The sequence below is a fragment of the Peptoniphilus duerdenii ATCC BAA-1640 genome, from assembly GCF_000146345.1.
In the GTDB taxonomy this organism is placed as follows: domain Bacteria; phylum Bacillota; class Clostridia; order Tissierellales; family Peptoniphilaceae; genus Peptoniphilus_B; species Peptoniphilus_B duerdenii.
The window spans coordinates 885,868-926,642 of sequence record NZ_GL397071.1; the positions used below are offsets into that span (position 1 = coordinate 885,868).

General features: G+C 34.9%; 37 protein-coding genes and 1 riboswitch. Of the genes, 26 read left to right on the forward strand and 11 right to left on the reverse strand.

What is annotated here, in order from left to right; all coding sequences use genetic code 11:
* Positions 1 to 502: 502 nt before the first annotated feature.
* The 10 genes from HMPREF9225_RS03955 to HMPREF9225_RS04000 all read left to right on the forward strand — a co-directional run bounded on the left by HMPREF9225_RS03955 (position 503) and on the right by HMPREF9225_RS04000 (position 11,313).
* Positions 503 to 1,246 carry a TrmH family RNA methyltransferase gene (locus tag HMPREF9225_RS03955; protein ID WP_040551628.1) on the forward strand — a complete coding sequence of 248 codons (744 nt, stop codon included), beginning with the start codon at positions 503 to 505 and terminating at the stop codon, positions 1,244 to 1,246.
* Positions 1,243 to 1,920, forward strand: coding sequence for a DUF6873 family GME fold protein (locus HMPREF9225_RS03960; RefSeq protein ID WP_008901652.1), 678 nt, complete (start codon positions 1,243 to 1,245; stop codon positions 1,918 to 1,920). The genes HMPREF9225_RS03955 and HMPREF9225_RS03960 overlap by 4 nt, the downstream gene beginning before the upstream one ends.
* Positions 1,921 to 2,789: 869 nt before the next feature.
* On the forward strand, positions 2,790 to 3,452 hold the full coding sequence (locus HMPREF9225_RS03965; RefSeq protein ID WP_008901653.1) for a ZinT/AdcA family metal-binding protein: 663 nt from the start codon (positions 2,790 to 2,792) through the stop codon (positions 3,450 to 3,452).
* 11 nt (positions 3,453 to 3,463) lie between these two features.
* Complete coding sequence (locus HMPREF9225_RS03970; protein WP_008901654.1) at positions 3,464 to 4,750, forward strand: metal ABC transporter solute-binding protein, Zn/Mn family; 1,287 nt, start codon at positions 3,464 to 3,466, stop codon at positions 4,748 to 4,750.
* 8 nt (positions 4,751 to 4,758) lie between these two features.
* Entirely contained in the window at positions 4,759 to 5,436 is a 678-nt protein-coding gene (locus HMPREF9225_RS03975) for a metal ABC transporter ATP-binding protein (protein ID WP_040551307.1), read from the forward strand.
* Positions 5,423 to 6,241: a metal ABC transporter permease gene (locus HMPREF9225_RS03980; protein ID WP_008901656.1), complete on the forward strand. Its 819-nt coding sequence runs from the start codon at positions 5,423 to 5,425 to the stop codon at positions 6,239 to 6,241. The genes HMPREF9225_RS03975 and HMPREF9225_RS03980 overlap by 14 nt, the downstream gene beginning before the upstream one ends.
* Before the next feature lie 246 nt (positions 6,242 to 6,487).
* Positions 6,488 to 8,398 (forward strand): threonine--tRNA ligase, encoded by a 1,911-nt coding sequence (thrS, locus tag HMPREF9225_RS03985; protein ID WP_040551633.1) that lies wholly within the window; start codon positions 6,488 to 6,490, stop codon positions 8,396 to 8,398.
* Between the two features lie 174 nt (positions 8,399 to 8,572).
* Positions 8,573 to 9,040, forward strand: a complete 468-nt coding sequence (locus HMPREF9225_RS03990; RefSeq protein WP_008901658.1) for an FMN-binding protein — start codon at positions 8,573 to 8,575, stop codon at positions 9,038 to 9,040.
* 157 nt (positions 9,041 to 9,197) lie between these two features.
* The gene (locus tag HMPREF9225_RS03995; RefSeq protein WP_008901659.1) at positions 9,198 to 10,376 is read left to right on the forward strand and encodes an amidohydrolase; all 1,179 of its coding nucleotides are present in this window, start codon (positions 9,198 to 9,200) and stop codon (positions 10,374 to 10,376) included.
* Between the two features lie 10 nt (positions 10,377 to 10,386).
* Positions 10,387 to 11,313 (forward strand): 2-keto-3-deoxygluconate permease, encoded by a 927-nt coding sequence (locus HMPREF9225_RS04000; protein WP_008901660.1) that lies wholly within the window; start codon positions 10,387 to 10,389, stop codon positions 11,311 to 11,313.
* 81 nt (positions 11,314 to 11,394) lie between these two features.
* On the opposite strand, the gene HMPREF9225_RS04005 is transcribed toward HMPREF9225_RS04000, so the two are convergent.
* The 3 genes from HMPREF9225_RS04005 to HMPREF9225_RS04015 form a co-directional block, all read right to left on the reverse strand.
* Positions 11,395 to 12,441 carry a polysaccharide deacetylase family protein gene (locus HMPREF9225_RS04005; protein ID WP_008901661.1) on the reverse strand — a complete coding sequence of 349 codons (1,047 nt, stop codon included), beginning with the start codon at positions 12,439 to 12,441 and terminating at the stop codon, positions 11,395 to 11,397.
* Positions 12,442 to 12,450: 9 nt separating this feature from the next.
* Entirely contained in the window at positions 12,451 to 13,377 is a 927-nt protein-coding gene (locus tag HMPREF9225_RS04010) for a YihY/virulence factor BrkB family protein (RefSeq protein ID WP_008901662.1), read from the reverse strand.
* A 70-nt stretch (positions 13,378 to 13,447) separates the two neighbouring features.
* Positions 13,448 to 14,062 carry a DUF47 domain-containing protein gene (locus HMPREF9225_RS04015; protein WP_008901663.1) on the reverse strand — a complete coding sequence of 205 codons (615 nt, stop codon included), beginning with the start codon at positions 14,060 to 14,062 and terminating at the stop codon, positions 13,448 to 13,450.
* 63 nt (positions 14,063 to 14,125) lie between these two features.
* On the opposite strand from HMPREF9225_RS04015, the gene HMPREF9225_RS04020 reads away from it, so the two are divergent.
* The 7 genes from HMPREF9225_RS04020 (at position 14,126) to HMPREF9225_RS04050 (ending at position 22,450) form a co-directional block, all read left to right on the forward strand.
* On the forward strand, positions 14,126 to 14,545 hold the full coding sequence (locus HMPREF9225_RS04020) for a hypothetical protein (protein WP_008901664.1): 420 nt from the start codon (positions 14,126 to 14,128) through the stop codon (positions 14,543 to 14,545).
* 12 nt (positions 14,546 to 14,557) lie between these two features.
* Positions 14,558 to 16,159 (forward strand): Na/Pi cotransporter family protein, encoded by a 1,602-nt coding sequence (locus HMPREF9225_RS04025; RefSeq protein ID WP_008901665.1) that lies wholly within the window; start codon positions 14,558 to 14,560, stop codon positions 16,157 to 16,159.
* Between the two features lie 10 nt (positions 16,160 to 16,169).
* Positions 16,170 to 17,477: a histidine--tRNA ligase gene (gene hisS, locus HMPREF9225_RS04030; protein ID WP_008901666.1), complete on the forward strand. Its 1,308-nt coding sequence runs from the start codon at positions 16,170 to 16,172 to the stop codon at positions 17,475 to 17,477.
* A gap of 85 nt (positions 17,478 to 17,562) precedes the next feature.
* Positions 17,563 to 18,459, forward strand: coding sequence for a mechanosensitive ion channel family protein (locus HMPREF9225_RS09790; protein WP_008901667.1), 897 nt, complete (start codon positions 17,563 to 17,565; stop codon positions 18,457 to 18,459).
* A 1-nt stretch (position 18,460) separates the two neighbouring features.
* A complete protein-coding gene (locus HMPREF9225_RS04040; RefSeq protein ID WP_023059369.1) occupies positions 18,461 to 19,354 on the forward strand; it encodes a YitT family protein in 894 nt (297 codons plus the stop codon).
* A 317-nt stretch (positions 19,355 to 19,671) separates the two neighbouring features.
* A complete protein-coding gene (locus HMPREF9225_RS04045; protein WP_040551308.1) occupies positions 19,672 to 21,108 on the forward strand; it encodes an amino acid permease in 1,437 nt (478 codons plus the stop codon).
* A 19-nt stretch (positions 21,109 to 21,127) separates the two neighbouring features.
* Complete coding sequence (locus HMPREF9225_RS04050; RefSeq protein ID WP_008901670.1) at positions 21,128 to 22,450, forward strand: M18 family aminopeptidase; 1,323 nt, start codon at positions 21,128 to 21,130, stop codon at positions 22,448 to 22,450.
* 41 nt (positions 22,451 to 22,491) lie between these two features.
* Here the strand turns inward: HMPREF9225_RS04050 and HMPREF9225_RS04055 are convergent, their stop codons facing one another.
* The 6 genes from HMPREF9225_RS04055 to HMPREF9225_RS04080 all read right to left on the reverse strand — a co-directional run bounded on the left by HMPREF9225_RS04055 (position 22,492) and on the right by HMPREF9225_RS04080 (position 27,802).
* Positions 22,492 to 23,658, reverse strand: a complete 1,167-nt coding sequence (locus tag HMPREF9225_RS04055) for a cation:proton antiporter (RefSeq protein ID WP_008901671.1) — start codon at positions 23,656 to 23,658, stop codon at positions 22,492 to 22,494.
* Positions 23,659 to 23,809: 151 nt separating this feature from the next.
* Positions 23,810 to 23,869: riboswitch (Fluoride riboswitch) on the reverse strand.
* Between the two features lie 12 nt (positions 23,870 to 23,881).
* Positions 23,882 to 25,039: a 2-oxoacid:acceptor oxidoreductase family protein gene (locus HMPREF9225_RS04060; protein WP_040551309.1), complete on the reverse strand. Its 1,158-nt coding sequence runs from the start codon at positions 25,037 to 25,039 to the stop codon at positions 23,882 to 23,884.
* A gap of 1 nt (position 25,040) precedes the next feature.
* Complete coding sequence (locus HMPREF9225_RS04065) at positions 25,041 to 25,805, reverse strand: thiamine pyrophosphate-dependent enzyme (RefSeq protein WP_008901673.1); 765 nt, start codon at positions 25,803 to 25,805, stop codon at positions 25,041 to 25,043.
* Positions 25,806 to 26,864 carry a 3-methyl-2-oxobutanoate dehydrogenase subunit VorB gene (locus tag HMPREF9225_RS04070; protein ID WP_008901674.1) on the reverse strand — a complete coding sequence of 353 codons (1,059 nt, stop codon included), beginning with the start codon at positions 26,862 to 26,864 and terminating at the stop codon, positions 25,806 to 25,808. It abuts the gene before it with no gap.
* A 13-nt stretch (positions 26,865 to 26,877) separates the two neighbouring features.
* A complete protein-coding gene (locus HMPREF9225_RS04075; RefSeq protein ID WP_008901675.1) occupies positions 26,878 to 27,096 on the reverse strand; it encodes a 4Fe-4S dicluster domain-containing protein in 219 nt (72 codons plus the stop codon).
* Between the two features lie 10 nt (positions 27,097 to 27,106).
* Positions 27,107 to 27,802, reverse strand: coding sequence for a hypothetical protein (locus HMPREF9225_RS04080; RefSeq protein ID WP_008901676.1), 696 nt, complete (start codon positions 27,800 to 27,802; stop codon positions 27,107 to 27,109).
* 276 nt (positions 27,803 to 28,078) lie between these two features.
* On the opposite strand from HMPREF9225_RS04080, the gene HMPREF9225_RS04085 reads away from it, so the two are divergent.
* Positions 28,079 to 28,597 (forward strand): nitroreductase family protein, encoded by a 519-nt coding sequence (locus HMPREF9225_RS04085; protein WP_008901677.1) that lies wholly within the window; start codon positions 28,079 to 28,081, stop codon positions 28,595 to 28,597.
* 217 nt (positions 28,598 to 28,814) lie between these two features.
* Here the strand turns inward: HMPREF9225_RS04085 and HMPREF9225_RS04090 are convergent, their stop codons facing one another.
* Positions 28,815 to 30,035, reverse strand: a complete 1,221-nt coding sequence (locus HMPREF9225_RS04090; RefSeq protein WP_008901678.1) for an MFS transporter — start codon at positions 30,033 to 30,035, stop codon at positions 28,815 to 28,817.
* Positions 30,032 to 30,823, reverse strand: a complete 792-nt coding sequence (locus HMPREF9225_RS04095; protein WP_008901679.1) for a zinc dependent phospholipase C family protein — start codon at positions 30,821 to 30,823, stop codon at positions 30,032 to 30,034. The genes HMPREF9225_RS04090 and HMPREF9225_RS04095 overlap by 4 nt, the downstream gene beginning before the upstream one ends.
* A 61-nt stretch (positions 30,824 to 30,884) precedes the next feature.
* Here HMPREF9225_RS04095 and HMPREF9225_RS04100 point away from each other — a divergent pair, with 61 nt between their 5' ends.
* The 8 genes from HMPREF9225_RS04100 (at position 30,885) to HMPREF9225_RS04135 (ending at position 40,527) form a co-directional block, all read left to right on the forward strand.
* Positions 30,885 to 32,234, forward strand: a complete 1,350-nt coding sequence (locus tag HMPREF9225_RS04100; RefSeq protein ID WP_008901680.1) for an aminotransferase class I/II-fold pyridoxal phosphate-dependent enzyme — start codon at positions 30,885 to 30,887, stop codon at positions 32,232 to 32,234.
* Entirely contained in the window at positions 32,221 to 32,598 is a 378-nt protein-coding gene (locus HMPREF9225_RS04105) for a metallopeptidase family protein (protein WP_008901681.1), read from the forward strand. The genes HMPREF9225_RS04100 and HMPREF9225_RS04105 overlap by 14 nt, the downstream gene beginning before the upstream one ends.
* 2 nt (positions 32,599 to 32,600) lie before the next feature.
* Positions 32,601 to 33,467, forward strand: a complete 867-nt coding sequence (locus HMPREF9225_RS10555; protein WP_040551310.1) for a DnaJ domain-containing protein — start codon at positions 32,601 to 32,603, stop codon at positions 33,465 to 33,467.
* A gap of 9 nt (positions 33,468 to 33,476) precedes the next feature.
* Positions 33,477 to 34,640 (forward strand): iron-containing alcohol dehydrogenase, encoded by a 1,164-nt coding sequence (locus HMPREF9225_RS04115; RefSeq protein ID WP_008901683.1) that lies wholly within the window; start codon positions 33,477 to 33,479, stop codon positions 34,638 to 34,640.
* A 607-nt stretch (positions 34,641 to 35,247) separates the two neighbouring features.
* Positions 35,248 to 36,753 (forward strand): Hsp70 family protein, encoded by a 1,506-nt coding sequence (locus HMPREF9225_RS04120; RefSeq protein ID WP_008901684.1) that lies wholly within the window; start codon positions 35,248 to 35,250, stop codon positions 36,751 to 36,753.
* A gap of 7 nt (positions 36,754 to 36,760) precedes the next feature.
* Positions 36,761 to 37,975 carry a hypothetical protein gene (locus HMPREF9225_RS04125; protein WP_008901685.1) on the forward strand — a complete coding sequence of 405 codons (1,215 nt, stop codon included), beginning with the start codon at positions 36,761 to 36,763 and terminating at the stop codon, positions 37,973 to 37,975.
* An 88-nt stretch (positions 37,976 to 38,063) separates the two neighbouring features.
* Positions 38,064 to 40,256: an AAA family ATPase gene (locus HMPREF9225_RS04130; protein WP_008901686.1), complete on the forward strand. Its 2,193-nt coding sequence runs from the start codon at positions 38,064 to 38,066 to the stop codon at positions 40,254 to 40,256.
* 1 nt (position 40,257) lies between these two features.
* Entirely contained in the window at positions 40,258 to 40,527 is a 270-nt protein-coding gene (locus tag HMPREF9225_RS04135; protein ID WP_008901687.1) for a DUF1294 domain-containing protein, read from the forward strand.
* Positions 40,528 to 40,775 lie beyond the last annotated feature (248 nt).

Genomic DNA, 40,775 nt, shown 5'->3' on the forward strand with positions numbered 1-40,775 from the left:
ACTCGTGGTAGCACAGGATTAAATCTGTAGTAGTCATTGAGTAAGGATTCTAAGAGATAGGTCGGAGGAATGTTCTGAATTTATTTTTAGAGAAAACTTATAAAAGATTTGTTTTTGTAGCGGAAGCAACCTGCTTCCATTAACCTGATACTAAATTATTTTTCCTCAGCCGTCAGGCGTGTTATAACTAAACCTTAAATTTCTCTCCGTAGCGGAGCATTTTGCTTCCACAGCCGAATGATTTGACCTATATTTAACCTAGTCTAGAAAATTATTTCTTAAAAAGCTGCCAACTACAGTCACTTTGAAAGTGAAACCATCCAAACATATTCCCACTAGGGTTATACCCATTCGACTACGGGTGTCGGAAAACCTCCACCCTTCGCTCAGGGTGACTGCCTTCCTGCGGAAATTTAAAAGATACAAATATTAAAAATAAAATTAAATACAAACATAAAACAACCTAAGTGAAAACTCTGTTTTTTTCATGTATAATAAAATTATGGAAATTATAAAAAGTAGACAGAATAAAAAAGCAAAATATTATAGAAGTTTGCTTCAAAAAAAATATAGAATAAAAGAAAATTTATTTTTAGCTGAAGGTGCTGTAGTCATTAGGGAGGCACTGGACTTCGTAGATCCAAAGTATGTGGCTATTGAAGATAAGAAAGATTTTGGCGAAATTATAAATCTACTAGAAGAAAGAAAAATCCCTTACGACATCTATGACAGAGAAGTTTTCGAAACTCTTTCTGATACCAAGACTCCTCAAGGCATCATCGGATATTTTGAAGTAGAAAATAAAACTTTCGAGCCGAAACCTGGAAAGTATCTTTACCTTGATGGGGTGAAAGATCCCGGGAATATCGGCACTATCATAAGAACTTCAGAAGCCTTTGGCATTGATGGAGTGCTTCTTTCCAGCGAATGTGCGGAGCTCTACTCACCAAAGGTGGTGCGTTCCACCATGGCATCCATATTTAGAACCAAGGTTTATTCAGATATAAACTTAATGGACATAAGAAATGGATTTAAAATTATCTGCGCCGACTTAAAGGGAAAAAATATAAGAGAAAAGACAGATTGGGATGACACTATCGTAGTCATCGGCAGTGAAGCTCAAGGAGTATCGAAAGAAATTTTAGAAATTTGCGACGAAGCTGTTCTGATTCCTATGGATAAAAATATTGACAGCCTAAATGCAGCGGTGGCGGCATCGCTATTTATGTATGAGATGACAAAATGAAGAGAATATTAGTTAATTATGAAATAAATCGAGAAATCGTGGAAAAATTGGAAAGTTTTAATTTAAATGTCATCTACACTACGCCCAACGAAAACCTACCAGAAGGGTTGAAGGGGCACCCTGATCTGTTGGTGCATCAACTTCCCGACGGAACAATGGTAGTTGACAGGGATAATCTCGACTATTACAAAAAACTTTTCCACGATAGGAAGGTAATCCCATCGGCAAAGAAAATCGGATCCACATACAGTGAATACGTTGGACTAAATTCGTTTTGCTTCGGCAAGTACTTCGTCCACAATTTGAGTCTGACAGACGATGTGCTCCTAGAATACTACAAGAGGCACAACTACATTATGGTTGACGTGAAACAGGGATATAGCAAGTGTTCCACCTTTGTGGGATCTAATTTTTTAATCACTTCGGACATGGGAATATTTAAGAAATTAAGAGACAAAGTTAGAATCTTCCTCATCGATCCAGGGCAAATCAAACTAAAAAATTATGAGTATGGATTTATCGGCGGAGCATCGGGCAAAGTATTCAACTACCACTACTTGACTGGAAACTACAGCAACCATTCATCGAGGGAAACCATCGCAAGAGTGGCAAGACCGATAGTGTTGTCCAAAGGAGAGCTGGAAGATTTCGGAACTCTAATGGAAATATATTGATAAAAAATAAATATTTAAATTAACCTGTCGCGAGGCAGGTTTTTTTGCATGGAATTTTTGGAGATGATGATAAGTATTATTACTAAAGTATGAATCTTTTGCAGTAGAATATAGAGTCTTTCGTAAAAAATTTGAAGGGAAAAGAAAAAATTGATTATATGAAAGATATTTATTATCACAGAAGTTTTACTAGAAAATAAAAAATTAACTCATGCTCTACGTAGAGCATCAAAATAATTAATTATTTTTTATTTGCAATGTGTCTTGGTTAAATATAGCTTATGCCTGTTCGACTACAGAGTCTTCGGCTCTTCCGCTCAGGGTGACTGTAGTTGGGAGATTTTTAAAATAATTGCCTAGTTAGGTCAAATATAGGTCAGATCCTTCGAAGCCTTAGCCGAAATCTTTGATTTCGTTGCAAGTCTTGTGCAAAGATTTCCAAAGAAGACAAATGAAATGAAGGCTGATTTGTAGAACTCGACTGCCTCTCAGGATGACCAGTTGTAATGGTTGTCGCTTTATAGATGTTAATATTTTGCAAATTCTTTTGTAGCATTCGATTGTGGAAGAAATTACTTCTAATACTGGGATAAATCAGATTTTACACTTTTTTACACTTTTTTACGCTTCGCTTAAAAATAATTTGTATCAAGGTTTATGGAAACTCGTCTCTTGTAACAAATTTTTTAAAAATTTTATCTATCTTCCGATAATTTTATGTAACAAAAATAGATTTTTTCATTATATTACTTTATTTTAAAATAAAAATGATAATTGCTATCAAAAAGCTTGACATCTATAATTTCGTATTTTATAATTGCAATTGTTGATGATTCACATCCATAAAATTTTACATCAGGAGGATTTTAATGAAAAATAATTTTAAATTTTTAGCAGTTTTTTTACTTTGTCTAACTCTACTTGTTGGCTGTGGTAAAAAAGAAGGTAATGCAGCTGCTAATGAAAAAAATAATAAAACTAATGTAGAAAGTGATGCTAATAAGAACCAAGGTTCTGAAGAAGAATCTAAAGACAGCGTAACTATAGCTGATTGGGAAGGTACTTGGAATAGTATCGAAGGTTACCTAGATGCTGAAGAAGTACAAGGCGCTTATGAAGCTCTTGGAAAGAAAGATGGCAAGTCTGCTGAAGAAGCTAAGGCTGCTTACAAAGAAAAGAGACATTCTGACTTCTTAGGTATCAAGATAGAAGGTAACAATGTTACTTTTCTTGACAATTTCGAAGATAAAGACGGAAAGGCTATTGAAACTTCTGAGTACGAACTTATCAATGAGCACAAGGTTAAACACGGCAACTACGATCTAGAATGGTTTGTTTTCAAATCTAAGAACCCAGATTCAAAATACCCTATTCTACTTATGATGCCTGTTCATGGCGAAGAAGAGCTTATCCACTTCCATATGAGATATGGTAGCGATGAAAATGAACTACTAGGTATGGATAATTGGTATCCTACTTATGTAAAACCTAACTCAACAATGGAACAAATTGCTGGCGAAATAGCTGAATAATAGGAGACAACATGAAAATAAAAAGAAAAGTTTTATCTTTAGTCTTTTTATTTGTCGTTTTATTAGTTGGATGTGAAAGAAAAGAGGTAGAACAAGGAGGGAAACCTATTGTTTATACCTCTTTTTATCCTATATACACAATGACAAAAAATATTGCTAAGGATGCTTTAGATGTTAGATATTTTATGCCCATTGACAAGGACCCGCACATGTGGGAGCCGACTCCAAAGGATTTAAGAGAGCTTAAGAAGGCGGATATTTTCTTTGTTAACGGTGCGAATATGGAGAAGTTCTTGCCTCAGGTTAAAAAGACTTTTCCTGATCTTAAGATTGTAACTCTTTCTGAAAATATTGAACTTATTACTTACAAGGGTCAGGCTGCCATCGGCGACTTTGCCTACATGGCGGAGTTTAATTCCGATCCTAAGATGAAGTATGAGATTGAGTTCGGTCACACCCACGAAGATTTGATGAGGGTTGCTTTTTTAAAGAAAAATGGCATGAAAGAGGATGAGCTAATCAAGAAGGGCAAGAAGATTATGGAACAAAAGGGAGTGCTCGTTCGCCAAAAGGAAACTATTGATGTAGAAGAAGACAAGGTTTATTCCCTTGAGATGGGTCACGAAAGCGGCGCTATCTACTACAAGATGCCAGAGGGTGGAGACTGGGTGTTCATAGCGGACAGGGTTTCTGAAAAGATTCTTCCTTACCAAATTTTGGATAACACTGGTGAAAAGATTGACCTCAAAGTTCATCTAAATGGATCGACTTCTTCTCTTGACAGGGTGACCTATGACCCTCACTCTTGGCTCAGTCTAAAAAATGCAAAATCATACTACAATACGATTTTCGAAGCTCTTGAAAAGAAGTATCCAGATCTTAAGAGAAAATTTTACAAGAATAAGGTAGATGCAATAGAAGATTTAACCAATTTAGAGGTTGAGTACAGGGATAAGTTCAAAGATTTAAAGAACAAAGAGTTTGTAGTTACTCACTATGCCTATGAATACTTGGCGAGGGAATTTGGTCTTATACAGTATCCTTTGCAAGGGCTTGTATCTACTGAAACGCCAAGTCTTAAGACCATTCGTAAGGCTATTATGTTCTGCAAGGCAAAACATATTAACACTATTTTCTACGAAGCTAACAACGAAACCAAAGGTGCAGATACCTTGGCAAGTGAAATAGGAGGCAAGACCGACTATCTGACTTCGATGGAATATATTTTAGATGATAGTAAGGACTACGTTGATATAATGAGAGAGAATTTGGAAAAATTATATAATTCTCTGAAATGAGGTGGAAATTGAATATTTTAGAAATAAATAATCTTTCTTTTTCCTATGGAATGGCACATATTTTAAAGGATTTAAACTTTCAGCTTAAAGAAAAAGAAGTTGTGGTTATAACTGGGGAAAATGGCTCCGGTAAATCAACTTTTCTTAAGATTTTGCTAAGGGAATTAAATGGCTATTCAGGAAGTATAAAACTATTTGGGGAAGATTTAAAAAATATAAAAGATTTTAAAGATGTGGGCTATGTACCACAGGTGGAAAGATCTAATGGAATCAGCTTTCCAGTTACAGTAAAGGAACTTGTGAGCTTAAACTTTTATAGAGAGTTTGGCTTTATAAAGAAACCTAGCAAGAAACTTATGGAGATGACTAGGGACAAACTAAAGGCTCTAGATATTTTGGAATACGAAAACACTCCTTTCAATGAACTTTCTGGCGGACTTAAACAGAGGGTTATGATTGCGAGATCTCTTGTGAAGGATCCGAAACTTCTAATTTTGGATGAACCTACATCTGGAGTGGACATGGAAAACAAAGTTCATTTTATGGAAATGATTGGAAAATTAAATCAGGAAAAAGGTATAACTATTCTAATGGTTAGCCACGAATGTGAATTCATTAAAAATCACTTAAATTTAGATAGAATTTTAGATATGAGGGAGGGGGCACTTGTAGATGTTGGAATTTGATTTTATGAGAAGGGCGCTTTTAGCAGGACTAATGCTATCAATCATGATTCCTTTAATCGGAGTAGTCATGGTAAATAGAAAAACTTCCATGATTGGAGATGCTCTTTCCCATACCTCCTTGGCAGGGGTTGGTCTAGGACTTATCCTTGGACTAGATCCTGTAATAGGAGCAGTATTTATCTGTATAGTTGCAGCATTTTTAATAGAAATAATAAGGAAGAAATTTCCTCAATATGGAGATATGGCTGTTGCGGTAATCATGAGTACCGGACTTGGATTTGCAGCGGTGCTATCTGACTTTGCACCAGGAGGTAATACTTTTGAATCATACCTGTTTGGAAGTATATCTGCAGTTACAGAACAAGATTTAATCTTCATAGGAATCGTATTTGTCCTTGTGCTATACCTTTCAATTAGGTACTATGGAGCCCTTTTGGACATTGCAATAAACGAAAACTTGGCTAGACTTGCAGGAGTAAATGTAAGATATATAAACTCAATCATCACATTACTAACTGCAATAACAATAGCACTTGCCTGCAAGATTGTAGGAGCACTTCTAGTTGCATCTCTAATCGTACTTCCTGTTGCAACCACACTAATGGTAAGCAGAAGTTACAAGACAACCGTACTACTTTCAGTTCTTTTGGGAGTAATCTACACCATGGTGGGAATAATAATTTCTTATTACTACGATATTAGACCCGGCGGATCAATCGTTATAAATTCTGTTATAGGAATGATGGTAATGGGTATAATAAATTTGTCGAGAAGAAAATCTAGTGTAAGCTTGACAAAGAATTAAATTAGTGCTAGATTATTTATATTGACGGATGGGAAGAGTAACTTCTATTAGAATCTTACAGAGAGGAGCTAAAACCAGCTGAGAATGCTCCACATTCCTAGAGGCGAAGACTACCCCGGAGTTCTGTAGTAATATGCAGCGTAAGAAATGCGTTAAATTCACTAAGGCCTACACAGGCGAACCAAGGTGGAACCACGATCATACGTCCTTTCGATGTATGATCTTTTTTTTATATTTAAGGAGGAAATGATGAAAATAAGTTTTCCAGATGGATCATCAAAAGAATTTGAAAAGGGAATAAAAGTTTATGACGTTGCAAAATCTATTTCAGAAGGTCTTGCAAGAAATGCTCTTGGAGCAATGGTAAATGACGAAGTTTTAGGAGTAAACGATCCTATTAATTGTGACGCAGAAGTTAAGATCTTAACTTTTGAAGATAAGGAAGGTAAGAAGATTTTCTGGCACACTAGTGCTCACGTACTTGCCCATGCAATTATGAACCTATGGCCAGAAACTAAATTTGCAATAGGACCTGCAATAGACAATGGATTCTACTATGACATCGATCTTGAACACAAAATCGGCCCAGAAGATTTGCCAAAGATCGAAGAAGAAATGCAAAAGATAGTTAAGGACGCTCACGAAGTAACCTTCGAAATTATGCCAAGGGATAAGGCAATTGAATTCTTCAAAGAAAGAGGACAAGATTACAAAGTTGAACTTATAGAAGGAATAGAAGATGAAAATGTGGGAATCTACAAGATGGGCAACTTCGTTGACCTATGCAGAGGACCACACATCGGAAATGTTAAAATAATAAAAGCATTTAAACTTCTATCAATAGCAGGAGCTTATTGGAGAGGCGACTCAAACAACAAGATGCTTCAAAGAATCTACGGAATTTCTTTTGAAAAGAAGAAACAACTAGATGAATATATAGAAAGAATGGAAGAAGCTGAAAAGCGTGACCACAGAAGAATCGGTAGAGAACTAGATCTATTCACCATGAGAGATGAAGGACCTGGATTCCCATTCTTCCTACCACACGGAATGATTTTAAAGAACACACTTCTAAACTGGTGGAGAAATGTTCTTCTTGAAAATGGTTACGGAGAAATCCAAACTCCAATCATCCTAAACGAAGCACTATGGCACAGATCAGGTCACTGGGATCACTACAAAGACAATATGTACTTCACCAAGATCGACGGAGAAGACTACGCAGTTAAACCTATGAACTGCCCAGGATCAATCCTAGTATATGAAGAAAAAGCTCACTCATACAGAGATCTTCCTATAAGATTATCTGAATTTGGACAAGTTCACAGACATGAACTTTCAGGAGCTCTTCACGGACTATTCAGAGTAAGAACATTTACTCAAGACGATGCTCACGTTTACTGTCTACCAGAACAAGTAAAAGACGAAGTATTCAAGATGATAGACCTTGCAGAACTTCTATATAGCACATTTGGATTTAAGTATGAAATCGAACTTTCAACTAGACCAGATGACTTCATGGGAACTATCGAAGCTTGGAATATCGCAGAAAAGAATCTAAAAGATGCCCTTGAAGAAAGAGGATTAAAATACACAATCAACGAAGGAGACGGAGCATTCTACGGACCTAAGATCGACTTCCATCTAGAAGATGCAATCGGAAGAACATGGCAATGTGGAACTATCCAACTTGACTTCCGAATGCCAGAAAACTTCGAATTAACATACATCAACGCAGATGGAGAAAAAGCAAGACCAGTTATGCTTCATAGAGCACTACTAGGTTCAATCGAAAGATTCATGGGAATTCTAATCGAACACTTCGCAGGTAAATTCCCACTATGGCTTGCACCAGTACAAGTTGAAATCATTCCAGTATCAGAAAAATTCCACGACTATGCAGAAGAAGTTAAGAACAAACTAAAGACAAGTGGATTCAGAGTAGAAATGGATACTCGTGCAGAAAAAGTTGGATACAAGATTAGACAAGCTCAACTTAGAAAAGTAAACTACATGCTTGTAATCGGTGAACAAGAAGTAGAATCAGGACTTCTATCCATCAGAAAGAGATCTGGAGAAGAAGTAAAAGATGTAAAAATCGAAGACTTCATATCACAAATGAAAGAAGAAGTTAAAGAAAAGAAGATCACTGAATAAAAAATATATAATTAAAACTCAATCCAAAAGGGTTGAGTTTTTTTATGTATTGTTTTCAAAATATTACAGAAATTTGAAAGTTTCTTCACATTATCAATTAATCATGATTATGTATTGTAAATTTCAAAAAAATCTTGTAATATTTTTATAATAACGAAAAAGGAGGAATGCAAAATGAAGAAATTATTACCAATACTTTTAGCATTTACACTAGTACTTACAGCTTGTGGAAACAAAAACAACGCTGAAAAGAAAAATGAAGGAGCAAATGCTGGAACACAAACTGAAGCTCAAGCAGAACTAAAAGACGGAACTTACACAGGAGTTTCAGAAAAAGATGAACACGGCGGATACATGGAAACAACAATCACTGTTGAAAACGGAAAGATCACTGATGCAACTCTTAAGAACTTCGATGCAGACGGAACTGAAAAAGGTGAAGACTACGGAAAAGTTGACGGAGAAATCAAAGATCAAGCTATGTATGACAAAGCTCAACAATCTTTAGTAGGAGCAGCTGAATATCCAAAACAACTTGTAGAAAAAGGATCTGTAGATGCACTAGAAGCAGTATCTGGAGCAACTATATCACTTGAAATTTACAAGGACGCAGCTAACAAAGCTCTTGAACAAGCAAAATAAGAATAAAGAATTAAAAGGGACTTCGCAGGAAGTCTCTTTTTTATACTGTTTTACATAGAAATAAATTTAAAACTATCATTATCTACTAAATAATAAAATAATATAGTGCTTTAATGTTATAATATAAATAGATTAGCAAAATAAATAAGGAGGAAATATGAACACAAAAAGATTATTTTCTCTACTCGAAGAGAGAAGAGAAAAGATGATAGAAGATAGAAGATGGCTTCATATGCATCCAGAATTATCATTTGAAGAAACAGAAACCAGCAAATTTATAGAAAAATTTTATGAAGGTAAGGATGTAAAGGTTGACAAGAACATGGGTGGCTATGGACTTAGAGTCACCATAGATTCTGGAAAACCGGGCAAAACCATCGCTCTTCGTGCAGATTTCGACGCGCTTCCAATTGAAGAAGACACTGGACTTGCTTTTTCATCTAAGAATAAGGGAGTAATGCATGCCTGTGGACATGATGCTCATACAGCATACCTTTTAAATTTAGCAGACGCTCTAATAGAGATGAAAGATGAGTTTAAAGGAAAGATTGTAATCATTCACCAACCAGCAGAAGAAGTTCCACCGGGAGGAGCAAAAGGAATGATCGAAGCAGGAGTTCTAGATGGAGTTGACAATGTAATCGGATGTCACGTCATGAGTCAAATGGATTTTGGAAAAGTCTACTACCACAAGGGACCTACTCAACAAGCAAGGGCAAAATTCATCGCAAAAATAATGGGAAAAGGCGGACATGGATCTTCACCTCACGAAGCAAATGATGCAATAGTAATTGCCAGCCAATTGGTAGTAAACCTACAAACTATAATTTCAAGAAGAATGAATCCGATGGAAAGTGGAGTTATAACCATAGGATCATTTGACGGAAAAGGACAGTTCAATATTATAAAAGACTCAGTAACCCTTGAAGGGGATGTAAGATGTATGTCAAACTCAGCAAGGGAAATGATTGAAAGAGAAGTTCGTGCTATGTGCAAAGGCTTAGAAGTTATGTATAGCTGTAAGATAGACTTGGATTACAAGAACGACTATCCAGTTTTGATAAACGATGAAGCGATGACTGATTTAGTTGTTGAAGCTGTAAAAGAAGCAAATATTCCAGGATTAGTTGGAGTAGAAGACTGCGGACCGCAATCACCATCAGAAGACTTTTCATACTACACAGAAAAAGTTCCTTGCTGCTTCTTCTATATTGGAGCTAAGCCAGAAGGTGAAGCATACCCTCATCACCATCCTAAGTTTGACATCAGAGAAGAATCTATGATGATAGCTGCTATGTCAATGGGAGCAGCAGCTCTTAAATATTTAGAAAAGTAAGGAGTAAAGCATGAAACTTATGAAAAAGATCCCGGGAGGGACCTTATTAATACCTATGCTCGTATCGGCTCTCATAAACACAATTCACCCAACACTATTTCATGTGGGTGGTGTGACTGAAGCATTTTTTGCAGGAAGTGGACTTAACTTTATCCTAGGAGCGGCTATATTTATCTCTGGATGTCTTTTGAAACTATCCACCATAAAACACGTATTCCAAAGATATTTTTTCCTATTGGTATTTAGAACTGCTCTATGCGTTGGATTAGGAATCTTATTTTTCAAAGTATTTGGCTTAGAAGGATTTTTAGGTATAAGTTTGGTTGCTTTTATAGCAACTCTTACCTCTATTAACCCATCGTTATTCCTAGCGATTATGGAAGATTTTGGAGATGAAGTAGACGTATCAGCCTTTGGACTTGTGTCACTATTTGCAACTCCGGTAGTAGCCTTATTTATATTTGGGCTTACTCAACCTACAGAGTTAGATTTTATGCCGATACTATCCATGGTAATTCCATTGGTACTTGGAATAATAATTGGAAATACAGACCATGAACTTGGTAAGTTCTTGGTAACTGGAATGCCATTCGTAATATTTATGCTAGGATGGTGCGTAGGAGCGAAGATAAACCTATTAGATGCATTTACAGCAGGAATTTCTGGAGTAGTTATGACTGTTTTATACTATGTTTTAACAGCATTACCACTTTTATTTATAGAAAAGAAGATTATGAAGAGGTCAGGAATAGCGACCTTTGGAATTTCAACCATAGCTGGACTTTCTGCCAGTGTTCCGCTAATACTTGCAGAAACCAATCCTGAAATAGCAATCTATGGAGCAAGAGCAACTGCAATAGTTACAATGGGAGTAGTAATATCTGCATTTGCATCACCATTTCTTGCTAAGATGCAGTATGACAAGGCAAAAAAATAAGTTTTTTAAAGAGAGGGCGACCTCTCTTTTCTTTTGAATTAAAAAATCCCCCGACTAACGGGGGAAAAATTTTATCGTTTTTTATTTAAGAAGGGCAAATTCATAGCCTCTTTCTTTGAAATAATTTATTATACTTGGTAGCGCATTTACGGTGTGTTGTTTATTCATTGCGTCATGCATAAGTACTACCGCCACTCTCGTTTCTTCATTTTGATGTAGAGATCTATCGATATATCTAACCATTCCTTCTGGAGTAGAAGGTCTTACTGCTTTAGGTTCAGCATCTCCTGATAGACAGTTCCAATCTATCCAAATTATTTTTCTGCTTGCTAGAGCTGAGTCAGCGCCTTCAATATTGTCCCAGGACATATGTCCTCCTGGATATCTCCATACATGGGATGCGAAATTTTCTCCTAGGATACTTTTTAGCTTCGCTGATAAAAGGTCAGCTTCTTTTGAAACTTGGCTATCATTTGCAGATCTTTCTGGATAAAGAAGATGGTAGTCGTGGGTGTAGGAGTGCATTGCAATTGCATTTCCATCTACTAGAGCTTCTTTCAAATATCTGCTGGACTTGTCGTTTATGGCTCTTCCAACAACGAAGAAGGTTCCTCTAACTCCATTTGCCTTTAGAGTTTTTAAAACTTGTGGAGTGATGGTAGTGTTTGGACCATCGTCAAATGTTAAGAATACAAGTTTTTTATTTCCTTCATAGGAAACTTTGCCTGTGGTTACATCTCTTACCCATTTAGCATCGTAGGCATACTTTGCAGCAGTGGTGATATGATTTTCTCCAGGAACCAATTTCTTTTTAATTCTTGAAGCTCTCACTTCTGCGATATAGCTAAGAGCCTTTACATCGTCTTTTTTGATGTTGAAGTTAATAGGATTTAGCTGATTTTCTCTCATATTAATCTTTAGAAATGTAGCTACATAGTCTGAGTTACTTTCTAAATTCTTAGCAACTCTCGAAGGTCTCTTCCTCAAAGTAAAACTAAAAATAAGTAGCACGATAATTGTTACAACGAAGTAAAATCTTCTTCTTGCTCTCTCTTTTCTTCTTCTCGCTCTTCTTTTTCTTTCCAATTGTCTATCTTTTAATTTTATTTTTTCTAAATCGTTATTCATCTTGTCTCCTCACATATCAGTTTTTTTAAAAAACACGGATTCATATCTCGGATGCAGGTTCTGAGTTTTAAAATACTTCATCGAGTACAAAACTCCATTTATCTCAGAGCCGATGAGCATGGTGTAGCTCATAAAGTAGCTCCAAGTTAAGAATGCAAATATGGACCCAAGAGATCCATAGGTCACCGAGTACTTAGCGAAGTTCTGTAGGTATACACCGAATAGGGCACTGAAAAGATTCTGTCCTATGGTTGTAAATATAGCTCCCGGTAGAACTTCTGTTATCTTTATATTTCTTCTGATGTTCTTATTTAGCGTAAAGTAGTACATCACAATAAATATTATTAACATATAAGCTATGGGAACCAAGTTTCTCAAAGCTTTAAACACATTGTAAAAGTTTGATGCATCTATCTGTAAAAATAGAATAGCCTTTGTAATAGCCATCTCTCCAACTACTGATGTAATAGATATAAGTATTATCATAACCATGAGTAGTAGGGTAAAGACTGCTGCTATAAGTCTTCTTAAAAAGTAATTTCTATTGTCCTTTATTCCATAGGCATAATTTATATTTATGATAAGCTGCTTAACTCCACTGGATGCAGAAAATATACCCAGAATCAATGAAACCGATAGAAGCCCGGTGCTCGACGCCTTATTCATTTGAGAAATAAATTCAGCAATGATTGAATAAATTTCTTCTGGCAGCATCGTCATCAAATTTACAAATTCACTTTGATTAAATACTTCTACAAAAGAAATAATATTTAAAAAGGCGATTATAAATGGAAATATTGAAAGAATGGTAAAAAAAGTTAGAGATCCCGCCATAGCTGGCAGATTTTTGTCCCCGATCCTAAAGAGCAATTTGTCAATAAAGATCATAAGGGGACTATTTTTGTATTTATCTAATAATTTTTCTACTGCTTTCATTGTCACCTCAAAATAAATTGTTTAACTGTAAATTATATTATATAATAAATATTGAGATAATGCTTTAAATTTAAACATTCTTAAGAAAGATATTAGCAACTGTATCTGCAACATGTTGACATGTGTCGACACAGGACTCAAGTTTTAGACTTAATGTGTTATGCTTTAAAATATCTTTTGCCTCAAGGTTTGAAAATATATTTTGAGTAGACTCTATATATACATTGTCGGCTCTATCTTCAAGTTTTCTTATATGTTTAATTAAATCTTCTATGTCCGAATATTTTTTTGCGGTCTTCAGGCTGTTTATAAGTAGAACGATGCTATTGGAACAGTCGACGATTATATCTACAAAAGTATATGTGGATGTTGTTATCTCTTTGATGTCATACATATAGATCGCCATCAGGATATCTTCTATGTCATCGATTACAGCATCGATGGAATGACCGAGATGGAGAATATCTTCCTTGTTAAGTGGAAGTATATACTGTCTTTCAACTTGTTTTTGAATTTGGTGGTAGACTTTGTCCGCATCATTTTCGATTTCATGAATTTCCATCACTAGGTACTTTACGTTTTCGTATTGGAAATCTATAAGGCTGCGCCTTAACATATCGGAAGCACGGACTGTATATTCTGAAAGATCTACTAATAAATTATAAAAATTTACTCTTGTTGCCATAGCTCCTCCTTCGATACTTACAGTATCACAGTGGGGTAATTTTTACAAGATAAAGGAGATTAAATGCCTACTTTTATTTTAAGTTTGCTCTTTATAACCATCGCCCTTTCGGTGGTGATGCTTCTAATATTATTTAGAAGACATATGGTTGTTGAAGGCAATGCAAAAGACGAAAAAAAACTGAAAAAATGTGAAGAAGCGATAAACGCTGTTTCAGATGAGGATCTCGAATATTTAAAGAGATTAAGTAGAGATCTAGGTCCTGTAAATGGGGTCAAGTTTCTCATGGACAAGTACGATATGGATATAAGATGTGCAAAAACAATAATGGATGGAATCCTGGTACACAATTTAAGCGATGAAGATATCGAGTATCTAAAGAAGGTCAAAAAAGATTTTGGTGACGATGCTGCCTATGATGTAGCTGTAACCAAGTTAAAGATAGATAAGAAAGATGTTAAAGAACTTATAAACAATTTGTAATGGAGGATTAAATTGGATATCACTCATTTTTTTGCCCTTCTCGGAGGACTTGCATGCTTCCTATATGGCATGGATCTTATGAGTAATGGTCTAGAACTGGTAGCAGGGGATAGACTTCACAAGATAATAGAAGGGATGACTAAGTCCATCTTTAGAGGACTTCTCGTAGGTATCGTTGTAACTGCGGCAATACAATCATCATCAGGTACTACTGTAATGGTAGTTGGATTTGTAAATGCAGGTCTTATGACACTTCAACAAGCGGTTGGAGTTATTATGGGAGCCAATATCGGTACCACTATAACTGGACAACTAGTTGCTTTAAATATTACAGCGGTTGCACCAATATTTGCATTTATAGGATTTATTTTAAACCGATTTGTGAGTAAAAATTCTGTTAAATATTTAGGACAAGTAATCCTAGGTCTAGGATTTCTTTTTATGGGGATGGAACTCATGAGTACAGCCATGGCACCTCTTAGAGAGTATGAAGGTTTTAGACAACTTATGATTACCATGTCAAATCCAATAATAGGAATCTTAGTAGGTGCACTTGTAACAGGACTTATCCAATCATCTGCAGCCAGCCTTGGTATCCTGCAAGCCATTGCCAACGAAGGACTAATAGGACTTACAGGATCTATGTACATCATCTGTGGATTTAACATAGGAACCTGTATAACTTCTGTTCTATCAGCAATTGGAACTTCTAAAAACGCGCAAAGAACTGCAGCAGTCCACGTACTATTTAACTTTATAGGAACTATTATATTTGTTTTAATTTCATTTGTAGTTCCGATTGATACATTCATCGAAAGTATTTCTAGAAATTTACCAGCGGCACAGATTGCAAATATGCACACATTCTTTAATATTATGGCTACTTTAATTCTACTTCCATTCTCAAGACATTTAGCTAAGCTTGCAACTATGGTTGTAAGTGGAGATGACAAGGAACAAGAAGAAATGGCGCTTCAATATATCAATCCTAGAAGAGCTGTTACAGATGCATCAGTAGAAATCACAGACATTAGAGCAGAAACCAACAGAATGCTAGCCATTGCGAAGGACAATTTTAAAATGGCGATGGAACTTCTAGTTAATTTTGATCACAAGAAATATGATTTAATCTTCCACAATGAAGATATATTAAATTTCTTAAATTCAAAGATAACTAAACATATTATCGACTGTCTATCCCTTCAAATGGATGAGAACATGGCGGGAAATTTTACAGGATATATGCGAATCGTAAGAGATATCGAAAGGATTGGAGACCATATAAAAGCTGCAGCAGATATTGCAAAGGCAACCGACGAAAGAAAGCTAAGTTATACAGAAAAGGCAGTCAAGGAAATGGAATCTATCCAAAACTCTATCAACACTATGTTTAATACAATCGGTGAAGATATCACATATGCAGAAAGAATAAATAGACTAAGATTTTTCACCAACAGGGTGGACGGATTCGTTACAAATTATAGAAACACTCATATAGAAAGAATGAAAAACGGAGAATGCGATCCAGAAAGTGGACTGCTCTTCGACAAATGCCTAACATCTCTTGAAAGGATATCGGCATATTTATACAATGTTGGAAAACTTATAATATAAGGGAGGAAAAATGACTATTGTAAAACCATCTACACTACCTGGATTTATGGAGCTTTTACCAAAGGACCAAGTAGTATTCAATAATTTATTAGATATAATCAAAAAGAATTTTGAAAGATACGGATTTTTGCCAATCGACACTCCGGTACTTGAAAAGGCAGAGGTGCTTCTTGCAAAAGGCGGCGGAGAAACTGAAAAGCAAGTCTATGAATTTACCAAAGGAACTACAGATATCGCCATGAGGTTCGACCTAACAGTTCCACTAGCAAGATATACGGTAGAACATTTTTCAGACTTACACTTTCCATTTAAGAGGTACCAAGTAGGCAAGGTTTACAGAGGAGAAAGAGCGCAAAAGGGAAGGTACAGAGAGTTCTACCAATGTGATATAGACATCATTGGGAATGGAAAGATATCTCTTGTAAACGATGCGGAATGTCCTGCTGTTATCTATTCAATCTTTAGAGAATTCGACTTTGGAAAGTTCACAATCCACATCAACAATAGAAAGATTCTAAATGGATTTTTCAAAAGCTTAGAAGTTAAATCTTCAGAAGAAGTGATGAGAATCGTGGATAAACTTGATAAGATTGGCGTGGACAATGTAAAAGAAGAGCTTGATAAGATAGGGATGAGTTCAGAAAATATCGAAAAACTAATTTCATTTATAGGAATCGACGGCACCAAGGAAGAAATTCTAGACGCCCTTAAGAAATTAAACTGCGATAACGAAGATTTCAAACAAGGAGTAGAAGAGTTAGAAGCTGTAGTTAAGTACATGAGAGCCTACGGAGTTGATGACGACTACTTCAATATCGATCTAAAGATAGCAAGAGGTCTCGACTATTACACAGGTACAGTCTATGAAACATTCCTAGATGACCACAGAGAACTTGGGTCAGTATCATCAGGAGGAAGGTATGACAATCTAGCTGGATACTACACCACAAACCTTATGCCAGGAGTTGGTATGTCCATAGGGCTTACTAGACTCTTCTCAAAGATGCAAGAACTTGATCTAATCAAGAAGAAAGGGAACAAGGTATCCGACATCATAATCATACCAATGGAAAGCACCATCGAAAAATCTATAGAAATTTTAGCTAAACTTCAAAAAGCTGGAATCAGCACCACCATCTACACAGAATCTGGTAAGATGGGCAAGAAGTTTAAATATGCAGACGCACTAGATATTAAGTACGCTCTAGTAATAGGAGAGAATGAATTAGAATCCAATGTCTTTGGACTTAAAAATATGGAGACAGGAGATCAAGAAGAACTATCTCTAGAAGATATAATTGACAAATTTAGCAAGTAATCTAAGCTCCTTAATAACATGGTGATGTGCATATCTTGAAAGTTAAAGAAGGACGTTGTACAATTTTTTATAAGTTGGTGAAAAAATGAATGATCAAATAGACAAGATAAAAGAGCCAATAGAAAAAGCTGCAGAGCCAATTACATCGAAGATGAGTCCTATGATGATGGATATCACTGTCATAGCACTCACACTTCTAATAGGATTATTAGCGATAAAGATAACCGATTATATATTTAAAAAGTTTAGAAAGACTGGCAAGATTGCCTATAACTTTTTAAATACACTTATAAAAGGATTTATAATTCTCGTTATGATCTTTAAGATTGGTAATCTTTCTCAGACCTTCCAAAGCATGGCAGGCTCCATCCTAATGAGTTCATCTCTCATTGTGGCGGTGCTTGCATTTGCATTTCAAAAGAGTTTAGAAGATTTGATAGCTGGATTTATGATATCCGTATTCAGACCATTTGAAGTTGGAGATAGAATCAATTTTGTAAACATGAGGATAGTTGGATATATAGAAGATATTTCTCTAAGACACACAACTATTAGGACATTTACAAACTCTAGACTTATAGTACCAAACTCAGTGATGAATAAGGAAGTCTTGGAAAACTCCCACATAGTCGATCCGATATCCGGTGGATTCTTAGATATAACCATTGCATATACAGCGGATATAGATAGAGCCATGGAAATAATGGTAGAATGTGTAGAAAGTGACAAGGACGTGCTGGACATTAGACCAATAAACGAAAGGGTGGGACGTCATTTCACCACTGTATTTATAAATGAGCTATCCGAATATGGAGTAAACCTAAGGGTTACCATTTGGACGGCGAATGTGGATTTAAACTTTGAAACAGTTTCAAGGCTTAGAAAAGAAATAGTTAAGAGATTTGTAGCAGAAGGTATAGAGATTGCATCACTCTCCAACAATCTTAGAATTGCAATGGAAAATGATAAAATACGAGGTTAGCATGGAAAAACATTTAAATTTTAAATCGATTGAAAAAATGATTTTCAAACAAACATTTTTTGAAAAATTCATGGCGGTACTCATCGGTTGTCTATTCATAACCATTTCCATAGTTATGTTTATAAGACCAAACCAAATGATAGCTGCCGGAGTAAACGGAATGAGTATACTTATTGAACACGCAACGGGAATACCACTATCCATATTGGTATTTGCGCTTAATCTTCCGCTTTTAATAATAGGAGTATTCCTACTATCAAGAGAATTTATATTCTTTACTATACTTTCTACAGTATTTACATCTCTATACATTGCAATGTGGACCGCAATACTTCCAAAGGGATTTGCAGTTACACATGATTTAATCTTGGCAAGTATATTCGGAGGAATATTCTCAGGAATTGGAAATGGAATCACCTTTAGATATGGAACCTCCACAGGAGGATTTGATATTCTAGGTGCAATAGCAAAGAAGTACTGGAACGTAAACATAGGCTCAGGACTACTTGCTCTTAATGGAATAGTAATAGCAATATCCGCATTTGTATTTTCAATCGACAAAGCATTATATACACTTATTGCGTTTATAATCGGATATACTTTGGTTGACAAGATTCACCTAGGTGTAGGTAAACAGAAACAAGTACTTATAATAAGTTCAAAATGGGACGAAGTAACAGAGATGATTCAAGCGAAACTTGGAAGAGGAGTTACCCTTATCGACGGAGAAGGAGCATACCAATTCAAAAAGTTAAAAATAATCTACTGTATCTGTACCTCAATGGAACTTGTAAAACTAAAGAATTATGTAAAACTTGTAGATCCAAAAGCATTTATGTCTGTATCAGAAACTGCGGAAATACAAGGACACGGTTTCAAAAAAATAGCTATTTAAAATTTAAATTAATTTATCTTAATAGAGCTTTAAATGGATGACAACCTTTTCTCGAAAAGGTCTCATCCATTTTTTTATTTATAAATTTTAATTGGATTTTATTTTATTTTAAATATTTTTCAGTGAAAATTATTAGTTATATAGCCAAAGAATCGCGATTTTAAATTTTGTAAAACTATTTTTTTATATTTAAAAGATCAAATGAATACGAATAAAAGATTTATAAAAGCATTTTCATTTTTTACGAAAATTATAGACATTAAATCATATTTCAGATAAAATAAAATTAACAAAATAATTTTAGGAGGATGCACAAGATGCAAGATTCAGAAAAGAAAATTAAGTGGCAGATACTATGCTTTATGGTATTCTCTACTTTATGGGGATTTGGAAACGTTACTAATGGTTTCGTATTCTTTAACGGTATTCAAGTAATATTTTCATGGATCCTAATGTTCGCGTTTTATTTTATTCCATACGCACTTATGGTTGGAGAACTTGGTTCCACATTTAAAAACGAAGGTGGAGGAGTTACTTCATGGATGAGAGCAACTACCACAGACAAGATCGCATACTACGCAGGATGGACTTATTGGGCTGTACATATTACTTATATAGCTTCAAAAGGTTCTGGTGGATTAAAGGCTATGGGTTGGATGTTCTTCCAAAACGCAGAAGCATATGACACAATACCAACACTTTATATTCAGTTAGCAACACTTTGCGTATTTTTATTCTTCTGTTGGGTAGCAAGTAGAGGACTTAATCCGCTTAAAAATTTAGCAGCTATCGCTGGTTCTAGTATGTTTGTAATGGGTATTTTATATATACTTCTTATGCTAGCAGCACCAACTCTTAACCCTAACGGCGGATACTTAAAGATGGATTGGTCTTTAACTAATTTGATTCCTACATTTGATAAGAAATATTTCACAAGTTTATCAATACTTGTATTTGCTGTAGGCGGAATTGAAAAGTTAAGCCCTTATGTAAACAAGGTAGATGGTAATCCAGCAAAAAATTTCCCTAAAGCAATGATATTTGCTGCTATAATGGTAGTTGTTTCTGCAATTTTCGGAACTATTGCTATGGGAATGATGTTTGACCCTAGCGTTATAAATGCTGACCAAGCAACCTTTGACTCTTACGCAGCTAATAGTTCTTATTGGGCATTCCAAAAATTGGGAGAATACTATGGAGTTGGTAACGCAATTCTAATTATATATGCACTATGTAACCTAATTGGACAATTCGCAGTACTTGTTGTAAGTATCGATGCTCCACTTAGAATGCTACTTGATGATGAAAGAACCAACCAATTTATTCCAAGAAAACTTCTAAAGAAAAACAAGTATGGTGCATATATCAATGGTATCAAACTTGTAGTTGTGCTTTCTGGATCAATTATCCTTGCACAAATCTTGGTACCAGGAGCAGCGACAGTATTAAGACAGTTAACTAAACTTAACTCAGTTACAATGCCACTTCGTTATTTGTGGGTATTCTTGGCATATATTGCCCTTAGAAAGAAAAATGATAAGTTTGATAGAGAATTTAAGTTTATGAAAAACAATGGAGCTGCATTGTTCTTCGGTTTCTGGTGTTTCATAGTTACAGCATTCTGTTGTGCTCTAGGAATCATCTCAGACGATCCATTCCAACTTGTGCTTAACATCTGTACACCAGTTGTTCTTCTTGGACTAGGCGTTATACTACCAATAATAAGAGCAAGGGAAGACAAGAGATTAAACTAAATTCTAAAAAGGAGGAATCATGAACTATATAGAAAGTTCAAAAGAATTATTAGAATTTATTAAAAAAAGCTCAAGTATGTTTCACACAGTAGATACTGTAAAATCATACCTTGATAAAGAAAATTTTGTAGAATTAAAAGAAGGCGAAAGCTGGAATCTTGAAAAAGGCAAAAACTACTACATCACTAGAAACGATTCAAGTATCTTAGCTTTCAAAGTAGGAAAGAATATTTCAGACTACCACTACCAATTAGTGGCTTCACACTCTGACTCACCAACATTTAAAGTTAAAAGCGTAGCAGAGCTTGAAGGACCTGGAGACTATATAAAACTAAATGTAGAAGTGTATGGCGGTCCAATAGACTGGACATGGCTAGATAAACCTCTCACATTAGCTGGAAGAGTCTTGGTAGAAGAAAATAATGAAATAGTTTCAAAACTTCTATATATAGACAAGGATATTTTGATTATTCCAGATGTTGCAATCCATATGAATAGAGAAGTAAATAGCGGATATAAATTCAATAGACAAGTTGATTTACTTCCACTTTTCACAACAGGAGCAATGAAAAAAGGCGACTACAACAAGATGATCGCAGAAGAACTTGGAGTAGAAGAAAGTAAGATCATTTCAAAGGATCTATTCCTTGTAAACAGACAAGAAGGAAAAGTATGGGGATATAAAGATGAATTTGTATCTTCACCAAAGCTTGATGACTTGGAATGTGCCTTCACATCACTTAAAGCATTTATATCAGCATCAAACGATGTAGCGATAAATGTATATGCTTGTTTCGACAACGAAGAAGTTGGATCAAACACAAAACAGGGAGCGATGAGTACATTCTTAAAAGACACACTAAGAAGAATCAATTCAGCCCTTGGATATTCTGAAGAAGACTATCTAAGAGCGGTTGCTAAATCATTCTTAGTAAGTGCGGATAACGCCCACGCAGTTCATCCAAACCATCCAGAGTTAACCGACGATGGAAACAAAGCCTTCATGAACAAAGGAATCGTAATAAAAGAAGCTGCAAATCAAAAATACACTTCAGATGCTTTTTCACAAGCTGTATTTAAAAAGATCTGTGCACTTTCAGAAGTTCCGGTTCAACATTTTGCAAACAGAAGTAATATGCAAGGCGGATCAACTCTAGGTAATCTTTCAAACACACAAGTGTCACTTCATGCTGTAGATATTGGACTACCACAACTTGCAATGCATTCAAATTATGAAACTGCAGGAGTTATGGATGTAGAATATATGATAAAAGCACTTACAAAGTACTATAATACAAATATAAACATCCAAGGTGCAACCAAGATTTCTATAGAAGAATAAAAATTATCAACACAAAAATAGAGCAGTAGACTGCTCTATTTTTATTTTAGTAAATATTTATACCTGTCGATCATAAATGCGCCAAATGGTGCGGTAAATAGTATTGCAAGCACAGCCACAGTTAACACCTGCGGTCCACATTTAAGTCCCATGGCAAGAGGTATTGCTCCTATAGCAGCTTGCACCGTTGCCTTTGGAGTGTAAGCAAGCATGGAGAAGATTCTTTCGCCGCGGTTAAGTTTTGTTCCTAGGACAGAAACATATACGCCAACCATTCTAACCATTAGACATAAAATAATTGTAACTAGTGCAATAGGTCCTAGTTTTAAAGCATATCCAAGATTTACTTCCGCTCCTACTAATACGAAGAGAAGTATTTCCGCTCCAGACCATAGGGACCTAAAACCGCTTGAAATTTCTGCTGCGGCTTCGAAGTTGGTATTTTGTGTTCCAATTCCAAGGGCCATAACTGCAATCAGTCCAGAGATGGGAACTATATTTTGCACTTCTTCTGTAGATGCCAGTAAGAACGCGATGGATAGGGTAATCATAGTTTGGATGGTGTGTTCCATCTTAATTTTCTTTAAAAACATTCCATAAAGTTTTCCGACTGCGTAACCTAAAATTATCCCAGTTGCTATGGAAATAGGAATATTTACAAAGCTCATCACATCTACATTTCCGCCCTTTGCAATGGATACGAAAGATGTGAATAGAACTATGACAAATATATCATCAACCGATGCACCAGCCATAATCATCTGAGGAATGGAATTCTTCTTACCATATCCATTTTCCATTAGGTATATCATCTTTGGAACCACCACTGCGGGGCTTACCGCTGCAACGACAGCTCCCATTATAAGTGCGTCTATTAAATCAATTTTTAAAAGTAGGGGAGCAAATATTGCCATTCCCATGATTTCAAAACTTGCAGGCACAAATGAAAGTAGTACTGCGGGACGGCCGACTTTTTTAAGGTCTGAGATATCCAGAGTAAATCCAGCCCTTGCAAGAATGATTATAAGGGCAATTCTTCTAAGCTCTGCAGAAATATTTAAAATCTTTTCATCGAGAATATTTAGTGCAAATGGTCCGAGAATCATCCCGGTTATAAGCATCCCGAAAAGAGCGGGAAGTTTTATGTTTTTCATAAAGTAGGAAAGTATACATCCCAGGATAAAAATATATGCGATTGAATTTAACATTTTTTCTCCTTATTTTTTCATTTTTAAATTATTTTGGATAAATTATTTTGGATAAATTATTTTTAGTTTAAGCTATTCTAGAGTATAAGTAATTAATAATCTTTCAACTAAATTCATTATTATAATAGCATAAAAAAAGCTGATGCTCTACATTTAAGTAGAAGTCATCAGCTTTCGCGTTTAAAGGGAGTACTTCATTCCCTATAATATTTAATTTATAAGTTTAGAATGGAGCGTATGATTGGTCAGACCACCATTCGTTCTTAAGTTCTTCGTATTGTTTAGCAATTTGTGTTAGTTGGAAGTTTTCCCAGTATGCAAGTTCTTTGTAAAGTCCTTTTGCTTCAGGTACTTCTGATCTTGCAGCTGCTTTTTCATAGAATTTGATGTTAACCTTCTTAATGTTCATTCCAAGGTTGAATACTGATAGTACCATGGTTGCATTTTCTGGATTGATCTTGCCCCATTCAAAGGTTTTACCTTCAAGAGAAGATTTAACTTTTTCTATTACAGTTGCTTCATTCTTTTCTATGCTATTTTTCAATTTGTTTAGATAGTCAACGTGTTCTTCTGATTGATGAGCAAGTGATAAAAAGATTTCTTTTGATTCACCAGTTAGTTGTTCAGAAGACATTTTGAAGTAGTTGATACTTTCTACTTCGTTAAGAATTGCTTGTTTAACTATATTAAGTTCAGAAGAGAAGATCTTTTCTTCTTGAGCTTTATCCATTTGTCTAACGTCGTTTAGATAATTGATCTTCATTTCTTCTTCGCCACCCTTTAGGTGTTTGTAGTGTTCTGGAGTCTTAGATTCAACTTTATTTTCAGCTGCAGTTACATATTCTTTGCCTGCTGCATTTCCACCTGCTTCGATAGCTTTTTCGTTTATTGGAATAAGTTTCTTCTTCTTGTCTCCGTAAACTTTTGTAAATGCTTGGATTACAGATTCTACTTTTACAAGCTTAGTTATATTTAGATATGCACCAAGCATAACCATGTTTGCAACTCTTGCGTTACCTAAATCGATTGCGATGTCGTTTACTGGAATTTTGTGAACTTCTATATCAGTTCTTGTGGTTTCTTTTTTAACTAGTGATGAATTTATAAATAAATTTCCGCCAGGTCTTACATGTGATTCAAACAATGAAAGAGATGGTTCGTTCATTACTATTACATCGTCTGCTACTGCTATGATTGGAGATCCTACAGGGTCTTCAGATACTACTACTGAACAGTTTGCAGCTCCTCCACGCATTTCTGGTCCGTAAGATGGGTACCAAGATACGTGTTTACCTTCAAGCATGCCGGCATAGGAAATAAGTTGTCCCATTGCCATTACACCTTGACCACCAAATCCTGCCATTACTATTTTTCTTGTCATTTTATTCACCTCTTCTAAAATTACCAAGTGGATAATATGGAATCATATTGTCTCTTAACCATTGAAGTGATTCTACTGGAGGAAGTCCCCAGTTAGTAGGACAAGTAGATAGGACTTCGACAATACCAAAGCCTTTATTATCAAGTTGTAGTTGGAAACATTCTTTGATTGCGCGTTTTGCACGTCTGATATTTGCAGGAGTATCAACTGAAACTCTTTCTACAAATTTTGCTCCGTCTATGGTTGCAAGCATTTCAGAGATTCTAAGTGGCTTACCTGACCAGTCTTCATCACGTCCGTATGGGGAAGTGGTGGTTACTTGACCGATAAGAGTAGTAGGAGCCATTTGTCCTCCTGTCATACCGTAGATTGCGTTGTTTACAAATATTGTTGAGATCTTTTCTCCTCTGTGGGCAGCGTGTACGATTTCAGCTGTACCTATAGAAGCCAAGTCTCCATCGCCTTGATAGGTGAATACAAATTTATCTGGATGAACTCTCTTTGCACCGGTTGCAACTGCTGGAGCTCTACCGTGAGCAGCTTCATACATATCGCAGTTGAAGTACTTATAAGCAAGTACTGAACAACCTACTGGGCATACGCCTATAGCTTTGTCTTGAAGACCCATTTCAACTAGACATTCTGCTACTAATTTGTGGATGATACCATGAGTACATCCTGGGCAGTAGTGGAATACTTCGTCAGTTAAGCCTTCTGAGTATGTGTATAGACAAGTTTCATTTTCTTTTAATACTGGTTTCTTCATTTATTTAGCCTCCAATACTTTAAGTGCAGCTTCTGCTACTTCTTCAGCTGTTGGAATATTTCCGCCTAGTCTGCAGAAGAAGTGGATGTTTTGACGACCTTCTGTAGCAATCTTAACATCGTCTGTCATTTGTCCGTGGTTCATTTCTACAACTAGAATATCTTTACAAGATTCTGGAATTTTTTTGAATGAACTATATGGATATGGCCAGCAAGTAATAGGTCTTATAAGTCCTACTTTGTATCCTTTCTTTTCAAGGATTCCCATAGCTGATTTACAAATTCTTGCAGAAGTACCATAAGCAGAGAGTACAAGTTCAACGCCTTCTTCAAGACCTACTTCTTCAACTCTTGTTTCGTTTTCTTCGATAGTTTTATATTTTTCAATTAGATGATGGTTGTGTACTTCTAGTTCATCTGCAGATAGATAGATTGAGTTTATAATATTGTTTTCTTTTCTAGTGCCTCTACCTGTAGCTGCCCAAGGTTTTGCTGGTTCTTCTTCTGTTCTTTCTTTAAATTCAACAGGTTCCATCATTTGACCGATAACACCGTCACCCATTAAAACAACTGGGTTTCTGTACTTATCAGCAAGGTCAAATCCAAGCATAACTAAATCTACCATTTCTTGAACAGTAGAAGGGCTAAGTACGATTGTTCTGTAGTCACCATTTCCTCCACCTCTAGTAGATTGGAAATAGTCGGTTTGTGATGGTTGGATAGATCCAAGTCCTGGACCACCTCTCATCATGTTTACTATAAGTGCTGGAAGTTCAGCTCCACACATGTAAGAAATTCCTTCTTGTTTAAGTGCGATTCCAGGAGAAGAAGATGAAGTCATAACTCTTGCACCTGCTCCTGATGCTCCGTAAAGCATGTTTATAGCAGCAACTTCTGATTCTGCTTGTAAGAAACAACCTCCAATTTTTGGAAGTTCTCTTGATAAGTACTCTGGAACTTCTGATTGTGGTGTAATTGGATATCCAAAGAAGTATTTGCAACCAGCCTTTATAGCAGCTGCACCTACAGCTTCATTACCTTTCATTAATACCTTTGTCATTTTATCACCATCCCTAACCTATTTTAATTACTGAAATAACTGAATCAGGACAAGTTATTGCACAGTTTTGACAAGCAATACAGTCCTCTGGTCTTGCAGCTGTTGCAGGGCTATAACCCTTACCATTGATCTTGTGTGGATCGATTTCAATTACGTTTTTTGGGCACGCAATTACGCAAAGACCGCAGCCTTTGCATCTTGATTCATTGAATTCTACTCTACCTTTTGCCATTTTTTCCTCCTCAAATCATCCAATCGTCTCTGAAATATAGGTCGATTGGAAAAATTTCGTTTTTAATCGAGTTTTCTTTTTCAAGTTGTTCTGCAACAGGTCTTATACAAGCTGTGTAGACAACTGGAATATTTAAAAGTTTTGAAACTTCTTCGACTATTTCTTGACCGTAAAGTACATCGTCTACGGTAGTGTCTTTTAGCATATGAGTTGTATTAATAAGTCCATTTATTCTCGTTTGAGAATGAGCCTCTGTACTTTTAATAAAAGCAATAATGTCTGAAACTTCAGCAGTCTCAGGTCTATTTCTATTTATGATGAAATAGTTATCGTAGCCTGATCTATGTAGAAGCTCTCTGTACCTACCTAGGGATAAGGAGCCTTTTGGGTTGCCTCCAATATCCATTACAACTTGATATTCTTCTCTCTCAAGGGGCATTAAAATCTGCGGATCCACAGCAGGAATATCAAGTGCCTGCATCTTTTTCATAATTGAACCGTAGACTTCTACTCCATTATTTTCTAGGAACTCAGTCTTCTCTCTAATCCTAAAATACATGTTGATTATGTCTAAGTCTATTGCTGCCACTTTTTCATAATATTTTTTTAAAAATAGACAGTAGTTGATAGAAAATTCAGTCTTACCAGAACCAAAATGACCTGTAATAATTTTTATTCTGTTGCCTTTTGGTTTCAAATCTGCCAATTAATCACCTCACATGTCAGTGTAAAGCTTTAAACAAACATAGTAAAATGCTAATGTGAAAAGCTTTTCTAATTTAATTCTATATTATTTTTAATTTTTTAACAAGTATTTTTTATAACGGATAAATAAAATATCATTCTATTATAAAAACACGTTAGAAGAGATTTGTATTTGTTAAACTATATTTTATTTTTCAAATAAATTTGATAATAAAAAGGAAATTAATTTTAGAATGGGGTATATTATAGATATTAAGAGATATTTTAGGAGGGTAAAATGTTAAAAGAAATAATAAAAGCGAGAAGAAGTATTAGAAAATATAAACCAGAACTACCAAGCATGGAAACCATAGAAGAGATACTTTCTCTATCAATTATGGGTCCTTCCTATGCATCTTCTCGTCCTGTGGAATTTGTAATCGTAACTGAAAAGGAAAACCTTAAGAAACTTGCCGACATGGAAATGTTTGGAACACAATATCTAAAAGATGCGCCAATGTGCATATTAGTTATGACAAATGCAGATACTGTTAGAAATTGGGTTGAAGAATGTGCAATTGTTTCTTCTTATATTGGTCTTTGTGCGGTTGATAATGGACTTTCTACTTGCTGGGTAAACGTAAGGGAAGGGGAAACTCAAGATGGAAGAGAGTACCAAGAGTTTTTCAAAGAAGAGTTTGGAGTACCAAAGGACTACAAAGTGCTTACCATAATTCCAATTGGGACTGGCGATGAAAGAGTAAGAAGAAGAGAAGAAATAGATATTAAATCTAAGATTCACATGGAAAAGTTCTAAAATTTTAATAATATTTAAAAATATCCAAATAACTTTGTGAAAAATAAAATTATTTCACGCTAAATTGTTGATTTGGTATTGAAAAGATAGATTTAAGATGATAAAATAATTTTGGGTTTGTAAAGAACCCAATCATCTTTTTTCTTTCCAGATACATAAAAGGGACCATGATAGGTCCCTTTTATACTTTTTTTGATATTTACTTTTTATTTTTAATTTAATTTTTGCTTTCTATTTTATCCGTTTTAAAGAATAATATAATTCCTATTAAAAACATAATGGATAGGGTGGATATTGAAAGGTGTTGGTTTCCTGTTGCCTGTGTCACAAGTGAAACTACTAGTGTACCTATGATTGCAGCACCTTTTCCAAATACATCGTAGATTCCGAAGTACTCTCCAGAGTTTTCCTTTGGAATTATCTTTGCATAGTAGGAACGGGATAGAGCTTGAATAGCTCCTTGAAACATACCAACGCTTACTGCCAGAATCCAAAATTGAACTATATTATTTAAAAATATTGCATATATAGAAATTAGTAGGTATGCAAGTATACATATCTTAATTAAAACTCCAGTTTCATATTTTTTAGAAATCTTACCGAAGTAGATGGCACATGGGAAAGCTACCAGTTGGGTAACTAAAAGTGCAAGGATTAATCCGTTGGAGCTTAGTCCAAGGGAAGTTCCGTAGGCTGTTGCCATTGAAATTATTGTGTAGACTCCATCTATATAGAATAAGAATGCGAATAAAAACATATATATTTTTCTGTCCCCTCTTATTTTTTCAAAGGTTTGGATCAGATGCATCTTATCTGTTTCTTCTTCGGTTCTTACATATTTTTGTCTGTAAACTTTTAGTAGAGGTAGGGTGAATAGTACCCACCATAGAGCGTTTATGGTAAATACCATCTTCATAGCTAGATCCATGCCTATGCCCAAGGCTTCGTGCTTTACAGATATTAAAATTGATATTACAAATGGAATTACAGAGCCTATGTATCCGTATGCAAATCCGAGGGATGAAACATTGTCCATCCTATCTTCTGAAGTTATATCTATTAGCATTGAATCATAAAATACTAGTGATCCATTGAAACCTACTTTGGAAATAATTACAAGTGCTAAGAATACCATCCAAGATTTGGTAAATGGAAATAAAAAACATCCCAAAGCTCCGAGGGACATAAATACTATAAAGAATCTCTTTCTAAGTGAAAATTTGTCCGCCAAGGCTCCGAAGTATGGACCTACAAGGGCTGTAAGTATGGTGCTAATAGTAACTGCATAACCCCAGTAGGCTAGGTAGGTTGAATCTTTTAGATGACCTTTAGCTAGAGAGTTAAACATAATTGGAATTATGGTTGTAAATAGGAGTATGAATGCAGAGTTGCCGACATCATACAAAATCCAGTTGCGTTCACTTTTCGTAAGTTTCATTTAATTTCTCCCATATAATCTTTTAAAAATTGAGGATCAAGTTCTCCGTCGTTGTAGATGTAGTCTAAGGCATTCTTTATAAGTCGCGGTGCGTTTGCAAGTGCCTCGTCAAACTTATCAACCAAAACTTTATTTATTTCTTTTGACTGAGGTCGAACTTTGTGGGTAATGAGCTGTCCTGTAAATTCTTTTTTGCCGCTTAATACCATAATTAATTTTAAGAAAAATTCTTTTGCATAAGTTCCGGTATGGAATAGTTTTCTATATTTTTTAAAACCAGCGATACTGTCGTAGACATCTTTTAACTTAACTCCGTAGGAATCATAGACATGCACAACCTTTGGAGCTATAGTTGGCTGAGGAATAATCGTAGACATATTAAATTTGTGAGGGTTTTTTCCATCTTCTAACATATAGTGTCTATCTAGCTCTATCTCAATATCCATATGGGAATATGAACTAGTTACATTTGCTTCAACCGCTGGATGTATGTAGCTATCTAGAATAAAATGGCAGATTGAACCTGCAAAGTAATAGAATTCATCGGAACATCTATTTAAAGATTTTACATATTCTTTATTTCTATCCAAGTAATCTTTAAAAGGCTGGTCGTGAATAGCAGTTCCAGGATTCTTGCCGTTTATTTTTAAACCTAAATTAAAGAAAAAGAGATCCGGTCCTTGATTTCCAAACTGAAAAAGTATTCTGTTTGTCAGTCCACAGGTTATCTCTGGCATGATTTTAACGACTTGTCTTCCAAATCTATCATGAGTATATATTGACGCCATAATTACCTCCTCAAATGTATTTTACCATAACGTTTCCTGTTATAATAGTATTGGAGGAAGTATGAATAAATTTATATTTGACAGTGTAAAATCCGTATCGAAAGATATATCATTTTCAACCCCTGGTCATAAGGGAAGAGAATTTAATTATTTAAAATTTAATTACGATGTAACAGAACTGGATGAAACGGACAATCTATTAGAACCTAGTGGTGCAATTTTAAAATCCATGGAAGAACTTAAGAAAATCTATGGGAGTAAAAAATCCTACTACCTAACACAAGGGTCAAGCCTTGGAATAATGTCTGCGATAATGGCATCTTTGGATAAAGGAGACAAAATATTGGTTGAGAGAACTTGCCACAAGTCAGTGTATAACGCAATAATTTTATCAGAACTTGAGCCGACCTATATTCATCCAGTAATAGATAAGAGATTCAATGTGCCTGTTGGAATCGACCTAGACGATTTAAAAGAAAAATTAGAGACGAGAAAATATAGAGCCTTGGTAGTTACGAGTCCAAACTATTTTGGGAAGGTACTCCCATTAAAAGAAATATTTAAAATATGCAAAGATTGCGGTACTATTTTAATAGTGGATGAAGCTCACGGGGCACATTTAAATTTCTTGCCGAAACTTTCTGAACTCTCTGCAAAGGACTGCTGCGACATAGCCATAGAGTCCGCTCACAAGACAATGCCTGCCATAACTGGCTCAGCATTTATGCATGTGTATACAGATAGAGTTTCAGTTGAATTACTAGAGAAGACCATGAGACTTTTGCAATCCACCTCTCCATCGTACCTTATGCTTATTTCCATGGAAGAAGCTTTGGATTTTATGGAGAAAAATGGAGGTAAAAGACTAGATAAAAATATAAAAAGGCTCAAAACTTTAAAAGAAAATTTAAAGAAGGAAGGCTTTGAATTTTTAGAAGGGGATGGATTTGATCCGACGAGACTCGTTGTTTCAAAGGAAAATATTTCTGGGTATGAAATCGAAAGAGCGATAAAAGATTACGGAATACGAGCTGAGATGGCGACACCATTTTGTGCAGTATTTATAATAACTGCCTCAGACGATGAAGTTTCCATAGGAAAATTAGAACAAGCTCTTAAAAATTCTACTTACAAAAATGACTATCCAAAATCCTTAGACTTTTCCTACAGAGAAAAAATTGTAAATAAACCTTGTGAAATTTTTAGAAAAGAATCAAAGTGGGTAAAATTAAAAGATACAGAGGGAATGATATCCACTTCCTTTGTAATTCCCTATCCGCCTGGAAGTCCAATACTGGTACCAGGGGAAGAAGTAACCGATGAAATCATAAAGATTCTTGAAGAATATTTGAAATTAAATATAAAGGTTGTCGGTCTTAAAAACGGAGGTTTAAAAGTTGGATCTAAGTAGAATAGATGAAGTTGAAGAACTTTTAGAAGAGATAGTAGAAGATATCCCGGAAAAGTATTTTGACCATTTAAACGGTGGAATAGTGCTAGAAGAAGGGGTAATGTACCATCCACAGGATATAAATAAAACCATGCTTGTGCTAGGACTTTACAAAATAGATGCAACTGGAAGACAGATTGCGATCTTCTACGGATCATTTATGCAGATGTATGGATTCTTGCCTAGGGAAGCTCTAAAAGAAGAACTTAAAAAGACTTTCTGCCATGAACTCACCCACCATTTGGAATTCTTGGCAGGAAACTACGACCTAGTCGAAGAAGATAGAAGAGATATAGAAAAGTTTTTGAAGGATGAAATGAGGTGAAAATGAAGAAGATTTTAGGACACATATTAAATGGCGTCGGCAAATTTATAGAAGTATTTTTAAATATAATTATATTTATGGTTGAACTTGCAACATCATTTTTCAATGGAATTAAACAGATGTTAGCAGCCCTATTCTTGGGAGGGGGATGTCTACTTATATTTTTCTTTTTAAATCCTATAGTTTTATATTCAGTCACAAGAAACAAGTACATCATGACCATCATATTTCTATCATTGGTGGTGCCTATCTTGGGAGTAAAGGGCGTAAGTTACTTAAAATATATTCAGTACATGGCGACGGAATATTTCTACGACAGGGCGGATTACTACCTACATGGAAAGAAGAGAACCTTTGACAAGATTTCTGACTACGGCAAAAAATATAAGGCGCATATCGAAGAACTTGAAAGACTTAGAAGGCAGAAGGAACAGGAAGAAAGAGAAAAAGAATTTGAAGAGAGATTTAATTCTTCATTTGGCGGAACCTACTACACCTTTGGCGACGATATAAACTTCGAAGATCTCTTTGGAGAAGGAGGATTCTTCGACGCATTCAATCGTGGCGGCTACTACTATAATCAAGGAAACTATCAAGGAAATTATGGTGGAAGCCAAAATAGTCAGGGACAAAACTATACGGGCATTGGATTTAAACAGTCCTACGAAGAAGCTATTAGAATTCTTGGTTTGAGCACAGACGCAGATAAGTACGAAATAAAATTAAAGTACAGACAGCTTGCTAAGAAGTACCATCCCGATTTGAATAAGGAAGAGGGAGCCAAGGAAATGTTTCAAAAGATAAATAACGCTTATGAATTTTTAAGCGATGAAAATATAGAGAGATACAAGAGAATAAAAGAACAATAGGGAGGAATTATGAAAGATTTTATTTTCGATGTAAAGACAAAGATTTTATTCGGTGAAGACCAACTTGAAAATCTAGGAAGAGAAATTAAAAAATATGGAAATAAGGTTCTACTTTGTTACGGAACTGGCTCCATAAAGAAGAATGGTATCTATGATGATATCGTAGGAGAACTAAAGAAGGACGGAATCGAATACTTTGAACTTGCGGGAATCGAACCAAACCCAAGGGTTGACTCTGCAAGAGAAGGAATAAGATTAGTAAGAGAACATGGCATCAGCTTCATCCTAGCAGTGGGCGGTGGATCCACCATCGACTGTGCAAAATTAATCGCCGGCGGATATAAATTGGACTGCGACCCATGGAATATACTGACTGGTAAAGCGAAGATAGAAGAAGCACTACCAATAGGAGTTGTGCTTACCCTATCAGCAACAGGATCAGAAATGGATGACAGCGCAGTAATAACAAATTTAGAAACCAAGGAAAAACTTGCCTTTGCAAATGCCCATGTACTACCAAAATTTGCCCTTATGAATCCTAAATATACATTCACAGTTCCAAAGTATCATACAGCTGCAGGAACAGCAGATATAATGAGCCACACCATGGAAAACTACTTCACATTAGATGACTGCTACTTCCAAGACGGAGTTGCAGAAGCAATTCTAAAAACCTGCGTTAAGTACGGAAGACGTGCAATGGACGAACCAGAAAATTACGAAGCAAGAGCAAACTTGATGTGGGCATCAACCTGGGCAATAAACGGACTACTTTCAACAGGTAAATCTGCAGACTGGTCAGTGCATCCAATTGAACACGAAGTATCAGCATATTTCGACATCACCCACGGAGTAGGACTAGCAATCATCACACCAAGATGGCTCGAATATTGCATGAATGAAGAAACCACACCTAAGATTGCAAGATTTGCAAGAGAAGTATTTGAAGTAGAAGAAAGAGATGACAAGAAAGCAGCAGAACTAGGAATCCTTGCCCTATATAAATTCTTTGAATCGCTAGATATTCCAATGCACTTAAGAGATACAGGAGTAACAGAAGACAAACTAGAAGAAATGGCAAAGATGACCATAGAACATAAGAGAAGAAATATCAGAGGATTTGTAGAACTTTCAGAAGAAGCAGTACTAGAAATCCTAAGAAAATCATTTTAATAAAAAAACTGTCTCAATAAAGAGGCAGTTTTTTTATGCAAGTCTAGCTAGGCTTGTATTTTTTATTTAATCTTTCTTTTTTTAAATTTTTTAGACTGTCGAATAAAAATATACTTACACTTAGCCCAACGAATAGAAACATATATGCATGGAGTCTGGTGAACACTTCGTTATAGAAAAAACATCTGCCTTTTATCATTGATGATGCTTTTTATATCTTCTTGCTCTCTTTTAATTTAGAAGAATTAAAAAACAAAATACCAATGACCAGGTAATTCTAAAACATATAACCGCAATTGGATTAATATTTGAAAATATGGACAAATATATTGACAAAATCCCTCAGATTATCAAACAAAATAAAACTAATAAAGTTGACTCCAAAATAACGCCTCGAATATTAATATTAATTAAGTCTTTAAAATTTAATCATAATAAAAAATTTTAATCGATGCAACAAAATGTAAAATTATAAAAATAGTAACTTTAAGTTTAAATTTTATTAAAATATTCCGTTTTATTTAATGAAAAAGTCATAATTCTTGACTTTAAAAATGCGTATATATATTATATAGATAAGTTTAATATATTAATAAGGAGCTTTACTATGAAAATAGGAATAGACTTAGGAACTACTAACTGCTGTGTTGCATATATTGATAAAGAAGGCAATCCGCAAATAGTTCCTAATGATGAAGGAGATAGAACCACACCATCAGTTATATTCTTTGATGAAGACCATGTAGTAGTAGGAATGGCGGCAAAGGAAGAAGCTGGAATAAATCCGGAAAACACAATTTCATACATCAAAAGACAGATGGGAGATGAGTCCTTTAAATTTCCAAGAGGCGACGACTATCTAACTCCAGAAGATTTATCTGCAATCATTTTAAAAAAATTAAAGAATATGTCGGAAGATTATCTCGGAGAAGAAGTAGATTCTGTGGTAATAACAGTACCAGCATACTTCAATGACGCTCAGAGAAAAGCTACCCAGGACGCTGCAAATATAGCAGGTTTAAAAGTTTTAAAAATTATAAATGAACCGACTGCGGCAGCACTTGCTTACGGAGTTAATAATAAATCTGAAGATCAAAATATAATGATTTATGACCTTGGAGGCGGAACTTTTGATGCCGTTGCAATGGAGCTAAGAGGGGGTAATTTAAGAGTATTATCTACTAATGGGAACAAACAGTTGGGTGGATTTGACTTTGACAATGCTCTATTGGGATATGTAATTGAAAAGATAGAAGAAAAATATGATGTTGACCTATACGATGATGAATATGCCATAGAATATTTGAGAGAAAAAGTTGAAGATGCTAAGAAAGCCCTATCTTCAAAATCAAAGACAAATATTGTAATAAATTATGAAAATATAAGAGACAAAATCGAGATAACCCAAGAAATATTTAACGACCTAATCAGAAGTGATGTGAGAAGAACCTGTGACATGATGAACTTCACATTAGAAGATGCAGGCTTAACCTGGGACCAAGTGGACAAGACTATATTTGTAGGAGGATCTTCAAGAATCAAGCTAGTAAGGGAAATGGTTGAAGAACTAATAGGTAAGAAGCCATCATTGGAACTAAACCCGGACGAGGTTGTTGCAATAGGTGCAGCAATTCAGGCCAATCTAATAGAAAGTGATGAAAACGCAAACGAACATCTCTCAGGAATAGAAATAATAGACGTTAACTCTCACTCTCTTGGAATTGTTGTGCTAAACGAGGAAAAAGAAAATGTAAATTGCATAATAATTAAAAAAGATTCTCCGCTTCCTTGTTCAGTGACTTCAAGTTTTTTTTCCACCGTTGAAAACCAAGGATTCATAGACATAGGAGTCGTAGAAGGAGAAGAAGAGGATCTTAATTATTGTTCAATAGTAAGTGAAATGACAGTAAGACTTCCAGAGGTGCAAAGACCAATAGGATCTGAATTTCTAGTAACATACTCCTATGATACTGACGGTATAATACATGTAGATATTTTTGACTCAGCAAGTCAAACATTTATGCAGTCTATAGATATTGAGAGAAAGTCAAATTTATCTAAACAGGAAATAATTGAAAAGAAAGATAAGATTTCAAATTTAGAGATTGAATAGGTGAAATATGAAAAATTATTTTGAATTATTAAATTTAAATATAGATGCAAGTAGAGAAGAAATACTTGAGCATCTAAACTCTGAACTTAAGAAACAAACCAGAAGAGCGAACCATTTTGACACGAAAATTAGAGCTGAAGCAGAAGAAATGGTGAAGATTATTTCTGAAGCAATCGACATATTCAAAGATGAAGGCAGTTATAAAAATTATTTAAACGAAATTAATCCTCCTGTTGAAGAAAAAGCAGATAATAGACCAGAATTAACTGTCGATAAAACTATAGACATGATAGAAAGTAGCATCGGCACAACGTTGTTTGAAGTGCGTGATATGCTTATATATTGCGAAAGCATGGCTCCAAACTATAAGAGAACATGGTATGTATATGCAAGATATTGTGAAGCTTTAAATGATTTTAAAGGACAAGAAGAAGCCTGCAGGAAACTTCTAAAAATAGATCCTAACGATTACTGGGCGCATTTCACACTATTTAAAATTTATAGATACAACATTTCAAATACGGCAGAAGCTAGAAAAATGTTTGAATTTCTATATAATCCAATAAAAAATAAAGAAACAGCATATGCTTACTACTATAAAACTCACATGGAATTTATAAACAAAAACTTTGATGAAGCACTTAAATATGCAAAACTCGCGAAAAAAGTTTCGGGAAATGCTTCTACTGTAATTGGGGAATTGAGCATTGAACCTTATAAATTTGAAATAAACAGTATAGAATGGGACAAGACTCTGGGAGATATTTATTATTGGAGAGCAACTAGGCTTTTTGAAGGAGATAATCACCTAACTTCTGAGGAAGACGCATTACAATATAAGAAAGAAATTGAACTTTCTCTAGAACACTTTGACTCACCATCAGGAAGACAAAACTTAGAAACTGTAAATAATATACTAAAAGTTCAACAGACATATCCTGCAATATTACCTACGATTTATTCAGTTATAACTTTTTTCGTAATGATAGTAATATTAGGTGGTCTACTTGAAATTTGCGAAGTATTTCTTCCAAAATTCATATTCTTAGCAATAAACAAGATAGCAAATAGCTTACCATTCCTAATATTATTAATTGTGCTAATATTTAGATTCTTCTTTAAAAATAGAAAATTAAGAGGTTATGATCTTCAAGCGGGCATTGTATACAATACAAACCCATATAAGCTAAAACTGCTAAGAGCCCTTAAGCTTAAAAAATAAAAATATTTAAGACTTGAGTATTTAGTATGAGTAAATTATTTTGATGAATAAGAATGGATCCTGATCCATTCTTTTTTAAGGAGAAAATATGCAAAACACAAGTAGAAAAGTACTGGACTCATTGGAACTTAGACTTGAATCCACAAATTTGCAATCATTTTTAGAACATTTGGATAAGTTGAAAAATGATATAACAGAAGATGAGTACCTATATTTAAAAGCAAAAAGCTATTTTTTAAACGAAGATTTAGAAGAAGCAAAGAAATATTTAGAATTAATTTCAAATAATGATTTAAAAAAATATGAACTTCTAAGTGAAATCTACTATATACAGAAAGATGCTGCCAACCTAGGGAGAATCTACGAAAAGGTAAGAAATCTATTTAGCGAAGATGAATTAAGAAAAATTAGTCTTAGAAATCTTATTTTAAAAAGAGATTTTAACGAAGTTGAAAAAATAATAGATCAATATCCTGATAACGGGTTTGAAATTCTCAAAATGGACTATTACTATGGCAGTAACAAGCATGAAGCTTTGAAGAAACTTGCAAGATCGACCATGCTTAAGAAGAGAAACTCAAAAGAAGCAGATGTGGCAAATGAATACTTGCAAAAGATAAAGATGGTTAAACAAAATGAAGAAACCATAGATTCAGAATTAAATGAGCCATTAGAAAAGCTAAACAAATTAATAGGTCTAGGTTCTGTGAAGATTGAAATAAATAAAATCATAAGCCAGATAAAATTTGAGCAGAAGAGGAAGCAAGCAGGGATTATTAATAAAAATAAACAATCATATCACATGGCTTTCTATGGAAATCCTGGAACTGGTAAGACTACTGTGGCGAGGCTTTTGGGAGATATTTTTAAATCTCTTGGAATTTTGGAAAAGGGTCATCTTGTTGAAGTAGACAGGGGGGACCTAGTTCAACAGTATATAGGAGCTACTGCAATTAAGACTGCGGAAGTTATAGAAGAGGCAATGGGTGGAATACTATTTATAGATGAAGCCTATAGCTTGGCATCTGGAGGAGAAAATGATTTTGGGCCTGAAGCAATAGCTACATTACTTAAAGCTATGGAAGATAAGAGGGACGAATTCATAGTTATACTTGCCGGATATACTGATGAGATGAGAGAACTTTTAAAAACAAATCCAGGTCTTAAGTCTAGAATAAATATGGAAATCAACTTCGAAGACTACAATGACGAAGAACTTATGGAGATAGCAAGATTAATAGCAAAGGATAATCAGTTTATAATAAGCTCAGATGGAGAAAAAGCATTTAAGAAGAAGATAGCCAAGGAGCAGATGCAAGAATTCTTTGCAAATGGTAGAAGTGTGAGAAATTTAATCGAAGACGCAATAAAGACCAAGGCTTTAAATATTGGATCTAGAATAGCAACGAGAGAGGAACTTACTACCTTGTACTCTTTGGACTTTGGAATAGATCCAAGTGAATGTGAAGAAGAAACATTGGAAGCTGCAATGGAAGAACTTAACTCTCTTATAGGTTTGAGCAGTGTCAAGAAACAGATTACAGGAATAAAAAATGAAGTTCTATATGATAAGCTCGTTGAAGAAAAGACAGGCAAGAAATACAATAGGTCTTACCACATGGCATTTACAGGAAATCCTGGAACAGGGAAGACTACAGTTGCAAAAATAATGGGAAAAATATTTTACAATATGGGAATTCTTGCCACACCAAAGGTAGTTGAAGCTCAAAGATCTGATTTAGTTGCGGGATATATTGGACAGACAGCGATAAAGACAAGAGATATTTGTAAGTCGGCCTATGGAGGAATACTATTTGTAGATGAGGCGTATGACTTAGCTTCTGGAGGAGAAAATGATTTTGGGAAAGAGGCTATAGCAACATTAATCCAAGAAATGGAAAACAATAGAGATAGGCTTGTAGTAATATTTGCAGGATATACAAACGAAATGGCGGGACTTTTCGATACGAACCCAGGACTAAAATCAAGAGTCACTCAAATAATAGAATTCCAAGATTATAACGAAGATGAATTACTAGAAATCTACAAATCTTTAACAAATGCTCAAGGATTCTATAGCGACAAAGAAACTGAAGAAATTATTTATAACTACTTTAAACATCTATGTCAAAACAAGGATAGGCATTTTGGAAACGGAAGAGAAGCGAGAAATTTCTTTGAAAAAGTTATTTTAGAGCTTAAGTCTAGAGTTATAGAAGAACGTAGTGATGAAATCAACCACATAACGAAAGCTGACGTACAAAATGTAATTGGAGGATAGTATGAAAGAAATATTAATGTTATTTTCATTAGGGATAAAATTTGTTCTCTTGATATTAAATATATTTTTATTCTTTTTATATGGATATGACAAATTTAAAGCATCATTTAAAATGTGGAGAGTTCCAGAAGCACTTCTTTTAATTCTTGGAGCAGCTGGAGGAGGAATAGGTGGTTTCTTTGGAATGTTTCTATTTAGACACAAGATTAGGAAAGGATATTTCTATATAGCAAATTTTATAGGAGCCTTGATCGCTGCTAGATTTTTGTAAATTAAATTATTTATAAACTGTTTCTATTAAGAGACAGTTTTTTTAATTGCGTTATGAAAAGGATATCATACTCATATATTTAAGATGCTAAAGCTTATTGTAAAAATCATAATATTATTATAATAATAAGTAAATGAAAAAAGCTAAAAACCGCAAAAAATAGTAAGATTTAATTAACAAACAAATATTCAAATCAGACTTTAAACCGATAAAAGATAGCGAATAGCTAGAGTTTAAGAATAAAAATT

Bases quoted from the DNA above. Each gene is read 5' to 3' on its own strand.
- HMPREF9225_RS03955 (WP_040551628.1), top strand. From the start codon at position 503: ATGGAAATTATAAAAAGTAGACAGAATAAAAAAGCAAAATATTATAGA.
- HMPREF9225_RS03960 (WP_008901652.1), top strand. From the start codon at position 1,243: ATGAAGAGAATATTAGTTAATTATGAAATAAATCGAGAAATCGTGGAA.
- HMPREF9225_RS03965 (WP_008901653.1), top strand. From the start codon at position 2,790: ATGAAAAATAATTTTAAATTTTTAGCAGTTTTTTTACTTTGTCTAACT.
- HMPREF9225_RS03970 (WP_008901654.1), top strand. From the start codon at position 3,464: ATGAAAATAAAAAGAAAAGTTTTATCTTTAGTCTTTTTATTTGTCGTT.
- HMPREF9225_RS03980 (WP_008901656.1), top strand. From the start codon at position 5,423: ATGTTGGAATTTGATTTTATGAGAAGGGCGCTTTTAGCAGGACTAATG.
- thrS (WP_040551633.1), top strand. From the start codon at position 6,488: ATGATGAAAATAAGTTTTCCAGATGGATCATCAAAAGAATTTGAAAAG.
- HMPREF9225_RS03990 (WP_008901658.1), top strand. From the start codon at position 8,573: ATGAAGAAATTATTACCAATACTTTTAGCATTTACACTAGTACTTACA.
- HMPREF9225_RS03995 (WP_008901659.1), top strand. From the start codon at position 9,198: ATGAACACAAAAAGATTATTTTCTCTACTCGAAGAGAGAAGAGAAAAG.
- HMPREF9225_RS04000 (WP_008901660.1), top strand. From the start codon at position 10,387: ATGAAACTTATGAAAAAGATCCCGGGAGGGACCTTATTAATACCTATG.
- HMPREF9225_RS04005 (WP_008901661.1), bottom strand. From the start codon at position 12,441: ATGAATAACGATTTAGAAAAAATAAAATTAAAAGATAGACAATTGGAA.
- HMPREF9225_RS04010 (WP_008901662.1), bottom strand. From the start codon at position 13,377: ATGAAAGCAGTAGAAAAATTATTAGATAAATACAAAAATAGTCCCCTT.
- HMPREF9225_RS04015 (WP_008901663.1), bottom strand. From the start codon at position 14,062: ATGGCAACAAGAGTAAATTTTTATAATTTATTAGTAGATCTTTCAGAA.
- HMPREF9225_RS04020 (WP_008901664.1), top strand. From the start codon at position 14,126: ATGCCTACTTTTATTTTAAGTTTGCTCTTTATAACCATCGCCCTTTCG.
- hisS (WP_008901666.1), top strand. From the start codon at position 16,170: ATGACTATTGTAAAACCATCTACACTACCTGGATTTATGGAGCTTTTA.
- HMPREF9225_RS09790 (WP_008901667.1), top strand. From the start codon at position 17,563: ATGAATGATCAAATAGACAAGATAAAAGAGCCAATAGAAAAAGCTGCA.
- HMPREF9225_RS04040 (WP_023059369.1), top strand. From the start codon at position 18,461: ATGGAAAAACATTTAAATTTTAAATCGATTGAAAAAATGATTTTCAAA.
- HMPREF9225_RS04045 (WP_040551308.1), top strand. From the start codon at position 19,672: ATGCAAGATTCAGAAAAGAAAATTAAGTGGCAGATACTATGCTTTATG.
- HMPREF9225_RS04050 (WP_008901670.1), top strand. From the start codon at position 21,128: ATGAACTATATAGAAAGTTCAAAAGAATTATTAGAATTTATTAAAAAA.
- HMPREF9225_RS04055 (WP_008901671.1), bottom strand. From the start codon at position 23,658: ATGTTAAATTCAATCGCATATATTTTTATCCTGGGATGTATACTTTCC.
- HMPREF9225_RS04060 (WP_040551309.1), bottom strand. From the start codon at position 25,039: ATGACAAGAAAAATAGTAATGGCAGGATTTGGTGGTCAAGGTGTAATG.
- HMPREF9225_RS04065 (WP_008901673.1), bottom strand. From the start codon at position 25,805: ATGAAGAAACCAGTATTAAAAGAAAATGAAACTTGTCTATACACATAC.
- HMPREF9225_RS04070 (WP_008901674.1), bottom strand. From the start codon at position 26,864: ATGACAAAGGTATTAATGAAAGGTAATGAAGCTGTAGGTGCAGCTGCT.
- HMPREF9225_RS04075 (WP_008901675.1), bottom strand. From the start codon at position 27,096: ATGGCAAAAGGTAGAGTAGAATTCAATGAATCAAGATGCAAAGGCTGC.
- HMPREF9225_RS04085 (WP_008901677.1), top strand. From the start codon at position 28,079: ATGTTAAAAGAAATAATAAAAGCGAGAAGAAGTATTAGAAAATATAAA.
- HMPREF9225_RS04090 (WP_008901678.1), bottom strand. From the start codon at position 30,035: ATGAAACTTACGAAAAGTGAACGCAACTGGATTTTGTATGATGTCGGC.
- HMPREF9225_RS04095 (WP_008901679.1), bottom strand. From the start codon at position 30,823: ATGGCGTCAATATATACTCATGATAGATTTGGAAGACAAGTCGTTAAA.
- HMPREF9225_RS04100 (WP_008901680.1), top strand. From the start codon at position 30,885: ATGAATAAATTTATATTTGACAGTGTAAAATCCGTATCGAAAGATATA.
- HMPREF9225_RS10555 (WP_040551310.1), top strand. From the start codon at position 32,601: ATGAAGAAGATTTTAGGACACATATTAAATGGCGTCGGCAAATTTATA.
- HMPREF9225_RS04115 (WP_008901683.1), top strand. From the start codon at position 33,477: ATGAAAGATTTTATTTTCGATGTAAAGACAAAGATTTTATTCGGTGAA.
- HMPREF9225_RS04120 (WP_008901684.1), top strand. From the start codon at position 35,248: ATGAAAATAGGAATAGACTTAGGAACTACTAACTGCTGTGTTGCATAT.
- HMPREF9225_RS04125 (WP_008901685.1), top strand. From the start codon at position 36,761: ATGAAAAATTATTTTGAATTATTAAATTTAAATATAGATGCAAGTAGA.
- HMPREF9225_RS04130 (WP_008901686.1), top strand. From the start codon at position 38,064: ATGCAAAACACAAGTAGAAAAGTACTGGACTCATTGGAACTTAGACTT.
- HMPREF9225_RS04135 (WP_008901687.1), top strand. From the start codon at position 40,258: ATGAAAGAAATATTAATGTTATTTTCATTAGGGATAAAATTTGTTCTC.